Source organism: Nonomuraea sp. CA-141351 (genome assembly GCF_050944675.1).
In the GTDB taxonomy this organism is placed as follows: Bacteria; Actinomycetota; Actinomycetes; order Streptosporangiales; family Streptosporangiaceae; genus Nonomuraea.
Genome location: NZ_CP191982.1, coordinates 1730735 through 1786946, shown reverse-complemented (window position 1 = coordinate 1786946; position 56212 = coordinate 1730735). Strand labels below are relative to the sequence as shown.

At 68.1% G+C, this 56212-nt stretch carries 56 protein-coding genes and 1 pseudogene (2 of these 57 cut by a window edge); 27 read left to right on the top strand and 30 right to left on the bottom strand.

Annotated features, from left to right (window positions below):
- A protein-coding gene (locus tag ACQPWU_RS08925; RefSeq protein WP_433438322.1) for an NADP-dependent oxidoreductase crosses the window boundary here: on the bottom strand, positions 1 to 188 show its start. 769 nt of this gene lie to the left of the window's left edge; 188 of the gene's 957 nt are visible here — the first part of the coding sequence; it begins with the start codon at positions 186 to 188; its stop codon lies off the left edge, out of view.
- Between the two features lie 119 nt (positions 189 to 307).
- Here ACQPWU_RS08925 and ACQPWU_RS08920 point away from each other — a divergent pair, with 119 nt between their 5' ends.
- The gene (locus ACQPWU_RS08920) at positions 308 to 1270 is read left to right on the top strand and encodes a GlxA family transcriptional regulator (RefSeq protein ID WP_433438321.1); all 963 of its coding nucleotides are present in this window, start codon (positions 308 to 310) and stop codon (positions 1268 to 1270) included.
- Between the two features lie 606 nt (positions 1271 to 1876).
- Here the strand turns inward: ACQPWU_RS08920 and ACQPWU_RS08915 are convergent.
- Positions 1877 to 3490 carry an RHS repeat-associated core domain-containing protein gene (locus tag ACQPWU_RS08915; protein ID WP_433438320.1) on the bottom strand — a complete coding sequence of 538 codons (1614 nt, stop codon included), beginning with the start codon at positions 3488 to 3490 and terminating at the stop codon, positions 1877 to 1879.
- A gap of 632 nt (positions 3491 to 4122) precedes the next feature.
- Positions 4123 to 4728, bottom strand: coding sequence for a TetR family transcriptional regulator (locus ACQPWU_RS08910; protein WP_433438319.1), 606 nt, complete (start codon positions 4726 to 4728; stop codon positions 4123 to 4125).
- A 40-nt stretch (positions 4729 to 4768) separates the two neighbouring features.
- On the opposite strand from ACQPWU_RS08910, the gene ACQPWU_RS08905 reads away from it, so the two are divergent.
- The gene (locus ACQPWU_RS08905) at positions 4769 to 5986 is read left to right on the top strand and encodes a hypothetical protein (RefSeq protein WP_433438318.1); all 1218 of its coding nucleotides are present in this window, start codon (positions 4769 to 4771) and stop codon (positions 5984 to 5986) included.
- Positions 5983 to 6522, top strand: coding sequence for a HupE/UreJ family protein (locus ACQPWU_RS08900; RefSeq protein WP_433438317.1), 540 nt, complete (start codon positions 5983 to 5985; stop codon positions 6520 to 6522). Before ACQPWU_RS08905 ends, ACQPWU_RS08900 begins: the two co-directional genes overlap by 4 nt.
- Before the next feature lie 148 nt (positions 6523 to 6670).
- On the opposite strand, the gene ACQPWU_RS08895 is transcribed toward ACQPWU_RS08900, so the two are convergent.
- Positions 6671 to 7681 (bottom strand): sigma-70 family RNA polymerase sigma factor, encoded by a 1011-nt coding sequence (locus ACQPWU_RS08895; protein WP_433438316.1) that lies wholly within the window; start codon positions 7679 to 7681, stop codon positions 6671 to 6673.
- Between the two features lie 152 nt (positions 7682 to 7833).
- Here ACQPWU_RS08895 and ACQPWU_RS08890 point away from each other — a divergent pair, with 152 nt between their 5' ends.
- Entirely contained in the window at positions 7834 to 8403 is a 570-nt protein-coding gene (locus tag ACQPWU_RS08890; RefSeq protein ID WP_433438315.1) for a dihydrofolate reductase family protein, read from the top strand.
- A 140-nt stretch (positions 8404 to 8543) separates the two neighbouring features.
- On the opposite strand, the gene ACQPWU_RS08885 is transcribed toward ACQPWU_RS08890, so the two are convergent.
- The 4 genes from ACQPWU_RS08885 to ACQPWU_RS08870 form a co-directional block, all read right to left on the bottom strand.
- A complete protein-coding gene (locus tag ACQPWU_RS08885) occupies positions 8544 to 9677 on the bottom strand; it encodes an LLM class flavin-dependent oxidoreductase (RefSeq protein ID WP_433438313.1) in 1134 nt (377 codons plus the stop codon).
- A 3-nt stretch (positions 9678 to 9680) separates the two neighbouring features.
- Positions 9681 to 10847, bottom strand: coding sequence for an MFS transporter (locus tag ACQPWU_RS08880; protein ID WP_433438311.1), 1167 nt, complete (start codon positions 10845 to 10847; stop codon positions 9681 to 9683).
- Between the two features lie 17 nt (positions 10848 to 10864).
- Positions 10865 to 11593, bottom strand: a complete 729-nt coding sequence (locus ACQPWU_RS08875) for an SDR family NAD(P)-dependent oxidoreductase (RefSeq protein ID WP_433438310.1) — start codon at positions 11591 to 11593, stop codon at positions 10865 to 10867.
- A gap of 214 nt (positions 11594 to 11807) precedes the next feature.
- A complete protein-coding gene (locus ACQPWU_RS08870) occupies positions 11808 to 12395 on the bottom strand; it encodes an NADPH-dependent F420 reductase (RefSeq protein WP_433438308.1) in 588 nt (195 codons plus the stop codon).
- Positions 12396 to 12489: 94 nt separating this feature from the next.
- On the opposite strand from ACQPWU_RS08870, the gene ACQPWU_RS08865 reads away from it, so the two are divergent.
- Positions 12490 to 12984 (top strand): MarR family winged helix-turn-helix transcriptional regulator, encoded by a 495-nt coding sequence (locus tag ACQPWU_RS08865; RefSeq protein ID WP_433438307.1) that lies wholly within the window; start codon positions 12490 to 12492, stop codon positions 12982 to 12984.
- 595 nt (positions 12985 to 13579) lie between these two features.
- Here ACQPWU_RS08865 and ACQPWU_RS08860 read toward each other — a convergent pair.
- Positions 13580 to 13915, bottom strand: coding sequence for an ArsR/SmtB family transcription factor (locus ACQPWU_RS08860; protein WP_433438305.1), 336 nt, complete (start codon positions 13913 to 13915; stop codon positions 13580 to 13582).
- 229 nt (positions 13916 to 14144) lie between these two features.
- Here ACQPWU_RS08860 and ACQPWU_RS08855 point away from each other — a divergent pair, with 229 nt between their 5' ends.
- From ACQPWU_RS08855 to ACQPWU_RS08845, 3 genes are all read left to right on the top strand, one after another.
- On the top strand, positions 14145 to 14936 hold the full coding sequence (locus tag ACQPWU_RS08855; protein ID WP_433438296.1) for an SDR family NAD(P)-dependent oxidoreductase: 792 nt from the start codon (positions 14145 to 14147) through the stop codon (positions 14934 to 14936).
- A 230-nt stretch (positions 14937 to 15166) separates the two neighbouring features.
- Positions 15167 to 16321: an acyl-CoA dehydrogenase family protein gene (locus ACQPWU_RS08850; RefSeq protein WP_433438303.1), complete on the top strand. Its 1155-nt coding sequence runs from the start codon at positions 15167 to 15169 to the stop codon at positions 16319 to 16321.
- A gap of 490 nt (positions 16322 to 16811) precedes the next feature.
- A complete protein-coding gene (locus tag ACQPWU_RS08845; protein ID WP_433438302.1) occupies positions 16812 to 17282 on the top strand; it encodes a flavin reductase in 471 nt (156 codons plus the stop codon).
- A gap of 93 nt (positions 17283 to 17375) precedes the next feature.
- On the opposite strand, the gene ACQPWU_RS08840 is transcribed toward ACQPWU_RS08845, so the two are convergent.
- Both ACQPWU_RS08840 and ACQPWU_RS08835 read right to left on the bottom strand, forming a co-directional pair.
- On the bottom strand, positions 17376 to 17552 hold the full coding sequence (locus ACQPWU_RS08840; RefSeq protein WP_433438301.1) for a hypothetical protein: 177 nt from the start codon (positions 17550 to 17552) through the stop codon (positions 17376 to 17378).
- 162 nt (positions 17553 to 17714) lie between these two features.
- The gene (locus tag ACQPWU_RS08835; RefSeq protein ID WP_433438300.1) at positions 17715 to 18056 is read right to left on the bottom strand and encodes a hypothetical protein; all 342 of its coding nucleotides are present in this window, start codon (positions 18054 to 18056) and stop codon (positions 17715 to 17717) included.
- 145 nt (positions 18057 to 18201) lie between these two features.
- Between ACQPWU_RS08835 and ACQPWU_RS08830 the strand changes: the two genes are divergently transcribed.
- Positions 18202 to 18369 carry a hypothetical protein gene (locus ACQPWU_RS08830; protein WP_433438299.1) on the top strand — a complete coding sequence of 56 codons (168 nt, stop codon included), beginning with the start codon at positions 18202 to 18204 and terminating at the stop codon, positions 18367 to 18369.
- Between the two features lie 140 nt (positions 18370 to 18509).
- Here the strand turns inward: ACQPWU_RS08830 and ACQPWU_RS08825 are convergent, their stop codons facing one another.
- The gene (locus ACQPWU_RS08825; RefSeq protein ID WP_433438297.1) at positions 18510 to 19268 is read right to left on the bottom strand and encodes an isocitrate lyase/PEP mutase family protein; all 759 of its coding nucleotides are present in this window, start codon (positions 19266 to 19268) and stop codon (positions 18510 to 18512) included.
- Between the two features lie 265 nt (positions 19269 to 19533).
- Complete coding sequence (locus ACQPWU_RS08820) at positions 19534 to 20325, bottom strand: SDR family NAD(P)-dependent oxidoreductase (protein WP_433438296.1); 792 nt, start codon at positions 20323 to 20325, stop codon at positions 19534 to 19536.
- 462 nt (positions 20326 to 20787) lie between these two features.
- Here ACQPWU_RS08820 and ACQPWU_RS08815 point away from each other — a divergent pair, with 462 nt between their 5' ends.
- Entirely contained in the window at positions 20788 to 20991 is a 204-nt protein-coding gene (locus ACQPWU_RS08815) for a hypothetical protein (RefSeq protein ID WP_433438294.1), read from the top strand.
- A 255-nt stretch (positions 20992 to 21246) separates the two neighbouring features.
- Here ACQPWU_RS08815 and ACQPWU_RS08810 read toward each other — a convergent pair whose 3' ends face one another.
- On the bottom strand, positions 21247 to 21840 hold the full coding sequence (locus ACQPWU_RS08810; protein ID WP_433438292.1) for a TetR/AcrR family transcriptional regulator: 594 nt from the start codon (positions 21838 to 21840) through the stop codon (positions 21247 to 21249).
- A gap of 90 nt (positions 21841 to 21930) precedes the next feature.
- Here ACQPWU_RS08810 and ACQPWU_RS08805 point away from each other — a divergent pair, with 90 nt between their 5' ends.
- From ACQPWU_RS08805 to ACQPWU_RS08780, 6 genes are all read left to right on the top strand, one after another.
- A complete protein-coding gene (locus ACQPWU_RS08805; protein ID WP_433438290.1) occupies positions 21931 to 23025 on the top strand; it encodes an alkene reductase in 1095 nt (364 codons plus the stop codon).
- Positions 23025 to 23549, top strand: a complete 525-nt coding sequence (locus tag ACQPWU_RS08800; protein WP_433438288.1) for an SDR family NAD(P)-dependent oxidoreductase — start codon at positions 23025 to 23027, stop codon at positions 23547 to 23549. Before ACQPWU_RS08805 ends, ACQPWU_RS08800 begins: the two co-directional genes overlap by 1 nt.
- Positions 23550 to 23562: 13 nt before the next feature.
- Positions 23563 to 24516: an AraC family transcriptional regulator gene (locus ACQPWU_RS08795; RefSeq protein ID WP_433438286.1), complete on the top strand. Its 954-nt coding sequence runs from the start codon at positions 23563 to 23565 to the stop codon at positions 24514 to 24516.
- A 394-nt stretch (positions 24517 to 24910) separates the two neighbouring features.
- Positions 24911 to 25735: an FG-GAP repeat domain-containing protein gene (locus tag ACQPWU_RS08790; protein WP_433438285.1), complete on the top strand. Its 825-nt coding sequence runs from the start codon at positions 24911 to 24913 to the stop codon at positions 25733 to 25735.
- Positions 25736 to 25804: 69 nt separating this feature from the next.
- The gene (locus ACQPWU_RS08785; protein WP_433438283.1) at positions 25805 to 30256 is read left to right on the top strand and encodes a polymorphic toxin type 27 domain-containing protein; all 4452 of its coding nucleotides are present in this window, start codon (positions 25805 to 25807) and stop codon (positions 30254 to 30256) included.
- 1 nt (position 30257) lies between these two features.
- Positions 30258 to 30665, top strand: a complete 408-nt coding sequence (locus tag ACQPWU_RS08780) for a hypothetical protein (RefSeq protein ID WP_433438282.1) — start codon at positions 30258 to 30260, stop codon at positions 30663 to 30665.
- A gap of 38 nt (positions 30666 to 30703) precedes the next feature.
- Here ACQPWU_RS08780 and ACQPWU_RS08775 read toward each other — a convergent pair.
- Positions 30704 to 31162: pseudogene (locus ACQPWU_RS08775) on the bottom strand (helix-turn-helix transcriptional regulator); the annotation flags it as partial.
- Between the two features lie 169 nt (positions 31163 to 31331).
- Between ACQPWU_RS08775 and ACQPWU_RS08770 the strand changes: the two are divergent.
- Positions 31332 to 31739, top strand: coding sequence for a hypothetical protein (locus ACQPWU_RS08770; protein WP_433438281.1), 408 nt, complete (start codon positions 31332 to 31334; stop codon positions 31737 to 31739).
- Between the two features lie 107 nt (positions 31740 to 31846).
- On the opposite strand, the gene ACQPWU_RS08765 is transcribed toward ACQPWU_RS08770, so the two are convergent.
- On the bottom strand, positions 31847 to 32203 hold the full coding sequence (locus ACQPWU_RS08765; RefSeq protein WP_433438280.1) for a nuclear transport factor 2 family protein: 357 nt from the start codon (positions 32201 to 32203) through the stop codon (positions 31847 to 31849).
- Between the two features lie 836 nt (positions 32204 to 33039).
- Between ACQPWU_RS08765 and ACQPWU_RS08760 the strand changes: the two genes are divergently transcribed.
- The 3 genes from ACQPWU_RS08760 to ACQPWU_RS08750 all read left to right on the top strand — a co-directional run bounded on the left by ACQPWU_RS08760 (position 33040) and on the right by ACQPWU_RS08750 (position 35196).
- On the top strand, positions 33040 to 33870 hold the full coding sequence (locus ACQPWU_RS08760; protein ID WP_433438279.1) for a S1 family peptidase: 831 nt from the start codon (positions 33040 to 33042) through the stop codon (positions 33868 to 33870).
- A 493-nt stretch (positions 33871 to 34363) separates the two neighbouring features.
- Entirely contained in the window at positions 34364 to 34585 is a 222-nt protein-coding gene (locus ACQPWU_RS08755) for a hypothetical protein (RefSeq protein ID WP_433438278.1), read from the top strand.
- A 212-nt stretch (positions 34586 to 34797) separates the two neighbouring features.
- A complete protein-coding gene (locus tag ACQPWU_RS08750; RefSeq protein WP_433438276.1) occupies positions 34798 to 35196 on the top strand; it encodes a hypothetical protein in 399 nt (132 codons plus the stop codon).
- Here the strand turns inward: ACQPWU_RS08750 and ACQPWU_RS08745 are convergent.
- On the bottom strand, positions 35117 to 35659 hold the full coding sequence (locus tag ACQPWU_RS08745; protein ID WP_433438274.1) for a TetR/AcrR family transcriptional regulator: 543 nt from the start codon (positions 35657 to 35659) through the stop codon (positions 35117 to 35119). The two genes, ACQPWU_RS08750 and ACQPWU_RS08745, sit on opposite strands and share 80 nt — an antisense overlap.
- 34 nt (positions 35660 to 35693) lie before the next feature.
- Positions 35694 to 36533 carry an oxidoreductase gene (locus ACQPWU_RS08740; protein ID WP_433438273.1) on the bottom strand — a complete coding sequence of 280 codons (840 nt, stop codon included), beginning with the start codon at positions 36531 to 36533 and terminating at the stop codon, positions 35694 to 35696.
- Between the two features lie 134 nt (positions 36534 to 36667).
- On the opposite strand from ACQPWU_RS08740, the gene ACQPWU_RS08735 reads away from it, so the two are divergent.
- Positions 36668 to 36946, top strand: coding sequence for a hypothetical protein (locus ACQPWU_RS08735; protein WP_433438272.1), 279 nt, complete (start codon positions 36668 to 36670; stop codon positions 36944 to 36946).
- Here the strand turns inward: ACQPWU_RS08735 and ACQPWU_RS08730 are convergent.
- From ACQPWU_RS08730 to ACQPWU_RS08700, 7 genes are all read right to left on the bottom strand, one after another.
- Positions 36892 to 37104 carry a hypothetical protein gene (locus tag ACQPWU_RS08730; RefSeq protein ID WP_433438271.1) on the bottom strand — a complete coding sequence of 71 codons (213 nt, stop codon included), beginning with the start codon at positions 37102 to 37104 and terminating at the stop codon, positions 36892 to 36894. The genes ACQPWU_RS08735 and ACQPWU_RS08730 overlap by 55 nt on opposite strands.
- Positions 37105 to 37194: 90 nt before the next feature.
- Entirely contained in the window at positions 37195 to 37692 is a 498-nt protein-coding gene (locus tag ACQPWU_RS08725) for a hypothetical protein (protein ID WP_433438269.1), read from the bottom strand.
- A 203-nt stretch (positions 37693 to 37895) separates the two neighbouring features.
- Positions 37896 to 41768, bottom strand: coding sequence for a hypothetical protein (locus tag ACQPWU_RS08720; protein ID WP_433438267.1), 3873 nt, complete (start codon positions 41766 to 41768; stop codon positions 37896 to 37898).
- 256 nt (positions 41769 to 42024) lie between these two features.
- A complete protein-coding gene (locus ACQPWU_RS08715; protein ID WP_433438266.1) occupies positions 42025 to 42582 on the bottom strand; it encodes a hypothetical protein in 558 nt (185 codons plus the stop codon).
- A 160-nt stretch (positions 42583 to 42742) separates the two neighbouring features.
- A complete protein-coding gene (locus ACQPWU_RS08710) occupies positions 42743 to 43180 on the bottom strand; it encodes a DUF2690 domain-containing protein (protein WP_433438264.1) in 438 nt (145 codons plus the stop codon).
- 348 nt (positions 43181 to 43528) lie between these two features.
- Positions 43529 to 43813 (bottom strand): hypothetical protein, encoded by a 285-nt coding sequence (locus ACQPWU_RS08705; protein ID WP_433438262.1) that lies wholly within the window; start codon positions 43811 to 43813, stop codon positions 43529 to 43531.
- Between the two features lie 638 nt (positions 43814 to 44451).
- Positions 44452 to 46992, bottom strand: coding sequence for an ATP-binding protein (locus ACQPWU_RS08700; RefSeq protein WP_433438260.1), 2541 nt, complete (start codon positions 46990 to 46992; stop codon positions 44452 to 44454).
- Between the two features lie 73 nt (positions 46993 to 47065).
- On the opposite strand from ACQPWU_RS08700, the gene ACQPWU_RS08695 reads away from it, so the two are divergent.
- Positions 47066 to 47728, top strand: coding sequence for an HAD-IC family P-type ATPase (locus tag ACQPWU_RS08695; protein WP_433438258.1), 663 nt, complete (start codon positions 47066 to 47068; stop codon positions 47726 to 47728).
- A gap of 8 nt (positions 47729 to 47736) precedes the next feature.
- Here the strand turns inward: ACQPWU_RS08695 and ACQPWU_RS08690 are convergent, their stop codons facing one another.
- From ACQPWU_RS08690 to ACQPWU_RS08680, 3 genes are all read right to left on the bottom strand, one after another.
- Positions 47737 to 48969 (bottom strand): MFS transporter, encoded by a 1233-nt coding sequence (locus tag ACQPWU_RS08690; protein ID WP_433438257.1) that lies wholly within the window; start codon positions 48967 to 48969, stop codon positions 47737 to 47739.
- Positions 48966 to 49529, bottom strand: coding sequence for a Chromate resistance protein ChrB (locus ACQPWU_RS08685; protein ID WP_433438256.1), 564 nt, complete (start codon positions 49527 to 49529; stop codon positions 48966 to 48968). The genes ACQPWU_RS08690 and ACQPWU_RS08685 overlap by 4 nt, the downstream gene beginning before the upstream one ends.
- An 80-nt stretch (positions 49530 to 49609) precedes the next feature.
- Positions 49610 to 49777, bottom strand: a complete 168-nt coding sequence (locus ACQPWU_RS08680; RefSeq protein ID WP_433438254.1) for an undecaprenyl-diphosphate phosphatase — start codon at positions 49775 to 49777, stop codon at positions 49610 to 49612.
- Between the two features lie 381 nt (positions 49778 to 50158).
- Here ACQPWU_RS08680 and ACQPWU_RS08675 point away from each other — a divergent pair, with 381 nt between their 5' ends.
- The 3 genes from ACQPWU_RS08675 to ACQPWU_RS08665 all read left to right on the top strand — a co-directional run bounded on the left by ACQPWU_RS08675 (position 50159) and on the right by ACQPWU_RS08665 (position 53459).
- Positions 50159 to 51103, top strand: a complete 945-nt coding sequence (locus ACQPWU_RS08675; RefSeq protein WP_433438252.1) for an RNA polymerase sigma-70 factor — start codon at positions 50159 to 50161, stop codon at positions 51101 to 51103.
- An 80-nt stretch (positions 51104 to 51183) separates the two neighbouring features.
- Entirely contained in the window at positions 51184 to 52365 is a 1182-nt protein-coding gene (locus ACQPWU_RS08670) for an NAD(P)/FAD-dependent oxidoreductase (RefSeq protein ID WP_433438250.1), read from the top strand.
- 485 nt (positions 52366 to 52850) lie between these two features.
- Entirely contained in the window at positions 52851 to 53459 is a 609-nt protein-coding gene (locus ACQPWU_RS08665; protein ID WP_433438248.1) for an Rv1733c family protein, read from the top strand.
- A 370-nt stretch (positions 53460 to 53829) separates the two neighbouring features.
- On the opposite strand, the gene ACQPWU_RS08660 is transcribed toward ACQPWU_RS08665, so the two are convergent.
- Positions 53830 to 54447, bottom strand: coding sequence for a TetR/AcrR family transcriptional regulator (locus ACQPWU_RS08660; protein ID WP_433438247.1), 618 nt, complete (start codon positions 54445 to 54447; stop codon positions 53830 to 53832).
- Between the two features lie 246 nt (positions 54448 to 54693).
- On the opposite strand from ACQPWU_RS08660, the gene ACQPWU_RS08655 reads away from it, so the two are divergent.
- Both ACQPWU_RS08655 and ACQPWU_RS08650 read left to right on the top strand, forming a co-directional pair.
- Positions 54694 to 55365 (top strand): sulfotransferase family protein, encoded by a 672-nt coding sequence (locus ACQPWU_RS08655; protein WP_433438246.1) that lies wholly within the window; start codon positions 54694 to 54696, stop codon positions 55363 to 55365.
- Positions 55366 to 55661: 296 nt separating this feature from the next.
- A complete protein-coding gene (locus ACQPWU_RS08650; RefSeq protein ID WP_433438245.1) occupies positions 55662 to 55877 on the top strand; it encodes a hypothetical protein in 216 nt (71 codons plus the stop codon).
- Between the two features lie 28 nt (positions 55878 to 55905).
- Here ACQPWU_RS08650 and ACQPWU_RS08645 read toward each other — a convergent pair whose 3' ends face one another.
- A protein-coding gene (locus ACQPWU_RS08645) for an LLM class flavin-dependent oxidoreductase (RefSeq protein WP_433438244.1) crosses the window boundary here: on the bottom strand, positions 55906 to 56212 show its end. 761 nt of this gene lie beyond the right edge of the window; the window shows 307 of its 1068 coding nt (coding positions 762-1068); the start codon falls outside the window, past its right edge; the stop codon is at positions 55906 to 55908.

The window sequence follows — 56212 nt, the reverse complement described above, 5'->3', positions numbered from 1 at the left end:
TCCCATAGCCCGAGGCCGCCGCTCGCCCGCTGCTTCCAGTCGGTCGCGTTGACCCCCGCCGCGTGGACCCGCACCAGGATCTCGCACGGTCCGGGTGCGGGCCGGGGCAGATCGGTCTCCCGTAGGTGCTCTGGTCCGCCCCATGAGTCCACGATGATCGCCCGCATCCACTGGGTGCTCTCGCTCATGCCGTACGTGCTCCTCTTCGACGTGCCGGACGCCCGCTGCGCGCGGCCGATGGCCAGTCTGCAACCGGAGGCAGGCGGTCACCATTTGGCTGAATGCCATTTTGTGCCAGGATCTGGCCATGCATCGTGTAGTCGTTCTCGCGCTCGACGGCGTCATCCCGTTCGAACTGGGCATTCCCTCAAGGATCTTCGGCGAGGCCACCGGGCCCGGCGGCGAACCGCTCTATGAAGTGATCACCTGCACCCTCGACGGGCGACCGGTGACCGGCAGCGCGGGCTTCACCATCGGCGTCGAGCACGACGCCGATGCACTCGCCGACGCCGGCACCGTGGTGATCCCGCCGTCCGATGCCCTCGGACCGGCGCGCGAGCACGGCCTGTTGCCCGAACCCGTGGCCGAGGCGTTGTCCCGCATCCGGCCGGGCACCCGCATCGTGTCGATCTGCACGGCATCGTATGTGCTGGCCGCCGCGGGACTGCTGGACGACCGCCCGGCGACCACGCACTGGCGGGAGACAGAGCACTTCCAGCGCACGTTCCCCCGCGTCAAGGTCGATCCCGGTGTCCTGTTCGTCGACGACGGCGACGTGCTCACCTCCGCCGGCGCCGCCGCCGGAGTGGACCTGTGCCTGCATCTGGTCCGGCGCGATCACGGCAGCGAGGTCGCCAACCGCGTGGCCCGCGGCTGCGTCGTGCCCCCGTGGCGCGACGGCGGCCAGGCGCAGTACATCGAACGGCCCGTCCCCCCACCGTCGCAAGCGACCACCACCCACACCCGGGCCTGGGCGCTGAAGCACCTGGACCGGCCCGTTACGCTGCCCGAACTCGCCGCCCACGCGCAGACAAGCGTGCGCACCCTCACCCGCCGATTCCGCGACGAGGTCGGCATGACGCCGGGCCAGTGGCTGATCAGGCAACGAGTGGAACACGCCCGGCACCTGCTGGAGAGCAGCGACCTGGCGATCGACCAGATCGCCGGCCAGAGCGGATTCGGCGCCCCGTCCTCCTTCCGGCAACACTTTCGCGCGGTCATCGGCGTCTCACCCGCTACCTACCGCCGCACCTTCCACGCCGAGACCTGACCGTCCTCGGGACGGCGCAGCGCGGCCGCCACGACCGAGGTGACGCCCATCCCCTCCACCCCGTCCACTTCGGGAACCACCATCACCAGGCCGTCGTCCTCCGAGGTCAGCGCGACCGGTACCTGTCCAGAGCGACGGAGCGGAAGTCGCGTGAGCGCGATCCAAGCCGCGACTGGTGGGCTTCCCGGACAGGAGGCCCACCAGTTGGGTCGCAGACGCAGCACGCGGAGCTCACGGGGGCCGCTGATGACGAGGTTTCAGCACGTCGGCCACATCGTCGGCGTTGTGGCCCATCGCGCGGAACCCGCACCACGTCAGCGGTCTCCCTTCGGCTTGGCGGTGAGGTTGGTCAGGAGGGAGGGGCGGCCCTTCGGGGGGCGCGTACCGCGTCCCAGTCCTTATTTGTCGTATTTGTCGTATTGGCAGCCACACGTGGCTTGGAGATTCACGACGGTCAAGTGATCGGCCGGGTCGGCTGTGACTCTCGATAGGACCCAGCTTGAGACCTCGAACCTGACCGACGACTTGTAAGTGATCCGACCGTCGCTGTGGTGGTAAGCGCTCACATATGTGGTCAGCTCGCCCTGCGGGGAAAGCGCCCAGGTCTCACCTTTGCTCATGGGCACCGTCACTGCCATGCTCTGCGTGTCCGTGTCGGTCTTCGTATTCGCGGTCGACTCCGAGTGGGCGTCTTTCCAAGTCAGGTCGAATTCGGGGGAGAATTTCAAGACATCTTCGATGGCTGTCCATTCCACTCCACCGCCAAACGATTTTTGAAAAATCCCAGTTCTTGGCGAAGGTCTCTGTCGCGGAACGCGCGTTGGCGTAGGAGTACGAGAAGGTGACGCTCTCTTTGTCTTTTTCCGCGGTAATGACATTGGAGACGGTGGAGTGGTCGATGTAACTGAACCTGTGGAAGGTCTCCCAGGTCACGACGTAGTCCAGGCCCGACGGGCACTTAACGGTGCCTATCGCCGTCGACAGCGACAGTAAGCATTTGTGGACCACTGGCGGCATGACGGGGGAGGGTGACAACGCACCATCGCCAGTACCGGACGAGCTGCTGCCACTACCGGACGAGCCGGTACTGCCGTCGCTGGACGTCATGCCGCCCCCGAGCACCGCGCCGCCGCTGCCCGAGCCCGGGCACGTCTCCTGGAACCCCCCGCCGCATGCCAGATGCTGACCGGTGGGGTCGCTGAACGTTACGGGGTTGTTCTGGGAGTAGCTGTAGCCGTTGAGGGTCTGCGGTTTGTCGGTCTCCAGCAGCGGGTCGACGCTGAGGAACCGGCCGGTGCCCGGGTCGTACTGCCGGGCGCCGAGGTGAGTGAGCCCGCTGTCGGGATCGGCGGTCTTGCCGAGGAAGCCCTTGTCGTCCGGCCAGGCGGTGGCCACGGTACCGCGGGGCGCGCCGAAGGGGGTGAGATAGCGTTTGGTGATGGCCTGGGTCACGCCGTCCAGAGCCAGGGTCGAGGTGCCGTGGCTGTCGGCGGCGAGCCAGCTCAGCGAGGGGACACCGGGCTGGGTGGTGCGTTCGGCGATGACGGGGCCGTCGCTGCCGTGGGTGTAGGTGCGCACCGCCCAGGTGAAGGTCCCGTCGCTGGTGGTCTTGGTGTGCAGTTCGGTGCTGCCGAGGTAGACGACCGTCTCGCCGTCGCCCGCGGTGGCCCGGCGAATGAGCAGGTTGCCCTCGGAGTCGTAGAGGTAGCCGGCCGCGTGGCCGCCCTCCGCGGCGGTGGCGAGGTTGCCCTCGGCGGTCCAGGTCAGGGTCTGCTTGGTGGTCGCGGAGATCGGCCGGGTGGTGGTGTTGCCGGTGACGTCGTACGCGTACGTCGCCGTGACCCCGTCGCAGCTCGTCCCGGTCGTGGTGGCGGTCAGGGTGTGCGGCTGGGCGGCCTTGGTGTAGCAGGACAGCGTCGTGGTGTCGCCGCCCGTCTTGTGCTGGGTCTCGGTGAGCCGCAGCCCGGCCTGGTTGTAGGTGTACCCGGTGCTGTACGGCGCGGCTCCCCCGACGGCGGTGCTGGCGCAGTCGGCGTTGGCCGGGGTCCACCCGCCGGTCATCCGCTGGTAGCCGTCGTAGCCGAAGCACTGGGTGTCGGGTGCGGTGGGTCCGCCGAGCGTGGCGGGATCGCTGATCTTGGTGACACCGCGATCGCTGCCCCCTACGGGTTTCCACCAACGGGTGCGCGTGCCCGCCCGCCATGCTCTGTTCCGTGTCAAGGTCCACCTCAACGGCGTCGTGATAGCCAGGCGAGCGAGATCCGCCGCCGCAGAACGTATTACGCGATCGATCCCCGCGGCGGCTACGGGGTGTCGCGGCCCCCATGAGCTGCCGATTGTGTCCGGTCGCCGCTCCTGACCTGCGGTGTTGACGTCCGCGGCGGCGTACTGTCCAAAATGGAGGAAGTTCCAGATCGGACGGCAGGCGGCGGCCCCCGAGTCCCGGCGGCGTCCGTGGGGCAGCGACGCCTGCCGCAAGACGGCGGCAACAAAGTGACCATCGGCTGGGACCGCACCCGCACACGCGCACCGGCATGATGCCGGCGCCCCGGACGGCGGCGTCCGCCCTCGGCGCCAACTGTCCCGTGGTGCCGCGGAAATCGTACTGGGAAAGCGTGCGGGGAATTGGCGTGACCGGTGGGGGAAAATGTCCGATGCCGCGGGCCGAGGAATCTGCGCTATCGATTCACCGGTTGCTCGGCGCGCGGGGCACGGTGGCCGCTGGGGAATTCTCCGAAATCACCCGGAACGCGCTGAGGCGCCCGCGCGAACTCGGCCTGATCTACGAGGACGGCGGCTACATCGAGCCGGCTCGACTCTGCGAGGCTTCTTCAGGGCCCGTGGCTAATTCATCATCCGTGTGTTCGCGGGACTCCGGGCCGGCGGAACGGCGGGGCGAGACAGGGAGTCAGGAGGCGCACGATTCGATCCGCGTCCATCTCCGCGGTCGGGCCCAGTTCGAGCACGTAACGGCTCATGATCAGACCGAGGGTGATGGTCAGCGCGGTCGCCGCGCGCTCGGTGGCGTCGGGTCCGCCGATGTACTGGGCCAGCCGTCCGACGAGCTCGCGCTCGACATACTCGCGGAAGGTACGCATCGAGACGGGGTCCCGCTGGACCTGCTGGAGCAGCAGAGTCAGCGGCCCGCCCAGTTCGGGATCGTCCCACGTCGTCAGGACCGCCTGAACGATCCGCCGGGGCACCTGCTCGGGGTCGCCCTCCAGCGCCTGGGCGATGACCTGCCCAGGGCTGATCGCCAGCGCCATCGCCGCCCCGAACAGCCCCTGCTTCGAGCCGAAGTGATAGCTGATCAGAGCAGCGTCCACGTCGGCCGCCGCCGCCACCGCGCGCATCGTGGTCGCGACGTAGCCGTGCTCCAGGAACAACATACGCCCCGCGGACAGGATCCGATCCTTCGCGTCGGAGCCTCCGCGGGGTCGTCCACGGAATTTATTCATCAGCATTGAATATAATGCGCGCCGGCCGGATCGTAGCCTCATGGCTACATCCCAGACACCCGCCCCCCAGCACCAGGAGTCCCGGCTGGGGGCACCGCTCGTGGCGGCAGCGGCGGTCATCACCGCAGCGGGGGCGTTGTATCCGTTCTCTGGCGTCGTCGCCCTTGTGGTCGCCGTGGTGGGCTTGGTGGCCATAGTGGCGACCGTCCGCACTCGACCTGCGCGGACCGAACGTGTGCTCGGCCCCTACGTCCTGGTGATCGTGCTGACCCTGGTAGCTGATACCGCACGGTTCAGCATCGACTATCCGGCGCGGCTGGGCAGCGCGGTCGGCTGGGCGACGGCACCGCTCGATGTCCGGACGTGGTTCGTGGGCCTCGTCGTCGCCCCGGTGACCATAATGCTCTTCGGCGGCTATCTCCTTGGCCGCCGGTTGCCCGGTGCCCACATCGCGGCATGGTGGACCGCCTTGGCCGGAGCTCTCGATGGGCTGGCCTTCCTCGCCGTGGCCCCGACCACGGACTGGTCACAACCAGCTGTCAGCGTGGCCGCAGCCGCGGCGACCCTCGGCCAGCTGACGGCGGCGACCGTCCTGGTCCAGCGGCTTCTCCAGCCTTCCGCGACAACGTCCGCCAAGGTGACGAGCCTGCCCATGGACGCCCGGCGGCGCAACCTGTGGACCCTGCTCTTCCTCGTCCTGGTCGCCGTGTATGCCGTGTCGCTGCAGCAGCAGGCTGGCCTGTTGCCGGTCGGTGTCATCGTCGGCTCGATGGTCGGCGGCATGGTCGGCTGGAGGCGTACCACCTCTCGAGCTCCCGCGGACCCGGCCTTCCACGTACCGCTGTTCCTGCTCCTCCTCGCGCTCTTCTACCTGCATGTCGGTGAGGAGGCGCTGACCGACTTCAACCGGGCCATCGCCGAGATCAGCGGAACTCCATGGGCGGACACCTCCTTCACGACGCTCATCGGGCTGCTCGGTCCGGCGGTGTGGGTGTTCGCCGCGTGGAGCCTGTGGCGCCGGCAGGCGTTCGGCAACTTCGTGCTGTGGTTCCTCATCGTGGGGATGATCCTCGGAGAGCCGACCCACCTGGTCGTCTTCCCGGTGATGCGCATGGTGCAGGAAGGAGTGTCCTACGGTTACTTCTCGGGGATGTACACCGCGCTCTTCCCCATGATCCCTGCGATTCTGGCACTCCGCGCCATCCTGCGCACGCATCGCACCCGCACGGCGACACGCGCCAAGGAGACCCCCCGATGATCGGCTTGGCGGCCGGCACAGTTCTGGCGCACGGCTTCGGGGGGCCGGGCTGGTTGCACCCCCTGACTGGGTGGGACCACATCCTTGCCATGACGGCCGTCGGTGCGTGGAGCGCTCAACTGGGCAAACGAGCGCTGTGGATGGTGCCGGCGGGGTTCGTGGCCGCCATGGCGGCGGGTGCTGCGGCTGGGCTCGCCGGCCTGCGGATACCCGGACTCGAGCCGATCATCTCGGCATCCGTCGTGCTCCTTGGCCTGGCCATCGCATCGCGCCTGCGGATCACGACCATAGTGGCCGCGGCGGCCGTCGCGGCGTTCGGTCTGTGCCACGGATTCAGCCATGGTCTCGAATACGCGGCCCAGGACGGGAAAGCGGCATACGTATTCGGCATACTCGCCACCACGGCCGGGCTTCATGTGGTGGGCGCGGTAGGAGCGCTGCTGGTCGCGGGGTCTCCGGGTGGACCGCGGTATCTTCGCTTGGCCGGAGCCGCCGCGGCGGCCGCCGGTCTGGGACTATTGCTGGCTGTCGTGTGACGGCCATGCAATTCCTCCCGCGACGTGTCGTGTGCCACGACCGCGCCGAAAGGGCTCGCGGAACGCCGGTCGGCCACGTCGGCGCGCGTTCCGCGTTGGTTTCCGCGGCGATTGCCCAGGCCGCACGCCTCACCAGCGTGGAGGCCGGCTACCGGCTTGGAAGCGATCGCGGTAGCCCGAACCATGGGAGCACGCTGGTGTCGAAGCGGGTCATGGCGCAGATCCGGTCGCCGGTGAGGGTGAGGACGAAAAGGCCGGTCCCGCGGCGGATTCCGGGAGGGGCGCTCAAGTACGCTCCGAACGCCGGCTGACCGTTGGCTCGCGTCGGCACGAGGTCGAACCTGCGGCCTGAGCCGAGGATGCCGGCGCAGAAGGCGGCCACCACATCCCGGCCCTGGTATTCCAGGGGGATCGGCGGCATCGACATGAAGACGTCGTCGGTCAGAAGGGCCACCAGCGCGTCGAGATCGGCGGACTCGTACGCGTTGACGAACTTCGCCACGATCGCATCCTCAGCGGGTGAGCCCGAGGCGGGAGGTGGTTCGCGGTCGGCGGCCGGTGACCATCGGCGCTGCAAGCCGGCGCGTGCCCGTTTGAGGGCGCTGTTGACCGATTCGACGGTCGAGTCCAGCATGTCGGCCACCTCGTTGGCGTGGAATGCCAGCACGTCGCGCAAAATGAGGACGGCGAGCTGACGAGGTGGCAGGGCCTGAAGGGCGGTCACGAAGGCCAGGGAGATGGATTCGGTCTGTTCGTAGCGGGCCTCCGGGCCGGGTGGCACGTCGATCGCGAGCTCCAGGAGGGCGTCGGGATACGGCTCGAGCCAGACGACTTCCCCGAGCCGGGTCGGCTCGGGCGGTTCGGCCCCTGGAATGTTCCACTCTTTGGCGGGTCGTCGGCTGGCCGAGCGGAGCACTTTGAGGCACTGGTTGGTGGCGATCCGGTAGAGCCAGGTGCGGAGCGAGGCGCGTCCCTGGAACCCTGCGAGGCCTTGCCAGGCGCTCAGCATCGCGTCTTGGAGGGCGTCCTCGGCGTCCTGGAATGAGCCGAGCATCCGGTAGCAGTGCACCTGCAGCTCCCGGCGGTACGGCTCGGTCAGCTCCCGGAAGGCGTCGCCGTCCCCGGCTCGCGCTCTTGAGATCAGGTCGGCTGTCGCCATCCTCACCACCTTCTTCCCGCGTCTTGTGGCGCTTCCATCCTGTTGTAGATCCCGGCCGAGGACTGAACTGGGCGGTCGGGGTGCGCCCAGTTTGCCGACGTCGCGGGATCTGCATCAGTGCAGCCAACAACGCCAACCACAGGAGAATCGAAATGGGAAAGATTGTGATCACGACGAACGTCTCGCTCGACGGGGTTGTCCAGGACCCGGACGGTGAGGAGGGCTTCAAGCTCGGCGGCTGGTTCGGCCAGTTTGGGGGCAAGGACCTCGAAGAGTGGACCAGGGTCGAGACTGACGAGGCGCTGGGCGCCGAGGCTCTGCTGCTGGGCCGGCGGAGCGACGAGTGGTTCGCGACGCGGTGGCAGTCTCGCAGTGGCGAGTGGGCGGACAAGTTGAACAGCATGCCCAAGTACGTCGTCTCCTCCACCCCCAAAGACCCCAAATGGTCCAACTCGACGGTCCTCAAGGGCGACCCGGTGAGCGAGGTCTCGAAGCTGAAGCAGGAGATCAGCGGTGAAATCCTTGTGTACGCGAGCTACCAGCTCGTACACGCGCTGATCGAGCATGACCTCGTCGACGAGTTGCGGATCGTGATCTTCCCGGTCGTGCTCGGGGCCGGCGAGCGTCTCTTCGGCGAGACCAGCGACCGGAAGCCCATGTGCCTCGTCGACACCCGCACCCTCGGTGAGGGCCTCGTCCTCCTGACCTACCAGCCCGTCTGAGACGCCTGGAGTCTCTGCCGGAATCAGTGGATGGTGGGGATGTGCCCACGTCGGAGGGCGCATCCCCACACCCGGGGCGGTCGGCGAATCTCCTGTGCTTGGACAATGGGAGAGGCCGGGCAGCGCTGCCGGATGACGGGCTATCCCCGACCGCCGATTCCCGATCGATCGTCACGGACGGAGTCCGGCAGGTCAGCCTGATAGGCCGCCTCCGCTGGACGTCCGGGGGCGCCGGGAACCTCTGGCACCCCGGCGGGCCGAAGCGCGGCGAATTCTTTGCGCAGTACCGGCACGACCTGCTCTCCGAGCAGATCGAGCTGTTCGAGCACCGTCTTCAGCGGCAGTCCCGCGTGGTCCATGATGAACATCTGCCGCTGGTAGTCGCCGAAGTGGTCGCGGAACTGCAAGGTCCTGTCGATGACCTGCTGAGGGCTGCCGACGGTCAGCGGGGTTCGCGTCATGAGCTCCTCCAGCGAGGGGCCGTGGCCGTACACGGGCGCGTGGTCGAAGTACGGCCGGAACTCCCGGATCGCGTCCTGCGAGTTCTTCCGCATGAACACCTGCCCGCCGAGCCCGACGATGGCCTGCTCGGGAGTTCCGTGCCCGTAGTGCGCGTAACGCTCCCGGTACAGCCCGATCAGGCGCTGGAAGTGCTCCTTGGGCCACAGGATGTTGCTGGCGAAGAAGCCGTCGCCATAGTACGCGGCCTGCTCGGCGATCTCTGGGGAGCGGATGGATCCGTGCCAGACGAGCGGCGGCACCCCGTTCAGCGGCCTCGGTGTGGAAGTGAAGGAAACCAGCGGCGTCCGGAAGCGGCCCTCCCAGTCGACGGCCTCCTCGCGCCACAGCCGGTGCAGCAGCGCGTAGTTCTCGATCGCGAGCGGGATGCCCTGGCGGATGTCCTTTCCGAACCAGGGATAGACGGGCCCGGTGTTGCCGCGTCCCAGGACCAGGTCGACGCGGCCGTCGGCGAGATGCTGCAGCATCGCATAGTCCTCGGCGATCTTGACCGGGTCGTTGGTGGTGATCAACGTGGTCGCCGTGGAGAGAATCAGCCGCTCGGTCCTGGCGGCTATGTAACCGAGCATGGTCGTGGGCGAGGAGGGGACGTGTGGTGGGTTGTGGTGCTCGCCGCTGGCAAAGACGTCCAGGCCGACCTCTTCTGTCTTGAGCGCGATGGTGACCATGGCCTTGATCCGCTCGTGCTCGCCTGGAGTCCGGCCGTTGGTCGGGTCGGTGGTGACGTCACCAACGCTGTAGATCCCGAACTGCACAGGTCATCTCCCTGTCGTCATGAGCGCCCGGCGGCGGGTGCGCAGGCTCACCAGCCCGGTGGTTCCCAGGCCGGCCAGCCCCAGCACCACGCCGATCCAGGCCGGCGTCGTGTATCCCAGGCCCGCGTCGACGGCGAGGCCGGCGAGCAGCGAGCCGAGCGTGTTGGCGAGGTTGAAGGCGCCGATGTTGGCCGCCGAAGCCAGGGCAGGTGCCCCCGAGGCGCTGGTCAGCACCCAGTTCTGCAACGGTGGGATGGTGGCGAACGCGGCCAGCCCGAACACGACGATCGCGGCGGCGAACGCCACCTGGTTGCCCGCCGCGAGCGCGACCACCGCCGACAGCGCGGTGAGCGCGCCGATGGAGCCGCAGATGGAGGGCAGCGGCGCCCGGTCGGCCAGGCGGCCGCCGACAAGGTTCCCGGCGACGAGGCCGAGGCCGAGCAGTCCCATGACGACAGGCACCGCTGACGGGGAGAAGCCGCCCACGCTGGTCATCATCGGCGCGATGAAGGTGATCACCGTGAACACGGGCGCGAATCCGAACACCGTCATGGCCAACGCCAGCCAGACGTCGCCCTGCCGGAAGGCGCTCAGCTCACGTAGGAGGCTCTGCCCTTCGGGGCGAGGACGGGACGGGACCAGTGCAGCCACTCCCAGCAGTCCGATCGCGCCGATGGCGACGACCGTCCAGAAGGTGGCGCGCCAGCCGAGCGCCTGGCCGATCGCGGTGCCGGCGGGCACACCGAGGACGTTCGACAGACTCAGGCCGGTGAACATCAGGGCGAGCGCCCTGGCCCGCTTGTCCGGCTCCACCAGGTCCGTCGCGACGACGGCGCCGACGCCGAAGAAGGCGCCGTGGGAGAAGGCGGCCGTGATCCGGCCGGCCATCAGCACGCCGTAGGTGGGCGCGAGCGCGGACAGCAGGTTCCCGGCGAGAAAGAGGATCATCAGGGACAGCAGCATGGTCTTGCGTGGCAGCCGAGTGCCGGCCATCGTGAGCAGCGGCGCGCCGACGACCACGCCGAACGCGTATCCCGAGACGAGCAGCCCGGCGGCCGGGATGCTGACGTCGAAGTCAGCGGCGAGCTCGGGGAGCAGGCCGTTGATGATGAACTCGGTGGTGCCGATACCGAAGGCACTGATCGCAAGGGCGAGCAGGGCGAGGGGCATGGGAAGCTCCTTGGGAGTCAGCGGGGGTAGCCGCCGCCGTCCAGGCTCAGCACCTGGTTGGTGAGGTAGCCGTTTCTCAGTACGGCCAGCGCCAGGTCGGCGACCTCCTCGGGGCGGCCGAACCGGCCGACGGGAAGCGCGCCCGGGCTGGCGGTGCCGGGCAGCATGGCGGTGTCCTCGATGAGGGCGGGTGCCAGGGCGTTGACCGTCACGCCGTGGGCAGCGACCCGACTCGCGAGGAAGTGGGTCAGGCCGTGCAGCCCCGCTTTGGAGGCGGCGTAGTCGGCTCCGACGATGCCGCCGGTGAAGGCGGCGACCGAGGACATGAACAGCACGCGGCCGAACCCCCGTGCCGCCATGCCGGGCAGCGCCTGCTGGGCCAGGAGGAAGGGCGCGCGCAGGTTGACCGCGAATGTGCGGTCCCACGCCTCCAGATCCAGCTCGGTGTAGTCCTGTTGGACCGCGTGGCCCGCATTGGGGATCAGGAGGTCGACGGGGCCGCCGAGTGCATCGGACGCCTCGCGCAGGAGCCGGGCGGGGACGCGTCGGTCGGCGAGGTCGCCGCCGATCGCGATCGCGTCCACCCCTGCGGCCTTCGCCTCGGCCGCCAGTTGCCGTGCCTGGTCGGGGCGCGAGCCATACGCGAAGACGGTCTTCACCCTCGCGGCGATGAGACGGCGGCCCAGTGCCCGGCCGATGCCGCCCGACGCCCCAGTGAGCAGCGCTACCTTGCCGGAGAGATCCACGTTTACGTCCTTCAGGTGGTTGAGCACGCGGAGCCGTTCTCTGGGTGTCGTAGCCGGTGTCCTCGGCTCAGGGAAAAGGGGGCCGCCGCTGATGAAGCGCACACGGAGAACTTTCGGCGCCGATGGCCGGTACCTGCCTTCCGTACCGGGACGGCAGGTACCTACAGCCTCCAGCGGGGCGTGGGACCGATTGGATCCCACGCCTTGGAGGTGGTCACGCCCGGGCGAGAGCGAAGCCGATGTCCGTGCCGAGCCCGGAACCGAAGGCCAAATGTACGAGCAGCTCCACGGTCGGCTCAAGGTAGCGGGCGTTGGCCAGCGGCCCCGCGTCCACCGCGTCGAAGCCGAGCTGCGCACCGAGATCGAGGACGGTCTTCTTGGCCGCCTCGTCGTCCCCGGCCACGGGCAGGAACGCCTTGCTCCCGCCGAGGCCGGGCTTGGCCAGGTTCGAGGCGAAGATCGTGTTGAACGCCTTCACCACCCTGGCCCCCGGCAGCGCGGCGGCGACCTGCTCGCCCGCCGAGGTGGTGTGCCCGATGGTCAACGACATGAAGTCGGCCGACTGGGGGTTGGTGACGTCGATGACGATCTTGCCGTCAAGGGCGGCCTTCACCGCCCCGTCGAGCTGGGCGACCACGGGGAAACGTACGGCTAGCACGACGGCGTCGGCGTCGGCCACCTGCGCGGCGACCTGCGCCGCAGCCGTGCTGGAGTTGGCGGTGGTCAGGTCGTGGCCGACCTCGGCGAAGCGGCGGGCCAAACCAGAACCGACATTGCCGTTGCCGATGATGCTGATCTTCATGCGAACCCTCTCCTAAGTGCTTCCATTTGGAAGCAGTCACGGACGGGAATGTACATGTGCTTCCAATCGGAAGCAAGTACGGTAAATTGTGACTATGAGCGAGACCCGATGGCTGAACGAGACGGAGATGCGGGCGTGGACCGGCTTCCTGGAGACGACCGACCGGATCCATCGCCTGGTCGAGCTGCAGCTACGTGAAGCGGGCGGCCTCACGATGGTCCAGTACGAGATCCTTCACTGGACCAACGAGCGCTCAGCAGAGCCCGTGTGCATGACCGAACTGGTCGAGTTGATGATCGGCTCGCGAAGCGGCCTGTCGTACCAGGTCAGCCAGCTCGAAAAGGCCGGGCTGGTACGCCGCGGGCCCAGCCCCGACGACGAGCGCCGGGTTCTGGTCACCATCACTGACGAGGGCCGCCGCATCCTCGAAAAGGCCGCTCCCGGACACGTGCAGACGGTCCGCGAAGGGTTGATCGACATGCTCACCCCGGAGCAGATCGAGCAACTCGCCGAAATCATGGAGGTCACACGCGATCACCTACGCTCCGCTGTCCAGCTCACGCCGAGGCACAAACGGAACACCCGCTGAGAGGACTTCCGGAGCGCGGTCCACCTGGCCGTGCGCGACAGGCCACCTTGTCGTCAATGGTGTCACCCCCGTGATCCTGGCGGCCACGCTCCAAGCCTCAATCTGCGCTCTGATCCCAGGTGATTGCGTTCGATTCGGTTCCTCGACGCGGGCTGTTCGCTGATCGGCCGCCTGAAGGCGGGCGCGCCGACGCCCGTCGATCAGGTCGGCGTTGACCCGCCCGGCGATCCTCCGCCCGCCTTGTTCGCTGGTGTCAGCGACCCTGCACCGATTCGGAGCGCGACCGACCGGGAGCTCATGAAGATCGACCCATCGGCCTTCGAGAGCTGTCACAGATTCATCCGGACCGATCGGCGTTCACCGCCTATGGAAGGAACTCGTGCACATCCAGTAGCGCATAGGCCCGTACGACGGACGGGCGCACCTTCTGCACGCCGGCCACCTTGTCTGGCCACCTGCACAGCCGACTTCGCCGCCCGGCGATCGCCGCATGCCTGCGACCTGCGCGGTCGTTCCTCGACGCTCGAGTACCGGTCGCGGAACCCAGCCCATTGTCGGCGGCCGTCCGCCCTCTGCGGGCCGTACGGCCCATGGTTCAGATCTGCCCCCCGTCAGGGGCCACGCGCAGAATGGGGTCGAGCACGCCGGGGAAGCGGTCTTCCAGATCCTGGCGCCGCAGGCTGACATAGCGCTGCCTGCCGTGCGGGTCGTTCCTGACAACTCCGGCCTCGCGCAGGATCTTGATGTGGTGGGACAAGGTCGACTTGGGCATGTCAGCGCCGGTGGGCTGGCAGGCCGCGACCTCCAGGGGCCCCTCGGAGAGGCGTCGGGTGATCTCCAGGCGCGCCGGATCGCTGAGCGCGAACAGCACGTCGGTCAGGACGAGGTCCGCGGCGTCGGGATGAAAGAGCTCACGTGACGATCCAGGCATGGTTCGATAATAGTTGAACAGTTGAGCCGGCTGCGTTAGGCTCCCAATAGTTCGAAAATTTTGGAACCGTCAGAGCGGCGCAACGCCCGCGACGGACGGCCTCACCATGCCCACGACGGGCTCAGGTCGCGGTCCGTGCCTGCCATGCACAGCGGGCTTCCGAATCGGCAACATCATCCGCGCCGCCTGTATCGCAACAGGCCGCGCACCCCCACATCCAGGAGTAACAGTGCTGCTCGACAACAAGAACGCGATCGTCTATGGAGCGGGTGGAAACATCGGGGGCGTGGTCGCTCAGACCTTCGCCGCGGAGGGGGCACGGGTCTTCCTCGCCGGGCGCTCCAGCGCCGCGCTGGAGGCGGTCGCCGAGAAGATCCGGGCCTCGGGCGGTGTCGCCGACGTCGCCACGGTGGACGTGCTGGACGAGGACGCCGTGGAGGCGCACGCTGACGCGGTGGTCCGGGAGGCCGGCTCCCTCGACGTCTCCTTCAACGCCTTCAGCCTCCCCCAGACGGGCATTCAGGGCACCCGGATCGCTGACATGACGGCCGAGGGCTTCGACCTGCCCATGACGACCTATCCCAAGGCCAACTTCCTGACCACTCGGGCTGCCGCACGGCGCATGACGGGTCAGGGGTCAGGCGTGATCGTGACGATCACGGCGAGCCCGTCGCGGTCGGCTCTTGCCCTCATGGGAGGCATGGCACCAGCGTGGGCGGCGATCGAGTCGCTGTCTCGGGGCCTGGCCGCCGAGGTCGGCCCGCAGGGCGTCCGGGTCGTCTGCCTCAATGCGGCGGGGATGCCGGAAACGCCGCAGCTGTCGGAGGTGTACGGCCTGCATGCCGACGCTTACGGCATCAGCCATGAGGCGTTCGGAGCCCTGATGACGGACCGGACCCTGCGCAAGCAGTTGCCCACCGTCGCTGAGATCGCCAACGTGGCCGCCTTCGTCGCCTCCGACCGCGCCGGCGCGATGACCGGGGCGATCGCCAACCTCACCAGCGGCATGGTCATCGACTGATACGGCCCGCGAGCACTGGTGAGGCGGCTTTGACCGCGGCCGCTGCGGCTCGATTCCCCGTCGGGGAACCAGCCGCAGCGGCCTGGTTCCCGTCAATCTCCGCAGGAGTCCTGGCGCGGCCCCTCAGGAAATCCCCGTGACATCCCCCATCCCAATTGTCGTCAGATCTCGGCGCATAGCGCGGGATCACCGAGGCGACCTCCCGACCAGAAATATGAGGAGAATCCAGCATGACGCAGGCGTTGACCCCCACGGCCTCACCCGATCCGCATACGGCGAAGGCCTTTGAAGACGTCCTGATCCAGGTAGCCGAACGGCGAGCGGAGTTCGAGCAGAAGCGACATGTCCCGCGCGACATGATCGCCGAGTTCAAGCGCGCGGGAATCTACCGGGCCAGCGCCCCCCGACGCTTCGGCGGCGACGCGCTGCCACCTGCCGAATACCTCTCGCGCATCGAGCGGATCTCGATGATCGACGGCTCTGCGGGGTGGGTCGCCGGCTTCGGTTCCTGGCTGATCTACCTGGCGGCGCTACCGCTGGAGACGCAGGCCGAGCTGTACGCCGACGGGCCGGACGTCGCCTTCGCCGGCGGTCTGTACCCGGTGCAACCCGCCGACGTCGTCGAGGGCGGATACCGGGTCTCGGGCCGCTGGAAGTTCGCCAGCGGCTGCCTGGGCGCCGACATGCTCAGCGTGGGCATCTCCGTCGGCGCGCAGAACGGCATCCGCCCCCTGACGGCCGTGCTACCCCCTGACCAGGTGGAGATCGTCGAGAACTGGGACGTCATCGGATTGCGCGGCACCGGCAGTCACGACCTCAAGGTGGACAATGTCATCGTCCCCACCGAGTGGACGTTCGTGCGCGGGGCCGAGGCCACCGTGGACGAGCCGCTGTACCGCTATCCCAGCGTCCCCTACGCCTCCCAGGTCCTGGCGGTCGTCGGTCTCGGCATCGCACGCGCCGCCCTCGACCACGCCATCAGCGCCGGCGGCCGCGGCGGCTACACGGGCGGCCCCAAGCCGGCCGATCGCGGGGCCTACCGGATCTCGATCGGCAAAGCCGAGGCCGAACTGCGATCCGCGCGCGCGTTCTTCTACGAGACCACCCACGAGGTGTACCAAACGATTCTCGCCGGCGATCCGGCGACGCCGAGCCAGGCCAGCCTGCTCCGCCTGGCCTCTGCCCACCTGGCCAGAAGCTCCTTCGACGTCGTTCGCACGGCCTACCAGCTGAGCGGCATCCCCGCCATCGCCGACGACAACCCCATGCAGCGCTACCTGCGCGACGCCTCGGTGGTCTCCCAGCACGCCTTCCTCCAGGAAGGCATCTACGACGGTGCCGGTGCGGTCCTCATGGGAGTACCTCCCTTCCCCGGCTATCTGTGAGAACCACCCGTCATGGCCCACCCGCACCGACCCCGAAAGCTCGCAAGTGCTCGTCTCTATGGATGTCAACCAGGACTTCGGCGACCCGCTGAGCGAGCACGATGCCTGGCAGTGCATCAGGATCGGAGCACGCGACGATCACGACCTCGGAAATCCGCCCGCACGACGACCAATGCCGCGGTGCCGTGTCCGGCCTCGCCAAGCATGCCTCGGCCTCGGTCACAACCGCGACCGAGGCATCCATAGACAGGCACGCCAGGCCTCACGCGAAACCGAAGACGACCAGATGATCGCTGGCATCCGGCAGGCTGAGAAGGGCACCGAGCCGCTGGACAACCGGCGTCGCCGGTGCCTCGCCCACCCCTGAGGCGAGTGATCACCCTCTAGTGGTCGAGTCTGGCCGGCCCTTGAACGAGAAGAGCGAAAGGAACAAGCAGTGACGGTCAGAGAGCCCGCCCCGACCCCCTCGCAAGCCGAATTCCGGGAGGCGATGGCGCACCTGCCCGCAGCCGTCAGCATCATGACCACCGATGGTCCGTATGGTCGCTGCGGCATCACCGTCAGCGCGGTCTGCTCGGTCACCGACGATCCGCCGACACTCCTGGTCTGCCTCAACCACAACAGTGCCATGCACAACGTGTTCAGAGGCAACGGCCGGGTCTGCGTGAACGTCCTGGGCGGCGACCAGCAGGACTTGGCGATGCACTTCGCCGGCGTGACAGCGGTTCCGATGACGGAACGGTTCTCTTGGGACGTCTGGGACCCCGGTCACACAGTGCCGGTCCTCACAGACGCCTTGGTGACCCTCCTCGGCGTGGTGAAAGACTGCAAGCCCCTCGGATCGCACAGCGTGCTGTTCGTCGAGATCGAGCAGATCCGCACGCGGAAGGGTGGCCAGAGCCTCGTCTACTTCAACCGGAGCTTCCATCGCCTTGACTCCGCCTCCCGGATGGCCCCCTGACGTTCGACTACTCATGACCCGAAAGCAGGAGGGTCACAGCGCCAAGCGGACGTGTGGGGGTGTTCACGAATGGCCCTGATCTGGGGCAGGAACTCAGTCGTTGAGATCGCTTCCCGCGTCTGAACGGATCGTTCCCCAGAAGTCTGTGTGTTCAGCCAGGCCACCTACCACGCCGGCTGCTCCCGCCATCAGCAGCCCTTCTCCCGAGCGGATGTCCAGCCAGTCCAGCGTCTGCCAGGCGGTCTCGCCTTTGCGCAGGTGGACAAACACGAGCAGGCCTGCCGACCAAGGTTGAGGCGGCGCCGCGGGGAGCAGATCGTCTTGCGGTCCATCTCTGTGCCCTACGGGAGCACGCCGACAAGGCAGGTCTGCAGGAGCCGCTGTCCTGCGGGGTGTCATGGCCAAGTCGCGAGGTCGCGGCGGTTCGGTGTGCTACGACCGCGTTCTGGTGGCCATCGTCACTGCCGGGTACGGCTTCGACGCGCCGGTCAGCAGGGCCGACGGGCGCTCTGCGAGGTGACGGTCGAAGAACGCCACGGAGTAGGCGTCGACGATGGCGAACCCGCGCCCGCCGCCGATCGGGCCGCTCATGCCGAGCCGGGGCGTGAGCGGCGACCACAACGGAGCGTCGGTGAAGTTGAGGTGGAACATCCCCGGGATCTCCACGTAGTAGCCGTCGCCCGGCAGGCCGTCGTAGACCGCGCGCATGGTGCGCCGGGTGCGTGCGATGTCCTCCTCCGGCCAGCCACCGGCCCGCTCGCGTTCCAGGCGCATCGTGCCGGCGTCGGGCTCGACCGGTTCGAGGGCCGTTCCTCGGTGCGGCGGTGGCTGTATGCCATCGCGACCAGGGCCTGGGAACTGGATCGCCCGCCGCCGAGACCCCGATGCCGTTGACCGCCGCTCCGTCGCCGTGCACCCCGTGAACGATCGCAACCCGGAGATGTGCCGGCTCTACGCGGAGATGAACACGCTCATGGACCAGATCTGCGCCGGGTACGGCAAGGACGAACTCGAACTGCTGACAGACTTCCTCCACCGCACCATGGAGGCACGCAGGAAAGCGACGTCGGAGCTGACCGACGGCTGACATGTCACCATGCGTGCTGTGCCTTGGGCCTGCCCGAAGACCCTAGCTCGCCGCTCCCCCAGATCCCAAAAGGGCGCATTCGGCTGCCCGCGCGGGTTCGCGCCTCCGGACGGCCCGGCGACGGCGGTCAAGCGCGATGGTCAGGCCAGCAGATCCTGAACCACGGCCTTGAAGTTGGCCAACGCCTCGCGGTAAAACCGGGGACCGTACGAGACCCGCGCCACGCCGAGTTCAGCGAGCTTGGCAAGGTCCGGGCCCGAGGGCCTGGTGTTGCCGTTGATCGGCCCAGGCACCTCGTTGACCAGGGTGGCGATGTCCCGCTCGTCGCTGACGCCGATCGGGTAGATGCAGTCGGCCCCGGCCTCCAGATATAGGTTGCCTCGACGCACCGCCTCCGCGACCCGCTCCCCCTCGGCCACCCCGGACACGGGCAGGAAAGTGTCGACGCGCGCATTGATGACGATCGGAACCGCGGCTTCGTCTGCGACCGCCCGGATGGACGCCAGCCGCTCGGCGTGCGCGCCGGCGTCGACGAGTCCGCCCGCGCGGTGGTCCGTGTCCTCGAGATTGCAGCCGACCACGCCGATCTCCAGCAGCCGGTCCACCAGTTCACGCGGCTCCATGCCATATCCCGCCTCGGCGTCCACGGTGACCGGGACCGGCACCGCCCGCACGATCCGTCCGGCTGCGGCGAACATCTCCTGCCAGGGCGCGCCCTCGCCGTCGGGGTGGCCGAGCATCGCCGAGATGGCGGCGCTGGCGGTGGCGACCGCAGGGAACCCTGCCTCGGCCACGATCTTGGCGCTGGCCGCGTCCCAGGCGTTCGGCAGGACGAGCATCTGGTCGGCGTGGTGCAGCTCGCGAAGCCTGTCGGCATGGGCCTTCAGGTCAGTGGTCATGAGTGTCCTCCAAGTCATGAGTGTCTTCTGGGGCTAGGTTGATGATGGTGCGGATCTTGCCCTGACCGCAGAACACGGGTACGACGGTGGTGGCCTCGACCGGTCGCCGCCGTACCCGTGGCTTGAACCGCGTACAGCGCTTCCGTCGCGGGCTCGGACTACTGCTGCGGCTCAGTGATGCGGCTGGCGAGGAGTCGCAGTCCACCGTTGCCACGGTCTGGGCAGCAGCGGCTGCGTCACCTCACCAGCGCTTACGGAGGTGTCGTCAGTCGATGACCATGCCGCTGGTGAGGTTGGCGATCGCCCCGGTCATCGCGCCGGCGCGGTCGGAGGCGACGAAGGCGGCCACGTTGGCGATCTCAGCGACGGTGGGCAACTGCTTGCGCAGGGTCCGGTCCGTCATCAGGGCTCCGAACGCCTCATGACTGATGCCGTAAGCGTCGGCATGCAGGCCGTACACCTCCGACAGCTGCGGGGTTTCCGGCATCCCCGCCGCATTGAGGCAGACGACCCGGACGCCCTGCGGGCCGACCTCGGCGGCCAGGCCCCGAGACAGCGACTCGATCGCCGCCCACGCCGGTGCCATGCCTCCCATGAGGGCAAGAGCCGACCGCGACGGGCTCGCCGTGATCGTCACGATCACGCCTGACCCCTGACCCGTCATGCGCCGTGCGGCAGCCCGAGTGGTCAGGAAGTTGGCCTTGGGATAGGTCGTCATGGGCAGGTCGAAGCCCTCGGCCGTCATGTCAGCGATCCGGGTGCCCTGAATGCCCGTCTGGGGGAGGCTGAAGGCGTTGAAGGAGACGTCGAGGGAGCCGGCCTCCCGGACCACCGCGTCAGCGTGCGCCTCCACGGCGTCCTCGTCCAGCACGTCCACCGTGGCGACGTCGGCGACACCGCCCGAGGCCCGGATCTTCTCGGCGACCGCCTCCAGCGCGGCGCTGGAGCGCCCGGCGAGGAAGACCCGTGCCCCCTCCGCGGCGAAGGTCTGAGCGACCACGCCCCCGATGTTTCCACCCGCTCCATAGACGATCGCGTTCTTGTTGTCGAGCAGCACTGTTACTCCTGATTGTGGATTGTGTAGACCGAATTCCGTCGCACCTATCGACTCGGCGGCCTGCCGAAAGGAATCGGCCGAAGCGGCCCCGGCTTCGACCCGTATCGGGACCCTTCACGTCCGGGATGATGACAGGCGCCTGTGCTGCGCGTGTTTGCCGACGAGGCCGCCACCGCCAGGCGGGGTCCATGATGCAACCGCCCCCGGCCGGCTGGGCGCCTGTTTGGGCGTACCTACGAAACGCAGGACTTCTCCGCAACGCGGGTGCTGGAGCCTGCTGATAGTGCGTAACGCGCTGTTCGGGGAACCATGCGTGTTCCCGAAACCTGGCCGCTGAGGAACTTCCGGTTCGGATGGTGGAGGGTGGTTCCGCAGATGGTGCGGCAATGCGAGCAGGTTGCCCTGACGGAGCCGGACACGACGCGGTCAGGGCCCGCAGGCCGATGCGGTAGGAGCCGGGCCGTGTTGAGACACGTAGGCGGCGGGCCGGCCCAGCACCTCGCGCAGGATGAGCACGGCCCGCTGCCGGGCCGGCAGAACTGCATGGCGGCGGCGAAGGCCAGCCGCAACGACCCTCGCGAGAGCAGCACGCCTGCCGGATCGCCGAGCATCGTGTCGGGAATCGGCTGGAGCCACGGCACCTCCTCGCCACGGATCAAAGGTTGATCGGGATCGTCGTCGGGCGGCGCGCCGAGTCCGGACGGGAGTGGGCGGCGGCTGCGCTGCTCGAGCGCGGTCAGGACCCTCCACTCGGTTCGCCCATGCCGCCCTCTATCGCGGATAAGCATGCCGAGCCGACCCCGCCGCGGGGAGGTGTTTGCCCAGTTCGGATTGGCCAGTATCGCAGGTAATGCGCTCCTATACGCGGTCACGGATGAGGCGGCGGATCGGCGTCCCACTGCTACTTCCAAGGGTGGCGGTTCAGGTCGGACGGGTGGCGTGGAGCAGGCCGTCGACGAGGGTCTGGGCGACGGTCGGGTCGAGGGGGCGATCGCCGGTCAGCACGCGGTACCAGAACAGGCCGAACAGCACGTCCACGGCCAGGTCGAGGTCGGTGTCGAGGGCGAGTTCGCCGCGTTGGACGCCGCGTTCGAGCAGGTGGCGTACCAGGGCGCGCCGGTCGTCGATGAAACGGGCGAAGTCGGCGGCGAAGTCGCCGCCAGTCTGCGCCTCGGCCATCATCGAGCTCAGCGCCGCCTTCTTGCCGGGGTTGCCGACCTCGGCGAACAGGGTGCTCAGGTAGGACAGCAGGTCACCGCGGACGGTTCCGGTGTCAACCGTCGGGTGGCGGTGGGTAGCGTCCTCGCGGAACGCCTCGGCGACGAGTGCGCCCTTGGATGACCACCATCGGTAGATGGTGCGTTTGCCGACCTTGGCCCGGCGGGCGATCTCGTCGAGGGACAGCCCGCCATAGCCGCGTTCACGCAGGACCTCCTGCGTGGCCTCCAGGATGGCCCGGTGGGTCTGCTCGCTGCGGGGCCGGCCGGGGCGGGTTGTCGGTGAGGTCGAGGTCATGCCTTGAGTGAACCAGATCTGTCGAGGGGGTCGGAAAGACGGCACGCCTAAATGATACGATCCGGTTAGGTTCATAATTAGGAGGCGTCCATGTCGCTGTTCACACCGACCAAGGTCGGCACGCTGGAGTTGCCCAACCGCATCGTCATGTCCGCGATGACCCGCAGCCGTGCGCCCGAGTCGGGCGTTCCCACGGCGCTCACCGCGCAGTACTACGCGCAGCGCGCCACGGCGGGGCTGATCGTGACGGGCTCGGTGAACGTCTCCCCGCAGGCCACCGGATACCTGTGGACGGAGGGGCTCTACACCGACGACCAGGTGGCCGGGTGGCAGCGGGTGAGTGCGGCGGTGCACGAGGCGGGCGGGCGTATCGTCGCGCAGTTGATCCACTGCGGGCGGGTATCGCACACCTCGCTGCAGCCGGGCCAGGCCTCGCCGCCCGGGATCACCGACGCTGCCGCCAAGGCCGAGGTCTTCGCGTTGACCGACGACGGTACCCCCGGCATGGTCGCCGCCAGCATGCCGCGCGCGCTGACCACCAGGGAGATCGAGGAGACCGTCGGGGACTTCGTGGCGGCGGCCCGCAATGCCCGGCGGGCGGGCCTGGACGGGGTTGAGATCCAGGGCGGCAATGGGTTCCTGGTCGAGCAGTTCCTCAGCGCCGCCAACACGCGTTCCGACCGGTACGGCCACGGGTCGGTGTTCCTGCTGGAGGTGGTCGAGGCGATCGGTGCGGCGGTGCCAGGGTTCCCGCTGGGGGTGAAGCTGACGCCCGGTGGTGTGATCAACGGCATCGTGTCGCCGGCCAACTGGCCCGAGCTGTATCTGCGACTGCTGGATGAGCTGAATGATCGCGATGTCGCGTTCGTGACCCTGGCAGACCAGGCCGCCGTCGGCGCGCCCGGCGGCTACGACTCGGCATTCGCCGTCCAGGCCCGGCAGACGTTCCAGCGGACCCTCGTTCTCGGCGGCGGATATTCCGGCGAGTCGGCAGCCGCCGCGCTCCAGGCCGGCCGCGCGGATCTCATCTCCTTCGCCCGCCCGTATGTGGCCAATCCCGATCTGACCGCCCGGATCCGTGCCGGAAGGCCACTGGCCGAACCCGATCCCACCACCTTCTACGGCGGCGGAGCCGAGGGCTACACCGACTACCCCACCGACCCCGAGGGCACGCGGAGCCAGTGATGTCCATCATGCGGCACCTGCAGCGACGTGTCGCGCTGGTGACCGGCGGTGGCGGCGAGATCGGCGCAGCCATCGACGCGTACCTGGTTGCCATGGGCGCGGCAGTCGTCGTGAACCACCGCGACCAGACCGACCGAGCGGCAGCGGAGGTGACAGCGGAGGCGGTCGCCGCGGCGGATGGCAAGAGCCTGATGATCGCCGCGGACATCGCCGATCCTGCGGCGGTTCACCGACTCATCGACACTGCATGGCCGAGTTCGGACGGCTGGACATCCTCGTCAACAACGCGGGAATGGGGGTCATCGATCCCCGCGGCGGCTACGGGGTGCCGCGGCCCTCATGAGGGGCAGCGACGCCTGCCGCAAGACGGCGGCGATGAAGTGACCTGGCTCGGATCGCCCCCGCACACGCGCACCGGCACGATGCCGGGGCCGGAGTCGAGCCGGGATTTGTGCCGACGATTCTACGGACTGAGGACGTTCAATAAGCGAACGTCCACACCTCTCAAGCGATCGTCGACATGATTAGACTTTTGCCATGGATGTCCTCAGTGACGCGATCACCGTCATGCGTGCCGGCCGGCCCCACGCGAATCGCCATGAGCTATTCGCGCCGTGGGGCATGCGTTTCACCGACGAATTCGGGGGCGCCTTCCACATCGTGCTGCAGGGGTCGTGCTGGTTGCTGCCGTCGGACAACGCGGCGCCGATCCAGCTCGGTGTTGGAGATGTGGCATTCCTGTACGGTGCCGGAGCACATGCGCTGGCTGACAGCCCCACCAGCCCGCTGACAGAGTTCGATCTGCGTCACCAGGGGGTCTGGCCAAGCGGTGACGGCGCCCCCACCGTCCTGTTGTGTGGAGCCTATCTACTGGACGGCAGCACGGCGCACCCGCTGCTGTCAGAGGTCCCGCCCATCGTCCACATGCCGGCACGGATCGGACGCCATCCATCGCTGCGTGCCGCCGTCGAACTGCTCGGCGGCGAACTGGAGCGGCCGCGCCCCGGGGCGGAGGCGATCGTGCCCGCGCTGCTCGACACGCTGCTGCTCTACATCCTGCGAGCCTGGTTCGAGGAGCAGGCCGAGAGCCCCGCAGCCACCGGCTGGTCGATGGCGCTCGCCGACCCTGCGATCACCGCGGCTCTCACCGCCATCCATCACGCCCCCGAACGGCAGTGGACGGTCGCCGAGCTCGGCGCGACGGCGGGGTTGTCCCGGGCGGCCTTCGCCAGCCGGTTCACCGCACTGGTCGGACGGCCTCCGCTGACCTATCTGACCTGGTGGCGCATGACAATCGCAGCGCACCTGCTGCGCGAGTCCGACACACCACTACGAGTGGTCGCGCGGCAAGCCGGATACTCCTCGGACATCGCGTTCGCCGCCGCGTTCAAACGCGAGTACGGGATCACCCCCGGCCGCTACCGGGTTGCGGATGAAGCCACCAGACGAGCGGAAAGCACACCGATGACGGCGATTGAGATCCCGCAGTGACAGGGCTCGTCCTCCCCTGCACTCGACTGCCGGCAGACGCGCGCCGCGCTCGTTCCCGCTGACCTTCACGTATCAGTGCCTGCCAGTTGGTGAGGAGTCAACCGGGTGGCCTAGCCCAAGGATTGGCGGGTGCCCGTATCTGCGGAGAGCCTGATGGTGTCAAGCTGCCGCTGCGACGGGTGAGCACACCCTAGGCCTGCAGGCGAGCGATCGGCTGGGAGCGCAATCTCCACACCATCCCGGGCAGTGCCGACAACCGGCGTCGAAAAGCCGGGCCCGCGGATGTCACACTTTGGGGCCCGTTCCACTCTTATGCACCGTGATGATCTATGTGCTTGCGCGATTGACGGGCTTTCTGAGCAACTCCATATGGCGGAGGGTGAGCCTGTCCGGGGTGGCCGTACTTGCCGTGTTCAGCCTCTCCTCCGCTGTTCCCGCCTTCGCCGGTGCCCGGCAGGCCTCCCAGACGGTGACCGCGCCGATGTTGCCCCTGTTCGTACGCAGCGGCAACACCGGTCATCTGCTCGCCTATGACCCCAAGGGCGACGGCGGCCTGCAGTCCGCCAACGATCTGGGCGGCGGCTTCTCCGCGGCGACCGCGCTCCTGCGCGCCAACATTTCCGACAACGGCAATGGCACCGACCTGTACGCCCGGCTGGGCGGCCGCCTCTACTACACCGCCGAACGCGGCACCGAGACCAAGGTCATCGGTCCGGGCTGGGACATGTACAACCTGCTGATGTCCCCCGGCAACATGGGCGGCACCGCCACTCCTGACATCCTGGCCCGGGACGCGGACGGCGCGCTGTGGCTCTACCAGGGGAAGCCCGACGGCACCCTGATCACGCGCGTCCGGGCCGGGGCGAGCGGCTGGAACGGCATGAACGCCCTGGCAGGGTACGGCGACTACACAGGCGACGGCAAGAACGACCTGCTGGCACGCAACACCACCGGCGTCCTGTCCATCTACCAGGGCACGGGCAACGCCACCACCGACGCCGTCCTGGGCTCCCGCATCACCGTGGGCACCGGCTGGGACGCCTACACCGCTCTGGTCTCCACCGGCGACAACAGCGGCGACGGGAAGCCCGACCTGATCGCCCGCGACTCCGCCGGTGCGTTGTGGCTGTTCAAGGGCACCGGCGTGGCCTCAGCGCCCTTCGCCGCCCGGGTGCAGATCGGCACCAGCGGCTGGAACGCCTTCAACGCCTTCTTCTGACCCGGCCCCGCCCACAGCTCCCACCTTGGCCCGGCGACCCCGCCGGGCTGTTCGAGAACGGCTTTTTCCATGCTCTTCGCGTTACCTCTTCCTCGGCGCCGTGCCCGGCGACGCCTGCTGGGACGGCTGCTGACGACCACCGCGGCCGTCACCTCCGCCGCCGTCCTGGTCTCCAGCGCCCAGCTCACGCCCCTACCCGCGCTGGGCGCCACGGCCGCCGTCGCGGATGCCGCCGACTACGACCTGGCCCACGCCGCAAAGGTCCGCGCGGCTCAATGCCTGCTCAGCGTCATGCAGCGCAAGGGCGGCCAGGAGCTCAAGGCGGTGGCCCGTACGGGTCTGCGCGGTACGGACACCGAACTGCTGCAGGCCGCCGACCCGGACTACTGGGAGGGCACGCCGCTGAGTGCCGCCTTCGCCAAGGACACGGCCTCGGCCTCGGCCAAGTCGGACGAGCTCTACGACCGCCACAACGTGTGGGAGCAATCCCTCGACGTCATTCCCCCTGCGGGCTACACGAACGTCGGGTTCCAGTGGATCGAGCAGAAGGACAACCCGTTCACCAAGGTGGGCCTGTCCGGCTGGATCTTCAAGCAGTCCATCCAGTTCGAGGACCCCCTCTACGAGGATCAGACCCCGCTGGCCGGGCCGGAGTCGGTGACCGCGGTCAACAAGATCGCCGCGGTCCGCTACCCCGAGGACGGCGGCGACTACGAGGGCTGGCGCGCCTGGTCGGCTATGACCTCCGGGCACGCCATGTACGCCGACGACGCGCGGGCCTTCCTGGAACGCGGCGGGTTCGCGACCAGCGCGCCCGACCCCGGCAGCATGGAGTTCCGGGTCGACGTCGAGAACCTCAAGGCCCGTTACGCCTCCTGCACCACCGGCAATCCGCCCGACCCGCGCAATGTCCTGACCGCCGAGTTCGCCACCGCCTCCGCCGAGTGGCAGCAGGAGGTCGACGGCCAGCGCGCCCAGCGTGACACCATCCTCGGCGAGGAGGCCCAGGCCAACGCCGACCTCCAGGTGGCCTCCCAGGCCCTGGGCGAGGCGCTCGGCCAGTCCACGATCGCGGTCCGGCTGGCGGACTGGCAGGCGTACTGGCTCAAGCAGACCCCCGAAAGCGCGGGCCTGGACTACCCGGACGCGGCGACGTTCACCAAGGTCAAGAACGACATCGTCAAGGCCCAGGCGATGGCGCTCGGCCGCAGCTTCGTGGCCTCGCGCGCCGCCCGCTCCGCGCAGCGGCACGCCACCGCCGCCGTCGCCGCCCAGCAGGCCGCTTACGCCATCGCCGACACCGCCGGGCTGCCCCGGGGCCGCGGCCTGCTCTACGGCCAGCAGGCGGTGCAGGTCACCCGCGCCACGGCCGCCGCCACCCTGGCCGTGGCCAAGGCCACCGATACCGCCTCCAACGCCACCCGTGCCTCGGCCGCCGACAGCAAGACGCTGATGGCGCTGGCCGAGACGCAGACGCACGCCTCGCAGGCCGAGTTCCGGCGTATCGCCGCCCAGGAGGCCGCCGCCCAGGCCAAGGCCGCCGCCGACGGCGCCGCCGCCCAAGCCGTCCTGGCCGCCTCCAACGCCACGAAGGCCAAAGAGGCCCAGGCCAGGGCCGAGGCCGCCGAGCTGACCGCCAAGAACGCCGCCGACGACGCCAAGGCCAAGCGCGAGACCGCCGAGGCTCAGCGCGACATCGCCAAGACCCAGAAGGAGATCGCCGCCGCCCGGCGCGCCGACGCCGCATCGGCGGAGGCGACCGCCCAGGCGCAACGCCAGGCGGCCGCCACCGCGCTCAGCGCCGCCCAGACGGCCGGAGCCACCGCGGCGGCGAAGAAGGAGGCGGCGCAGCAGGCCGAACGGAACGCGGCCGCGGCACGCACCACGGCCGTGCAGGCGGAGGCTACCCGCGACACGCTGGTGGCCAAGGCCGCCGCCCGCGAGGCGTACGCGGCCGCCAAGGAAGGCACCGAGGACGCCCACGACGCGCGGGCCGCCGCCGACCAGGCGCGGGCCGCCGCTGACCAGGCCACCACCGCCGCCACCAACGCCCGCGCCGCCGCCACCCAGGCTACCGCCGCCGCGTCAGCCGCCCGCGAGGCGGCGACCCGAGCCGAGGCCGCGGCCTCCCGCGCCAAGGCCGCCTCCGACGCCGCCCAGCGCGATGTGGCGATCACCAACGCCGCCGTGAAGAAGGCCCACGCGGCGGCGGCCGACGCCATCGCCGCCTCCGAGGCAGCCGCCGCCAATGTCCGCCAGGCCAAGATCTACGCCGACACCGCCCAGGCCAAGGCGGCCGCGGCCAAGGCGGACGCCATCGCGGCCCGCAAGGAGGCCGACCTGGCGCATGCCGCCGCGGTCCGTACTGCCGGGTTCGCCTACGCCACCGCCCAGGCGGCGCTGGCCGCCCGCGACTCGGCCATCCAGGTGATCAAACCGGCCAACGACGCGATCGAGCTCGGAGCCCCGTACAAGGACACCGATGCCTCGGCCGGTCTGGCCGTGCTGACCGCTCAGGCGTCCAAGACGCTCGCCGCCGCCCAGGCCGCCGTCGCGCAGGCCAAGGCCAATCAGGCGGCCAAGGCCGCCACCGAAGCCGCCGCCCTCGCCGCTCAGGCCGACGCCGACGCCAAGGTGGCCGCCACCGCGGCGGCCGAAGCGGCGGACTCCGCGTCCAAGGCCGCCGCCTCCCTGGCCAAGGCCCAGACCTCCGCGGCCGAAGCGGCCACGGCGGCCAAGGCCGCGGTCAAGGCCGAAGCCGACACGGTTGAATACGACCGCCAGGCCACCGCGGACGCCGCGGCCGCCGCGACGGCCGCCGACACCGCCGGCGGTTACGCCACCGACGCCCGTAACTCCGCCGACGCCGCCGAACAGGACGCCGCCTCGGCCCGCACCGCGGCCGGCGCCGCGGAGAGCGACGCCGCCACCGCTCGCGACGTCGCCACCCAGGCCGAGGCCGACGCCACCACCGCCGAAGCAGCCGCGGCCCGCGCCAAGGAACTCGCCGAGCAGGCCCAGGTGGCGGCCGCGGACGCCGAGGCGGCCGCAGACCGGGAGCGCGAGGCCGACCGGGCCTCGGAGTCAGGTCCGACGGGGATGTCCCACGTGATCGCTGTGCCGCAGGAGATCAGCCGAGAGATCAACCCCAAAGAGGACCTCTGCGTCGGCACGAACGGCTGCGACATCGACCTGGAGTACCACATTTGGGGGACACAGGACTACCTCCTGGAGACCTGCCCCGAGCCGGACCACGACCTCGTCAACTGCACCGGCTTCCCGGAATACGACTACCTCGGCAGCGGGCCGTTCGACGTCCGCTACGTCAAACGCACCCACTTCGACGGCAAGGAGCTGGTCACCGCCTTCCTGGAAGAGCTGGCCCAGGCACTGGTCCACGACTTCGTGGGCTGCTGGCGCAAGGTGAGCGGAAGCGGCGGAAGCGTCATCGACTGCGGGCTGGCCATCGGCTCCGTCGTCATCCCGCCCGCGGTCAAGACCGGATACGCCTACGCACTGTCCCTGCGCACGGCCATGCGCACCGGAGCCGGCTTTACCGACGCGCTGTTCCAGCTGCGATATTCGGGGCTGCCCGCCGAGGCGGTCTCCGGGCTGGAGCAAGTCGCGGGCAACACGCTGGCGGCCGGACACTGCTTCCCCGCCGGCACGCTCGTCCAAACCGAGTACGGCCCTCGCAAGATCGAGGACATACGGGTCGGCGACCGGGTCTGGTCCGCCGATCCGGTGACGGGCAGGCGGACCCTGCACCCGGTCACCCGGCTGTTCCACCGGACGGTGGACTCGCTGGTGAAGATCACCGCCGAGAGCGGCACGCTGTCGGTGAGCCAGGGTCACCGGTTCTGGGTCCAAGGCAGAGGCTGGACGCAATCGCAGGAACTGCGCGCGGGCGACGCGCTCCAGGACCCGTCCGGCAAGGCGGACCGCGTCCTGGCGGTGGCGTCCGGCGACGGCCCCACCGACGTGTACAACTTCGAGGTCGAAACCGACCACACCTACTACGTGTACGCGGGCTCGACCCCGATCCTGGTGCACAACGACTGCATCACTGACATCGTCAAGGCGGGCGACCACGTCGTCCTGGGCATCAACCCCTACTCTGACGATCTGGCCAAGAGCATCGGCGCGTTCACCTTCAACAATCGGGCGCTGGGAGCGCCGTACCCTAACGGCGACGGGCGGCCCATCTGGATGGTCGCGGTCACCGAGGCGGTGGGGGATCCCTCCATCCGGTTGTCCGTCTCTCTGGACGGCGTACCCGGTGCCACGACCGCAGACGAGGCACTTGCGGCTCTGCTGGCGCGGGGTGACACGGTACCCGCGGGGAACTGGGAGATGGTGGCGACGATCAACAGCGGCCTTGGGACGGCGTGGGAAATGACGGAGCTGCGCCGGGCGTACCGGCTGGAGAAGCGCACGTGGGACTCGATCGAGTTCCACATGACCAAGAACGGTGAGGTCATCAGGGTGTTCCCGAAGCCTCCGCCGCCACCGGGGTCGTGAGATGGAGTTCACCAGGGAAGGACGGCTCTTCCGCGTCGTCCGTTTCGATCCGTCGCACCGGCAGCTGCTGCTGCGCAGCGACGCCGTGGCGGTGGACCGGACCACCACGGTGGTCGAGATCCACATCGGCCACGTCGAGCTGATGCTGCTCAAGCCCATCTACCGGGACGGGCTGCACATCCGGCGCGCCTCCGCGGCCGAGTTCGCCGAACTGCGTGAGCGGCACGGTCTCGAAGCGGACGCGGGGGGCTGGACGTGGATGATCGAGCGACACGGCGGCAGCTTCGTCGTCGGCGGCCAACCGGCCTGGCGCGAGACGCAGTATCCGCCCGCCGACCGTGAGTGGCTGTTCGACTTCACCAAGCCCTGGCCGCCGGACTACCCGGCGCAGTGGGGCATCGTCGAGTAGGCGCATCCCGGCCCCGGGCACGACCCGGGGCCGGGATGCTACTTTCGCTCGGTTTGTTGCCGTACGGCTCCTCGCATGGCGTGCCGGTACCTGCCGGGTGGCATCCCGAGCTCACGCTTGAAGGCCCCGGCGAAGGCGAACTCTGAGGTGTATCCGACCTGATCGGCGACCGCGCCCAGGGGAGCGTCGGTATCGCGTAGTTGCCGTGCGGCCGTGGTCATCCGGCACCAGGTCAGGTAGGCGAGCGGTGGGCAGCCCACCAGACCTGTGAACCGGCGTGCGAACGCCGCGCGCGACAGCCCCGCGCGTTCGCCCAGCTCTGCGACGGTCCATGGCTGGGCCAGATCGCTGTGGACGGCGTCCAGCGCGGCCAGGATCGAGGGTGCGCTCAGCGCGCCGGCCCAGCCGGTGGTGATGCCGTCGTCGGCCCGGTCGTCGAACCAGGCCCGCAAAATGTAGAGCAGCAGCAGGTCCACCAGTGCGGGTACGGCCGTGCCGGCATCGGCTCGTCCGCCAGCCGCGCAGATGTGGCACGACGCACTCAAGCTCCACAAGGACGGGCGGATCAGGGTCACTGAGGCACGAGCCTCCGACTACATCGGTGAAGGCGCCGTCTCGTACCTGACCGAGAGCGTCCTTCGACCGCTGGCTACGGGGAAGCGCGCAATGGTGCCCGCGGACCTCGACGCACCGCACTCCTGGACCTACATCGGCGATGTCGCCCGCACCCTGATCGCCCTCGCCGATGACGCCCGGGCCTGGGGCAAAGCCTGGCACGTGCCGAGCCAACCGGCCGCTTCGGTCCGGGAGATCGCCGTCCGTGCGGCCCACCTGGCCGGGGCGCCCCAGCCACGGTTGACCTATATGCCGAAGTCGGTGTTGTGGCTCGCCGGTCTCCTCGCCCCGATCGGTGGAGACAACGCGAAAATGGTACGAGAACTCCGCGAGGTGGCCTGCCAACGGCACAACCCGTGGCTTCTCGATTCCTCCACAACATCCGAGACCTTCGGCCTGAAGCCGACGCCGTTGGACGACTCGCTGCGCGAGACCATGGCTTCCTACCGTACGCCGTGAACGCCTGCAGCCCAGAGCGTTGGGCAGCGCGCGTCTCATCACGAGACCGCTCCAGCTCCGTCCTGTGGCCGAAGTGCTCCCGCTGGAGGGTAAGTCCTTGAGCCTGGTCAGTGCTGGGCGTTCTCGTAGTAGGCGCGGACGCGGGTGGCGAGGTGGTGTTCGTCCAGTTCGACGACGTCCAGGACGCGGTTGCCGTTATCGCGCTGGTAGAGGAGGGCGTATCCGCTGGGGTTGGTCAGCAGTGCTTCCTCGATGAAGCTGAGATCGGGGGCGAGCTCCAGGCCACGGGCAAAGTGACGGCGTAGTTCGTCCTTGCCGTGCAGACGGCCGTCCGGTCGTCCCCAGCGAGTGACCACGGTGGGCGCGCTGAAGTCAACGTCGTCGGCGTAGCAGGCCATGATCGCGTCGAGGTCGTGGCTGTTCCATGCGGTGAGCCAGTGGTCTGCGTGAATGCGGGCGTTCATGACGCCAAGTGTGGCGCACTGCTCAGCAGAGCGGGCGGTGGGACATCGTCGGCGGACGGCCGTAGCGCCCATAGGCGATTTGAGAGCCGGCAGCAGCGCCCGGATTGTCGATCGGGGCCCCGGGGGAACCAAGTGGCTTCAGTTCGTAACCTGACCATCGGCCTGGCCGGATTCATCGGTTCGACCAACATCGCCGCCGCCGACCACCCCGCGGACGCACTCCAGCCACTCGGTCTCATAACACGAGAACGCTTCGGCCCCGGCAACCCGGCCGATGTCGATCAGTGGCTACTTGGTCGGCCGGCGCACAATATGTAGACGATCGCTTAAGAGGTACAGACGTTCGCTTCTTGAACAACTGTAGTTCGCACTCATACGGTGATGCGTGGCCCGCTTCGGTGCGGTCCGCGCGATGAAGGGAATCCTTAGTGTCCAGGGCAATGACGGCGCCATGACCCATAGATAAAACGTTCACGCCCCTCCTTCGTTTTGTCGCGCGGCCGCGACTCCTGTTCCTTTCGGTCCTATGCGCAGGCCACGGTCACGTCGGACGGCGCGAGCCGAGTGTCCGCGCAACTCCCCGTCGGCGGCAGTATCAATGTCGTGTCGAGCGCGAAAGCCGATCGGGAGTCCGGCGAACGGGTGGCACCGATGCTGCGGCCGGTCTACGGACCTCCCGCCTATTGGCATGCCCACCTGTATGCACGTGGAAGCCCATGCCATCCGACCGAGTCCTTGACTTCTCCATTGACTGATAGCCAACTTGCTTCACCGATCACCACATGATCAATCGAATTCCTCGGACGATATTCCTCCAATCAGAAAGAGGTACGAGCATGTTCCTGCGAAGACTGCATTTAGCGGCCATCGTGGGCGGCGTTGCGGCCGCAGCTCTGGGCATATTTCCGACCGGCATCGGAACAGCTTACGCAGATGACACCCCCCAGCCCCATATCGTCGGTGGCACCACGGCAACCGAGAACTATCCGTTCATGGTTTCACTGCAGACAAGCAAAGACGGTGACCCGAACCATCACATCTGCGGTGGATCACTGATCGCCCGGAATTGGGTCGAGACGAACGCGCACTGCGTCACCAACTTCGACGGAAGCGCCAAGGACCCGTCGCTCTACCATGTCCGGGTCGGTTCCAATGACCGCACAACAGGCGGCACAGTCGCCAACGTGACCGGGATCGAGGTCTATCCGGGATGGGACTGGCTGGCCGACGACGGTGTCGATAACTACGTCGGAGACGTTGCGCTGCTCAGACTGGACCGGAAAATCTCCAGCGGTGTCATCACGGTCGCCGACCAGACACCTCCGGAGGGCACTGCGGTTCGCGTTCTGGGCTGGGGCCGCCTGAACCCCGACGGCAGCGGGGATCAGCCCACGCAACTGCAGCAACTCGACACCTCGGTGCTCGACACGGAGGTGTGTGGCGAAGATGACGGCTTTGGCGAACTCTGCGCGGAGACACCGGGTTCCGCAGGGCCATGCAACGGTGACTCCGGTGGTCCTGCGATCGAGAAGGCAGACGGCCGCTGGGTGCTGGTCGGCAGCGACAGCCGCGGCACCACCGACCTTTGCGGCGACGGGCCCGACGTCTTCACCAATGTCACCCTGTATCGATCGTGGATCCACGCAGTCATATACAACCTGAACTAGCCGCCTATCCTGAGCGGGGGCCGGGCGTCTGCCACCAGGAGCCCGGCCCCACCGTCTCGGGTGTGCCGGCTCCAAGGGTGGTCACGGGGCTTGCATGAATCGGAACGAATAGATTCCTGTTCGGAAGAGCTAGCGATCCAGTGACAGTTCGCAATCCTGGGTCAGAGATGATGAAGACGGCCACCTTGGAGCCTGGCTCCGACGATATGCATCGGCTGGACAACGTGTAGACCCAGGAACCTCGTTTGAGCCTCGTGCGTTTCCTGCATGTCACCTCTTGGCACAAGGAGAACCATGAACTTAGGGCTCCCGGAACTCATCCAGCTGCTGGTGATCGGCGGCGTGGTGTTCCTCATCGTGCGGCTGGCAACGCGCCGCCGAAAGTAGGGTCGCTCGATCGAAGAACTTCTGTACTGGCCTGTTTGGCGACGCCGTCACCAGGCACGAGCCCGCCGCTGCCACTACCGGTGCAGATTCCAACCATGGTCTCAAAGTGTTACTGGAGTACCAGCCGATTTTCGGCCGCCCCTTCTACCTTCGCCTCGACAGGTATCGCAAGTCACAGGCGGACGACGTCTTCTGTCACACGCTGAAGAACTGGGCCTGCAACGCGTACAACATCTTTGTGCGCTCCACCTGCAGGAGATGGGCGTGGATCTACCGCCAAGGGGTTCGCCTCGGCAACCCCGAGAACGGCGCGAACACCACGCACTGACGAACCACAGGCCGGATGGCGGGACAGCTCGCCATCCGGCCCTCCTTTCATTCGCGTATCAACACAGCAGGCGGGCATGACGAGGATTCTCCGGCGCAGGCACGGAAGAAGGGCGGCGCTGGTGGCCGGCTCTTGTCTGGCCGTCGTGGTGCTGTCGGCCGGATATGCCGAGTACGTCTCCCTGACCTCCGGCACCCCCCATCGGCGCGGGCGTGCTGCTGATGGTCATCACACTGCCGACCTCGCTCATAGTGCTGCTCCCGCTGCAAGCCGGCATCGCGGAAGACGTCCTGGACGGCGACGCCCTCACCCTCGCCCTGGTGGCGTGCGGCGCTTTCCAGGCCTGGCTGCTGTGGCTACTCCTACGCGGGCCCCGCACCCTGGCAAGGCGACGTGAAGCTCCATCTCGACGCTCCGGACGGGGATGTAATCGCCACAGGGGGCGCAGCCGCTCGCGTCGGTCCCGGTTGTCGTGCTCCTGGCTGGCCGATCAGTCACGGGCGGAGCACCGCGGGGGTCAGCCCGCGCGACTCAGCGCACAAGGAGGCCGGCGAGCGCGGCTTCCGCCATGGCATCGGCTTCGGACGGGCCGAGCGGAGCATGACCGCTGACCAGGCGGAAAATGATCGCACCGAACAGGACATCCTGGGCCACCTCCACGTCGATGTCGGTCCGCAACTCTCCGCGGTCGACGCCGCGATGCCAGATCTGGCGGATCAACTCGCGGCGGCCCGCCAGGAATCGCCGCCGGAGCAGCTCGGCCGCCTCCGGGTCGGTGACCGTGGCGGCCAGGAGCTGGGCGTAGACCCGGCCGACCGGGCTCGCGTAGAACGCGGCGACGTTGCGTACCTGCTCGGTGAGGTCCTCGCGGGCCGAACCTGTGTCGGGGACGGGCGTCGTCTCGGCCATGTGCAGGTCGAAGGCGTCGATGGCGACGCAGATGCGGTTGGGCCAGTGCTTGTAGATGGTGGCCTTGCTCACCCCGGAGCGAGCGCTGACGGCGTCGACCGTCGCCGCCGGCAGCCCGCCCTCGGAGAGCAGCTCAGTGGTGGCGCGCAGAACCGCGTCGCGCACCCGTATGCTGCGGGCGCCAAGGGGGCGCCCCGGCTCAGGCGGCATCGTCGTGCACCGTCCCCACGGCGACCTCCCGCCACTGGTCGAGCTCGGTCGCGACCTGCTGGAGCTTGGCCTCGACGCGGGCCACACAGTCGGCGCCGAGCTGGAGCCGCATCGGCGGGTTCGGCGCGGCGGCGAGCGCGACGATCGCCTCAGCCGCCTTCACCGGATCACCTGGCTGGGCGTGGTTGCGCTCGACGGCCACCACGCGGGTCTTGCCGGAGGTCTCGGCGTAGTCCTCGATGACCCGCGCGGTCGAGTGCAGCGAGGAGTCGTCGAGGAAGTCCGTACGGAAGAAGCCGGGCTCAACGATGGTCACCTGAACGCCCAGCGGGGCCAGCTCGCCGCGCATCGCCTCACTGAGACCCTCGACGGCGAACTTCGTCGAGCCGTACACTCCCCAGCCCGGGCCCGTGGTGAAGCCGCCGACCGAGCTGATGTTGAGCACCCGTCCCGACCCCTGCTGCCGCATCACCGGCAGCACGGCCCGGCTGACCGCCAGAAGACCGAAAACGTTGACCTCATAGACCGCCCTGACCTCGGCGTCGCTCGCTTCCTCCACCCCACCGAGCAGCCCTCGGCCCGCGTTGTTGACCAGAACGTCGATGCGCCCGAAGCGGTCGACGGCGGTCGTCACCGCCTGCCGGGCGGCGGCCTCGTCGGTGACGTCCAGCCGCACGGCCAGCAAGCGGTCACCGACGTCCGGGAGCGCCGCCTCGACCTGCTTCGGGTCGCGCGCGGTGGCGACCACGGCATCCCCTTCACTCAACGCCCTGCGGGCGATCTCCAACCCGAACCCGCGCGACGCACCCGTGATGAACCAGACCCGCATGAATCCTCCTATGTGAACTGAACGTTCAGTTCACTCTAGCACGCGGATCGCCATACGGGATTTACCGGAGCCAAGGTGGAGACGCGCGTTCCATTGGCTGGGCCCGTTCGAAATCAGCAAGGAAAGGTGAGCCCGTGACACCGCTTGGCATCATCGACCTGGTCGCCGAGGACGTCACGGACATCACCTGGGAAGAGCTGACCGGGCAGATCGTGAACGGCACGTCGCCGTGCGGCAACGGTTGCGGGACCACCATTCCCGTCACCACCCCGACGGACCAGGTAACGCAGACGGCCGACACCGCCATTATGGTTGGCGCCGGCCCCTGCGGCGATTTCTTCGCCAAGGTCGGCAAGGACTACAACACGCGTTTGGTCGGCCCGCTCGATCTTGCCTTGGCGTCGGGGTGGTAGGCGGGCACCACCGCCACCTCGACACCAAGCGCGTTGGCGGCATCGCGGACGGATCCGGCAGCGAACTCGCGGCCGTGGTCCAGCCACAACATCCCCGCCACCCCGCAGCCCGGGCCGGTGTCGTCGGGCAGCATGCCCATGCGCAGAGCGGTCAGCACCGTGCCGGCGTGTGGGGTGAGCGCGATCCTGGACGACGACAGGCCAGAATCGTCTGCGCTTGATCAAGGTCGTCCATCTCAAACACTCACTCAGTTATCCCAGTTGTCCGTGCTCGTAATTACTGGAGGGTTCTGGCGTACCTGGATCTTGTTCGGTGCGAAGCTGTATTTGTTGAAAATGGCCTGGCTCGTGATCCAGCGGTAGCCGCCGATGCCGGCATCCCGCTGGTCCCAGATGTAGACGCGAGGATCGTTGGCGCCCTTGACCAGCCCGGTTTCAGTCCATAGAAACGCCCCTCCGAAGCACGACGATACGGTGTCGTTGGGCCACTCCGAGATGCCGTCCCACGTGTTCCACAGTGCGAAGTAGACGGATTGGTCGGCGATGGCGTACGCGACATTATCCGGACCCACGAGGTACACCCTGGAGGAACCGCTCATCCGGAACCGCTGTCCCGACACCGGACAAGCGAATACACCCTGCTCCGGCGTTGACTCGGCATTTGAAACCCCGGCTGTTCCCACGAACAGGGGCAGGCCCACGACGACGGCCAGGCAGGTGCGGCGAATCCTGCGATTTGTGAACACTTATCGTCCTCTCTTGTACTGACAGACCCCACCAACGTTGGCTCTGCGGTCGATCGCCCTTGCCTCCAGTGGAGGGGCGCATTTTTGAAAGGGTTCTTCTGGCTAATGCATACATACGCGAACTGCGGTTCTCCTGCCCGGGCGCCCTCATGGCGCCCGGGCTTGGATATCAGTGGCCGATTGTCAAGCCGCAGGCCGATCGCCTATGGCCGGGCGTAGCCGATATTGTCCAGGGTCGTTCGCAGCACACGGGCGTACGCGGAGGTGCCGTCCGACTTGGGATGGAACGATTCCCGGCTGATGCACAGATTGCTCTCCCAGATGCACAACGGGCTCGGCTCATCTCCTTGGTGGAAGTCGCCCTCTCCCTTGGGCCCGGTCACGAGCGCGTTGATGTAGCTGGGATTGTCACAGATGACCGTCTGGTAGAACTCCATATCCGGCCTGGCGAAGAACACGGGGATTCCCGTGGCGCGCAGTGTCTCGGTCAGTGTCTCCTGCTGGCTGCTCAGTTCCTGCACCAGACCGGCCACGGATCTGGCCTCGTCCAGCGGGATCAGGTTCGACATGGCGGCGCACTCGTGCGCCGTGCTGATCGGCTCGGGATAGCCGAGCAACATGATCGTGGCGTTGACCGCCTTGGCCCTGATTGCTTTGATCACGTTGGTGACGTTGCCGGCCATCTCGCCGGCACGTGCTTTCTGCACCTCGATGGTCGCGGCGCAGTCCGGGAGCTTGCCCGGGACTATGCAGGTGTTGATGACCTTGGAGAAGGTGCCGGTCGCGTCGCCGCCCAGCGGGTCGTTGCCGCCCAGGGTGAGCGTTACCAGGGTGGTGTTCTCGTCCAGCACCCCCGATTCGATCTGCGCGATCTCGTGGAACTGCCCCTCGCCTTTCTCATAGGCGTCCGGCGAGTTCCAGGAGTCGGGGTCGCGCCACCCGGCCGCGTTCACGCTTTTCGCTCCCGAGCAGGCCACGAAGCCCAGTTCGTGATTGGCGTCGAAACGGTCGGAAAGCGCGCCGAGGCTTTCGGTGTCGCCGGGCAGGACCACCTTGCGCGAGTAGGAGTCGCGGCTACGGCGGCAGGCGTTCCAGTAGGCGGTGCCGTGGTCGGCGTCGGATGCGGGGAAATAGTTTCCAGCGCCTTCGCCACTGCTGTAGGAGTCGCCGAGGGCCGCGACGATGTGCTTGGGTTTTCCAGGCAACTTCTGCACCGCGATCGCGTCCCAGGCGATGCGCACGGTGCCCTTCCCATCCTTGGTGATATTGCTGAGCCGGACGCTGGGGACGGTGCCGTTGAAGTTGTACACGCCCAGCGAGACCCACCCGTTCGCACCGATCTGCTGGGGCAGGTAACGCTTCCTGCCATAGGTGCGTGAGCCGTCCACATCAATCTCGTAGGCGGCCTGCTGGGTACGTGCCCCGACGACCGGCAGATGCACCAGGACACGGGCCCAGCCGGCGCTCTGGTTCAACGTCCAGGTTCCGCGCGCCCTGCGACCGGCGCTCGACGGGATGGTGTTGCTCATCCAGAACTGGCCCGCGAACCCGCTGCCTATCTGGTGCACGTCGACCTTGCCCGGATAGTTACCCGATATGTCAGCCAAGAAGTCGAACTGGAAAGAGCCGGCACTGGTGTAGGCGGGAGAACAGCTCGGCCTCACCGAGGGGACACCGGTGGGCAGGTTGTCGACGATCAGGGCGCCGGACGGCAGCCCGGCCAGGCCACAGTTGGGGGCATAGCTGGTGGCGTCGTCCTGGTAGGCGTATCCGGGGTCGAAGCGCAGCAGTTCGCGTCCGCAGGTGCTCTGGCAGTCGTCGATCCACTGGGCCCGCTGGTGGTACCAGCATTTCAGGTCGTACTGGCCGACGCTGTTCTGGTGCGCGCACGGGCCCGCCGGCTCGTCCTCCAGGCCCGGCTCGTTCGGGTCGAAGTGCCCGTCGGGCCAGTAGCACTGGTTGCTCTCATCGCAGAACTGGTGCACCGGCGGGCGGACGTTCGCGCGGTCGGCGTCGGTCAGCCACCACGCGGCCCGGTAGCCGTGCACCAGGGTGCCCGGGGTCTCGATGAGCTCGATCGGGTGACCCGCCCAGCCCATCACCTTCTCCGGGTACGGCCAGTTCTGCGGCTGCGCCGCATCGGCGTAGGACGTCTCCAGGAACGGGTTGCGGTCGGCGGGATAGCGCGGATTGACCGGGTTGTTGAGCCAGCCCACGCCCCAGGGCGACCCATTGTGGGTGTCGGGGTAGAAGCCGGAGTTGTAGGCCCACACGGCGTAGAACCAGTTCTCGATCCGGTCCGTCGTGCCGTTGTTGACGATCAGCCCGGCGCGCCGGGTCTCGTTCCACTTGTCCTGCAGGATCTGCAGGCCCCTGGCGACGTTGGCGGCGAAGTCCAGGGCGATCGCCCGCTGCTGGTTGTAGGGCAGCGCCGTCTCACCGGGCTTCTCCTTGCCGGCCAGGCGCATCCCGTCGGTGACCTGCATGACCCCGTACCCGCAGTCGGCCTCGGGCCAGCGGATCGCCCAGTCATCACCCTCATCGTCGTTGTAGTAGTCGATACCGAAATAGTTACCGATCAGCGGATTCGCCGTCACCCCCGGCACCGCGAAACGCGCCGCCTGCCACATGTTGGACTCCTGAGCCGCGATCCCCAGCAGCACCTGCGCGGGAACATAGCCACCGCCGTCCAGCGCCCGGGGCGGAAACAGTCCCTGCGGGCTGTAGGCAGGCATGCCGAGGTTCTTCCAGTTCTCCGGACGCTGCACCGTCAGCACGCCCCTGACAGCCTGATCCGCAGCCCATTCCACCTGCCGCGGCTTGGGCTGCATAGCCTGGTTACGCGGGTCGTTGCGGGCCACCGAACAGTACCGCTGATCACCGTCGGCTGGGTCGTTGGGATTGCCCGCCGCCACCGAGCCCCGGCCCAGCGCCGGGCTCGGCTCCGAACCACCTTCGGCACCGCCACCCGGGGTCACCGACAAGGTGAACGTCTTGTTGGTCGTCAGTGACATGGCGGTGATGTCAACCGGCTGCGGTGCGGCTGGGTCCGCCGGCGGCACCCTCGGGTCCTTGGTCTTCGAGCGTAACACCGAGGTGATGGAGAGCCCGCTGGACATCGTCGCGGTCGTGTCCTGCGGCACGCCGGCCAGCACGACGCTCGGCGCTGTCGAACGATTCCGCGAGGCTTTCGCGCCGGTCACGAACACCTGACCGCCACGGGCCGAGCGCACGCTCACATCCGTGATCGCGCCGGTCGCAAGCGTCGTGACCGCATTGCCCTTCTTCAGATCCACCCGATGCACCGAGGCCGTCTGCTCATCCTCGACCTGGGCGTACACCACCCCGCCATCGGCATCAGCGGCCAGCCGATAGGGCACCCCCTTGGCAATTGCCACCACCGTGCGCCTGCCGTCCGGGCGCACCCGGACCACCGCGCTGGAATCGGCGGCCACGATCCCGCCCTCGACCGGCAAGGCCGAGGTCAGCTGTCCGGGGATCTCAATGGGCTGGTCCAGCTTGCCGCTGGTGCTGTCGAGCCGGAACAGGCGGGTGGCGCCCCGGTCCTCAGTACCGTCCTGCGTGAGGACAACCGACTCCGACGGTCCGCAGCCGGGGTTGAAGTAGGCCAGCGTGGTCTGAAGGGGCAACTTGCGCACCGCGCCGCCATTCAGGTCGACGATCGCGGTGAACCCGCCACGCTCATTCAACTCGCTCTTGTTGGTGAACGTACGCGGTGCGTAGACGACCACCGCCCTATCCCCGGAGCCCGTCACGCAGATGTTGCCGATCCACGAGTCGGTCTCGAACCCCGGCTCTGACAGCGAAACCGCCGTCCGCCACTGGTAACCATCCTTGGCATCGGCCACCAGCACATGGAACCCGGTGGCGTCCCCGGAGGTGGTCACGGCCCGATCGGAGGATTTCTTCCAGCCGGTGCCCAGGATCTCTTCTCGTTTGCCCGGATCGATGCTCTTGGGCGCGGCGGTTTTCGTGGCGGGGACCGCCAGGTCTGTCTCGGGCGGTGGCGGTGCCGGCCGAGCGGCCGCGGGCACCGGCGCCAGTAATAACGTCAAGACGGCGGAAACTGTGGCGAGCGATTTTCGGGAGCGCACAACTACTCCTTTGAACGGAGGGGAGGGCTGAGCCGGCTCTGCTGCGCTTGGTGAAGGGCGGTCCCAGCGCCCCTTTTTTCCGGCGGGCGGTTGATGCATGGCAGCCGAATGCGCGGCACCCGGCCTGTGAGCGTGGCCGGCTGAAGGGACGGCTCTCGAGCCGACCCTTCATGGACGGTCAGCGCCATACCCGACTGAAAGGTGAGATGAGGTGCGTTTACGCTCCGCTTGTGGTCCAGACGTCGGCCAGCAGACCGTCGAGGGTCCACGTGGCCCCGGGCTCAAAGCAGAGCTGATCCATCAAGCGCGTGTTGACCACGCGCCATACGCCCGCCTTGCTGATCCGGAAAATATCGGCGAGTTTTCCGCCGACGGACAGCCTCGAAGAATACGCATCCGGGTCCTCGTCGACGTAGCCGACAACGCCTTGGTCCACGAACGCGCCGCCGTCCTCCAGGGCGTCCGCCTCCTCCGGCAGAGCCAGCAGGTAGGCGTCCCGGTCGACGGCGCGCAGGCGGTGGAGTCCCGTGCTGCCGGGGAAAGTCGTCCGGGAAACGGAATACACCTGGCCCACGAATCTGAATCCGTGGTCACGGATCATCGTGTCCCGCTCGGCCACGCTGGCGGTGTAGAAGTAACCGTCGATCGGGGTGGCCAGTTCGTAGAGCTCGGCCAACTGGGGCGAGGTCACCGGAGGGTCGACCGCAGCCGTGTGCGATGCGGTCAGGGGCGAGGCGTCCACGGGCGATGCTGCCTGGGTCAGGCCGACGGTCATGGCCGCCGCGATAATCGCCAGTGGAGTCACGCGCCGCCGAGTTGTCGACATTACAGCCGCCTTTCATGTGCCGCTCGTCGCGGCGTGATGTCCAGGTGAGTTGGATGAGCGGTTGCCGCCCGACCTGCTCGGGCGACGACTCCCTCCGGTGGATCGCCGACTAGAGCCAACGCGTGCAGTAGGTGTTCGACATGTGGGAACATGCCCGGACGGACTTTCCGACCCTGCTCATCATCACGGTGTAGACGGCACACGAATATCCGTCGAAGACGCTCGCGGTCCTGGTTCTGGTGCCGGCCGGGGTGAGCCCTTCGTGCCAGATCTCCCCGCTGAAAGTGCAGTCCCCGCTGTTGATCTCGTGTACGTCCGTCCAACTGGCATTGCACGCCGGAGAGTAAGAGAGGCGGACCAGGAAATCGTGACTGCCCACATAATCGACGTACTGGTAGTCGGCCGGGCTCTGCATGTCGGCGGAGCATCCTGTGGCGTTAGGGTCCTTGCCCGCGCAGGTGTTGCCCCAGCAGGTGGCCGCAACCTTGGCCGGACCCGCCTGCAGCTGTGCGTGGGCGGGGGCGCCGAGGCCGAACAGGATTACCATGACGCCGGCCAATGTGCCAACGATTGTGGTGAGCCGCTGGTGCATTCCATTTCTCCCTTGGTGATTTGAGCGTGCTCGTGACATGCGGGCAGATCAACAGAAGTCGCCGGAACGGCATTCGAGTGGAGATGAGTTCGGTGGTCTGTTTGACTCCGGACCTTTCCTGCCCCTGACGATCATCGACCGATTTGCATGGTGAGCGGGAAAGGTCAGGAACCGGCGTATGCCGGGCATATTCCGGCAGCCGGAGCCGGTCATCGTCATACTGGAGGAGGAACCGGCTGCCGGGACCCGTTCGCCTAGCGTGCGCCGATGCTGGATGCCTTGCCCTGAACTACGTCTGATGCGTCAGTCCACATATACGTTCAGAATCCAGTAATCGTACCCGGTACCTGCGGCCATATGACTGCAGTAATAATCTATGATTTCTCCGCGCGCGAGCAGGTCCTGACCGGTGAGTTCGCAGGCCAGCTGATTTGACCAGCTGCTGTGCCTGTACCAGAGATTCATGACCGAGGCGTCGCTGCCAGACGGTTTCGTAAGGACAGCTTGCGTCGTCGCATTGGCGGTTCCCGCCGATGCGAAACCGATTCCGACCGTCAGTGCGATGGCTGCGAAGATCTTTTTAGCCACGACTCTCCCTTTTCTTCCGCGCCCATGAAGATGTGTTCCGCCACCCTTGCGCACGGGCTTGACTCGACACCTCAAATTATTGATAGGGAGACGACAAATCCAAGGGCATTGACCGGGCAATAGCCGGACAACAGCCGGGCATGTCATATGCCAACCTCTTCATGGAGACCTTCAACGGCGAGGGCTATATGGCCTGACCTGGTGGCGAGTCGGCGGATGGCCGTCCAAGCGCACCAGGATGGTGCTGGCCTGTCGTTGACGATCACGTCCACGGACGTGGTGCATGAATCGATCTTCGCGTGATCCTGTTTCTGCAGGTCAAGCCGTGAGTGTCTGCGGGAGTTGGCCGATAGCCGGCGACGACACACACCGACTTGGTAGTGCGACAAGATCGGAGTGGACGTCAAAAGCAGCCAGACTCACCTCCTGTCTCCCGATGGCCGGCTCTTGGTCCACAGCCGCGGACGAGACCCGATCCTGGCCCAGGTGCGACTACGCCGCGACGGGCCTCCTCAACAGCTCCGCCGCCCTCGATCTGGGAAGCGTGTCCCGATGAGAGGCTTGGCCGCCTGGTCGTTCACGGGCACCAGTTCCTTGCCTGGCGAAGCACTCCCCGGTGGGCGACGCTAGGGGTCGGGCTATGACTGGGATTCGTCCGTGGCTGCCGATAGGGCATTCCCCGGCACGAGACGGCAGAGCTGCGTCCGGATGGTCTCGACGTCGACTCCTCGTTCCTCTGTCCGGTCGAGACCCAGTGAGGTCAGTATGCTCAGGGCCTGCGTCCAGTTGTCGCGAGCCTGGTCGTGCCGGCCGAGCGCGGCGTGAGCGTGGGCGAGACCATCGTGGGCGCGGGCCTGATCGCTCGGTTGATCAAGATTTGAGGCAAGCTGGAGTGCCTGCAGGTGGCTGTCCAGCGCCTGATCGGCTCGACCGCGCTCGTGGTGGAGTCGGCCCATGCCGTGGATGGCTTCGAACTGCCAGTTGCGGTCGCCGATCTCGCATGCGCGGTCCAGCGCAAGCTGGTAACAGTCGTGGGCCTCCTGGTACTCCCCGTGGGCGCGGTGCAGGTGGCCGAGGGCTGTGAGACTGTCGAGCTCGCCGACCCGATGCCCGGTACGCTGCGCCAGGTCCAGGGCACGCGTGAACAAGTCGGTGGCCAGCTCGTAGTCCCCCTGTCCCAGATGGATGCGTCCGAGGCTGTTCAGCGCTCGAAGCGCACCGGTTTGGTGGCCAATCGTCTCGGCGATGTCGACAGCTCGCGTCAGGTCCTCGATGGCCTGCTTGTGCTCGCCCATGATCCGATGGACTTTGCCGGAACCGATCAACGCCTCTAGTTTGCCCGTCGGATGGTCGATCGCCTCAGCGATGCGCAGCGCCTGCGAACAGCACTCGCCAGCCCGGCTGAACCGTCCTTGCAGTCCATGGATCATGCCCAGTGTGTTCAGCGCTCGGAGTTCGCCGGAGCGGTGTCCGATGGCGCGGGCGATGGTCAGGGCAGAGGTAATCTCTTCGATGGCTGCTTGGTGCCCGCCCTGTAAGTGGTGAATCGCGCCGAGTGCGATGAGTGCTTCCATCTCGCCCGTACGGTCTGTGACGGCCTGGGCGGCTGACAGCGCCCGTGCGTGGAGGGTTTTGGCTTCGGCCCAGCGGCCCCTGGCACGTACCCATACGTGCAGAGTGGTCGATAAGTGCCGGACGTGCGGGAACAAGCCATTTTCGGCGGCGTGCCCGGCAAGAGAGAGCAGGTTGACCAGTTCCGCCTCCAGCCAGATGGTGGCTGCTGCGGCGTCGGGCAAACAGACGCCTCCCGAGGACGGGTGGCGCGGCCGGGTGCCGGCTTCGAAGGGGTAGAGGCGGTCCATCGCCGCCGAGACGGTGCGGCTGTAGTGGTTCAGCAGCCGGTCTAGTGCGGCGCGCCGGTCGGGCTCAGCCTGTTCGCCGACCCCCTTTTCGCGAGCATGGGTGCGAATCAGGTCGTGGAACCGGTAGCGGCCTGGAACCGGCTCTTGCAGCAGGTGGACCTCCTGCAACTGGTTGAGCAAGCGTTCGGCCTGCTCAGCGGTGGTGGACAGCAGCGCGGCGGCCGCATCAGGGCTGATGTCCATCCCGGCGTACAAACCCAGCAGCTGGTAGGTGCGCTGCTCTTCGGCGGACAGCTCGCGGTAGGACAGGTCGAGTGCGGCGGTGACACTGCGCTGGCCGGCGCGCAGTTCGCTCAACCGGCGTTGATGTTCTTCCAGCCGGTCGAGCAGATGCGTCACGCTCCAGGAAGGGTGGGCCTTCAGCCGGGCCGCGGCCAGGCGGATCGCAAGCGGCAACAGCCCGCATCGCCGCACCACTTCGGCCAGCGCCCGATCCGGGACGTCCGCGATGCGTTCGGGCCCGACGATACGGGAAAACAATGCGATCGCATCCTCAGACGGCAACACATCCACCGACAGCATGCGGGCGTCGTCCAATCCGGTCAGCCGCCGTCGGCTGGTGATCAGTACCAGGCAGCCGCCGGCGCCCGCCAGCAGCGGCCGGACCTGCGCCTCATCGGTAGCGTTGTCCAGCACGATGAGCATCTTGCGGCCGGCCAGAACGCTGCGATAGAGAGCCGCCCGATCATCGAGGTCCGGGGGGATCGCCTCGCCGGGCACACCCAGCATCCCGAGCAAGCGAGCGAGTGTGTCGGCCGGATCTGCCGGAGCCACGCCCTGAGCGTAACCGTGCAGGTCGACGAACAGCTCCCCGTCGGGAAAACGGGGAGCCAGCTGATGGGCGGCATGTACGGCGAGCGCGGTCTTGCCGACCCCAGCCATGCCGTCGATGGCGGTGATCACCACCGTAGCCGCGTCCCCAACCTGATCCAGCAGGACCATCTCTTGTGTCCGGCCGACGAACGCGGCTACATCGGCAGGCAGTTGCCGCGGCCTCGTGCGCATCGGGGCCGAAGGTGGCGGAGTCACATTGGCGGCGGCCATCAAGATCGCGAGTTCCGCGTCGTTCAGGCTCAACGCCTCGGCCAGCGACCTTATCGACGTGGTGCGCGGCCGTCGCAGCTCCCCCGTCTCCAGCCGGCGGACGGTACGCACGTTGAGCTCGGCCTGTGCTGCCAACTGTTCCTGGGTCAGCAGCGCCCGCCGCCGCCAGGTGCGCAGCAACACGTCCAGGGCCGGTTCGTCCGTCGGGGACATGAACGCATCTCCCGGTTCGTCTGCCTCGATAGGAGGAGCCTATGCCATGGACCCCAAGATCTGTGGGTGACGAGTGGGGGGACACCGCTACGCCGACTCGCACGCTCCCGGCGTCCCTCAGGCCACCAGGTTCGAGAACGTCCCTGGTCACGGTGCGACGGCTCAGGTCGACGGACGCCGGGTCGTGGTGGGCAACACGAAGCTGATGCAGGCCGAAGGCATCGACCTCGGCGTGCTGACCTCCCGGCGCGAGGAACTGGCCGCCGGCGGACGTACCGCGGTCATCGCCGCCGTGGACGGCCGCGCGGCCGGAGTGATCGGTATCGCCGACGCTGCCCGCGACAGCTCCGCGGCCGCGGTGGCCGCGCTGCACGAGGCCGGCGTGGAGATCGTCATGCTGACCGGCGACAGCGAGGCCACCGCCCGGCGGATCGCCGATCAGCTCGGCATCGACGCGGTGATCGCCGAGGTGTTGCCGGGCGACAAGGCCGCCAAGATCACCGAGCTGCAGCGCGGCGGACGCAAGGTCGCGATGGTGGCGAACCTGGGCTGGGCCATCGGCTACAACACCATCGCGCTGCCGATCGCGGCCGGCGTCTTCGAACCCGCCTTCGGCCTCGTACTGCGCCCAGAGATCGCCGCCCTGTCGATGTCCGGATCGAGCTTCATCGTCGCCGTCAACGCACTCGCCCTCAAAGGGCTCCGCCTGCCCCGCCCTACCGCTGCCGGAGACTGAGCGCCGAGTTAGTGGTCCCGCCCGTAAGTCCTTCGGGGGTCAGTGGCTGGGGCGTTGTCAAGCGCTGTGCTGCGGCGGCGGAGCACGGTGATGACGAGCACTGGTCCGATGGCGAGCAGGAGAGCGAGCGCCGCGTAACCGTAGGTGAGGCTGGTGAGGGTGGCGATGGCGGCGACCAGGAGCGGGCCGCCCGCGTCGCCGAGTTCGCGTCCCAGCTCGGCCGCGCCCATGGTCTGGCCGAGGCGTGCGGTGGGAGTGGAGGCTGCGAGGGCGGCGAACCCGAGGGGGGTGATCAGGCCGGTCCCGGCGCCGATCAGGGCGGCGCTGGACAGGAGGCCTGGCAGTCCCGGCATCATGGCGCAGGCCAGGCCGGCGGCGGCGAGAAACAGTCCTGCGGTGATGCCGCCGCGCGCGGTGATGCGACCCTCGTCGAGGGCGCGTCCGGCTTTGGGCTGGACGAGGGCGGCGCAGGCGGCGAGTACCGACACCGCGGCTCCGGTGGCGATGGTGCCCAGGCCGGCCGCGGCTCCGGTGACGGGCAGGAATCCCACGCCGACCGACAGAGCGGCGCTCGCCGCGGCCAGCGCCGCGGTCGGGCCCAGGAAGGCCGGTTCGGTAAGGCGCCTGGCCAGATCGAGTACCGTTTGCCGGGTCTTGGGCAGTGGAGGTACGGCCGGGACGGCGAGCGCGGCCCAGGCGGCGACCGCAATGCCGAGTACCGCCAGTACCGCGAACAGCAGCCGCATGCCTGCGGCCCAAACCAGCACGCCTCCGAGCAGCGGGCCGAGGGTGTAGCCGATGGACTTGTAAAAGCCGTAGGAGCCGAAGGCGCGGCCGTGCTTGGCCGCCGGGTTGAGGCGCGCGACAAGGGCGGAGGCTGAAGGGGAGAAGGCGGAAGCTGCGGCGCCTTGACCCAGGCGGGCGGCCCAGAGCCAGCCGGGACTGTCGGCGATGGCGTAGGCCGCCGAGGCGGCGGCGAAGGCGATGAGGCCGCCCAGCAGGACCGGGCGGGCGCCGATGCGGTCGGCGAGCGCGCCGAACAGCGGCTTGAGCAGCACCTCGGCCCCGTCGTACAGGGCCAGCAGGCCGCCCAGCACCATCAGCGAGGTGACCGCGTCCTCGGAGAAGCCGCCGAGGTTGGCGGCGATGCCGTGAGCGCCGAAGGCGGTGGTGAATCCGGCCGCGTACAGCGGCCACATCTGGCGGCGCGGCGCCACCTGGGGAGCATCTGCCGAGCTCACAGGCTCTCCTGTGACGTCTGGTGGAGGGCGGTGAACACCTTCTCCGCGTAGTCCTCGCAGGCCGCTGTGCACTGCTTGAGCCGCTCGGCGGCCTCGGCCGCCTCGGGCGCCCCGAACACGTCCCGGGCTGTCAGGTCCCGGTGCCAGCGCCGTAGCCGTTCCAGGCTCTGCTCCTCTTCCTCGAGCTCGGCCAGCGTGAACTTGGCGTTGCGGATCTCCTTGGCCAGTTCGGCGTCGAACTTGCCGCAGTCGGCCAGGAACTCGGCCCAGTCCGCGGACCGTGCGGCGGTGAACAGCGCGTGCAGGCGGGCGGCGTCGTCGGGTCCACGTCCGGACGCGCGCATGGTGATGGCCTGACCGTTGGCCTGTTCGGTCAGCTCCAGCGCGCGTGCCAGGCCGTGGGCGAAGACGGGCACGTCCGGTACGGTCCAAACGCCCTGGCCGAGCGGCAGTGCGCCGATCTTGCGCAGTTCCCGCCAGGCTGCCACGCGGTGCCGCGATGGCTGGGCGGGCAGTTTGATCAGCAGGATCAGCCAGCTGACCTCCGAACCATCTGTCACATAGAAGAATGTAACAGCCATTACATTCATATGGTAGAGGCCGCTGCAGGGCGGACGTCCGCCGGATCAACCCGGGGCGGTCATGCGGTGAGCGCTCCGGTGCCGAGCAGTGCGAGCAGCAGTGTTCCGATGACGATCCGGTAGATGACGAAGGCGTTGAAGGAGTGCCGGGCGACATACCTCAGCAGCCAGGCGATGGAGGCGTAGGCGACGACGAAGGACACGGCGGTGCCCACGATGAGCGGCACGGGACCGGCGCCGCATGGTCATGGCTGCCACCTCGCGCGTTCCTCGATCATCGATGGAACAGGGAGATTCACCAGTGTGGCTGCCGCCGTGGATCTCCCCATCACCTCAGGTCGAGCACACCCTCGGGACCCAAGCCGGAAACGTGGACCGTTCAGTCCCGGTCTTTAGACCCTTTAGTCCTGTCGTGACCCGGTCATACGGGGACGCGCCATCGCGGCCGCGTCCCGCTTCCTTCCGGGATCTCAAACTCCACGGCGCCGCCCAGTTGGCGGGCTCGTCTCGAGGCCGCCCCGCGCATCCCTGGCCACGGTCTCACACGGGTGATCCAGGGGGTACGAGGCGAGTGGACGCGGCCTGCGCGTATGGCCGATTATGGGGCAATGTCGCTCCGCACGTACGAGGCCGATCTGTTCGAGAGCTTTCGGGGCCGCTTGGAGGCGATCGCCTACCGACTGCTGGGATCGGCCGGTGATGCGGAGGACGCGGTGCAGGATACGTACCTGCGCTGGCATGCGGCGGACCGGGAACGGATCGAGACGCCCGAAGCGTGGCTGACGAAGGTGCTCACCAATCTCTGCCTCAACCGGCTCACCTCGGCGCGGGCCAGGCGGGAGACCTACGTGGGGCAGTGGCTTCCTGAGCCAGTGCTGGACGGAGATCGAATGCTCGGTCCCGCCGACACCTTCGAGCAGCGGGAGTCGGTCTCCATGGCGATGCTCACCCTGATGGAGCGGCTGTCCCCCAATGAGCGCGTGGTGTATGTGCTGCGCGAGGCGTTCGGGTACGCGCACCGCGAGATCGCGGAGATCATGGACATCACCGAGTCGAACTGCCAGCAGATCTACCGGCGTGCCAAGCAGCATCTGGCCGTCGAACGATCCCGCACGGAGGTCGATGCGGCCGCCGCGCGGAAGATCGTCGAGGAGTTTCTCGCCGCGGCCCTCAGCGGCGACACCGAGCCGCTGATCCGGCTGCTCGCCGACGACGCGGTCAGCGTGGCCGACGGCGGCGGCAAGGTCGTCGCCCGGAGGACCCCGATCATCGGAGCGATGGGCATCGCCCAGTACCTGCGTGGCATGTTCCAGCCGAGCGACTCCAAGCGAGCCCTGGTCGGTGGCAATCCCGCCTTCTACGCCGTCGTCGTCAACGGCGGTCCTGCCGTGCTGGTCGAGGTCGGCGAGCAGATCATCGGCGTGGTCTGCCTCGATGCGACCCCCGACGGCCTCGCCTCGGTCCACATCCAGGTCAACCCCGACAAACTTCAGCGCATCGCGCGCCAGTGGACGGCCGCTGGACCTCATCGCCCGCTGATGAGGACTTGGTGACCCAGATCACCCTCGTTCGCTGTCAGGGATCGCGCGCCTGTCCGGTTCAGGAGGTGAAAGCAACCAGATAGGAGCGAGCCATGAAGCACCGCATCGTCGTCCTGGGAGCCGGGTACGCCGGAGCCAACACCGCCGGTCGCCTCGCCAAGCGGCTGCGCCGCGACGACGTCGAGATCACCCTGGTCAACGGCGACCCGGAGTTCGTCGAACGGATACGCATGCACCAGCTCGCGAGCGGGCAAGATCTGCATCCCCGCCCGCTGCGCGAACTCTTTGCGGGCACCGGCGTACAGGTCCGGACCGCGCGGGTCACCGCTGTCGATGTGGAAGGCAAGACCGTCGATCTCGGCGGTGAGACCCTCGCCTATGACACCCTCGTGTACGCCCTGGGCAGCGCCATCGCCGATCACGGCGTCCAAGGTGTCGCAGAGCACGCCAACAACGTGGCCGGCAAGCAGGCCGCTCTCCGGCTGCGGGCGCGACTGAGCGAGGTGAAGCCCGGCGGGACCGTGCTGATCGTGGGCGGCGGCCTGACCAGCATCGAGGCAGCCACCGAGATCGCCGAAGCCCACCCGGACCTTGAGGTCGCGATCGCCGCCCGCGGCCGCGTCGGCGGCTGGCTCAGCGACAAGGCCCAGCGCCACTTGCGCAACGCCTTGGACCGGCTGGGCATCACGGTCCACGATCATGCCGACATCACGCGCGTCGAAGCGAACGGCGTGGTCACCGGTGCAGGCAGAAAGATCCGGGCCCAGGTGACCGTGTGGACCGCGGGTTTCACCGTGCACCCGATCGCGGCCGCCACCACGCTTGAGGTGTCCGACAGCGGCCAAATCGTCGTCGACGCCGGCATGCGATCGGTCTCGCACCCCGATGTGTACGCCGTCGGCGACGCCGCGCTCGCCCAAGGAGCGGGTGGCAAGCCGCTGCGGATGTCCTGCGCCTCGGCAAACCCGATGGCGTGGCTGGCAGCCGACGTCATCGCCGCGCGCTTGACCGGTCGCAAGGTTCCCGAGACCACGATCGGCTACTCCGTGCAGTGCATCAGCCTCGGACGCCGCGATGGAATCATCCAGCGCCTGACCTCCGACGATCAGGTCACGTCCACCGTCATCACGGGCCGGACCGCCGCCCGCATCAAGGAGATGATCTGCGCCAGCGCGGCCTGGAGCGTCTCCCACCCGACCATGATGATGCCGAGCCGTCGCCGCCCCCTCGCGGTCACCGACGCAGCGGAGACCCGACTCCTCACCCGGTCATGACGAAGAGCGTTGCCGGCGTGGAGTTGCCGGGCGAACGTCCTTGCCCGCTCGCCCGGCCGCTGAGTACGAGGGAACTGCTCGGGCCGTTCCCTGCCGCTGACGCGGCTGCACCACGGCGGATCCGCTCACCGCTGGAGCGCAGCCAGCAGCGTGGCCAGCACTGGTGAGTACGAAGACCAGGTCTGGTTCAACGGCACCACCGAGGGCATCTGCGACCTTCACATCACCAATGCCTGATCGCATACCAGCGGCATATCGGCAGTCGAACCGTCAGCCCCCGAAGAACTTACGACTGCGGCCACTGAGCAGCAGCGACGGGTGTTGATCGATATCTACGAGTTCTCCGCGTGGCCCAGCAGGCGGGACGACCTCTTCGGCCGAGACGATCGCCCCGTGAGAAGAGGTCCAAGGCCCCACAGCGGCCGGGCCATATGCCCCTGTCGTGCCCCGCTGTCATCGCCGCAGAGTGATGAGGAGGGAGGTGCATGATGGGACTCGCGACTCAGTGGGTGGCACTTCGCGTGCGACGGTACTGGCTGGGGCGGAATCCACTGCGCCGTCGCTCCGACCGGCTGGAGGCGGCAGGCGTGGCCGCCACGTTGATTCTGCTGCTGTTCAGCGTCTGGCCCGCCGTCGTCATGGGGCGGCTGGCCTACGAGAACGGCCTGCAGGCCGAGCGAGCCGGTCCCGGCATCCGCCAGCAGGTGACAGCGACCCTTGTGCAGGACGCGCCGGACACCGTTCCTGTCGGGGGCAATGACAATGGCACGGCGCCAGAATCACACGCTGCCGCGCGGTGGGCGACACCGTCCGGCGAGCAGAAGATGGGCCGGGTGGCGGTGCCCACCGGCGCGAAAGCGGGTACGTCCGTGAAGGTATGGATCGACGGCCGGGGCGAGCTGACCAGATCGCCGGCGAGTCACGCGGAAACACTGGCGGGCGCTGTGACCACGACGCTCCTGGTCATCGCTGGAGCGGCCACCACGCTGACGTTGGGCTTCCGGGGCTTCAGGTGGTTGCTGGACAGAGGACGGTACGCCGCATGGGACGCATCCTGGGCCAAGGCGTGCGGGCGGTGGCGACGCTTGTCGTAGACCGCCCCGCCGCTCCTGCTGCGTGAGCCGGCTCATGGGCACATCCGTGGAATCGTGACCCGCCTGACGCTGCCGCCGATGTGAAGAAGCGGACACCGGATTGTCACCCCGCTGGGGCCGCCTGGGCGAGCCGTCGGACGTGGTGGACGTGGTGGTCTGACTGTGCGGCCCGGACGCGCGCCGGCTGACGGGCCAGCGCCTGCACGCCACCGGCGGCCTCGCCTGACGACGGGTCCCGGCGGCGGCTACGGCAGCGATCCCGCCCGCCGCGCGCATGAGTCATCCGTCAGGTGAGAATCAATGCACGACCAACCCACGGCTCAGGCGCGACCCGGAGGGATCCCTCACCTGGTCGCCACATCCTGCACGCCTATTCGTCAACGGGGAGCCGCGGCGCCGGGAACAGATCGCCGACCAGCAAGGTCGCCTCGTGCATGGCGATGGCGAGGATGTCGTCGTCGGTGGCCTCGGTGCCCTGCGCGGCGAGCACGGCGTTGTGCACGCTCAGCAGGGCCATGCGGATGCGCAGCCGGTCCGTCAGCGGCGAGTCGGGGCCGAGGAGAAGCTTCGTGGCCCTGTCGACCCGCTCCAGCGGGCCGCCCTGCCGCAGCGGCATCACCGTGCGCAGCGCGGCATGGTTGGCGGCGGCGAACCGCATGGTCCGCAGCCCTTGCCTGGCACCCTGGGCGATCCAGCGGCCCAGGAACTCGGAGGACAGTTCGGGAGTGAGTGGCTGGCCTGCGGCCCAGTCCAGCAGGTCGTCGAGCGCGCGCATGTTCTCCTGGAAGAGGCTGAGGATGATCGCCTCTTTGCTGTCGAAATGGTAGTAGAGGGCCGCCTTGGTGATGCCGATCTGCTCGGCGATCTCGCGCATCGAGGTGGCATCGTAGCCGCGCTCGGTGAACAGCGTCAGCGCGGCCCGCTGGATGTCGGCCCGCGTCTGGCTGCCCCTACGTCGCGGGGCCGTCGCCTGCTGTGTCTCTGTCATCGCTCTTCCTGCTCCCAAGCTCGGCTTCTCAGGAGTTTACTCCCACTTGCTTACCGGCCGGTCAGCAAGTATCTTACTAACCGGCCGGTAGGCGAGGTGGCCGTGGCAAAGCCCGTGATCGCGGGTCAGGCGGTCGCCCGCGCGCGAGGACACCGATGAAAGCGATCCGCAGGTGACCGGGCGTCTGCCGACCTGACATGGCCGAAGGCGACTGTGATCGCCGCGATCGAGACAGGAAGGGCCGATATGGGGTTGCGAGTTGTGGGAGCGGGGCTTCCGCGTACGGGGACGACGTCGCTGAAGAAGGCGCTGGAGCGGCTGCTCGGGGCGCCCTGCTATCACATGCGGGAGTTGTTCGGGCGGCCGGACGACGCCGCGGTCTGGCGCGACGCCTGCGCGGGCGCCATGCCGGACTGGCAGCGGTTCCTCGCCGGATACGCCGCCGGGGTGGACTGGCCGGTGTCGTGGTTCTGGCGCGAGTTGTCGGCCGAGTACCCGGACGCGCTGGTGCTGCTGTCCCGGCGGGAAAGCGCCGAGCGCTGGTATCAGAGCATGGACCGGACGGTGCTGGAAGGGGCGCGCCGCCTGACGAGCGGGAACTTCGACGGCGCGCGGCCGCCGATGGGCGCCCATCTCACCCCCGAACAGGCCGGCGCCATGCAGGGGATGATCGGGGCCCTGTTCGGCGGCGCGTTCGACGACCCCCACGACCGCGACAAGGTCATCGCGGCCTACGAGCGGCACCTCGCCGAGGTCCGCGCCACCGTCCCGGCGCACCGGCTGCTGGAATGGCAGCCGGCCGACGGCTGGGAGCCGTTGTGCGCCGCACTCGACCTCCCGATCCCCGACGAGCCGTTCCCCCACGAGAACACCACGGCCGACATGCGGGCCCGGATCAGCGACATCAACAGCCCCTGATGCCGGCGAGGAGGGACAGCCCGGCCCGGGCCGCCGCGTCGGGCCCCCTTGCGCGAGACGAATCTGATCAAGAAACGTCTTTCGCGGCACTGGGATCAGGCCGCGAAGCTGGTGAACGACCACGGCAGCTGGGCGGTGCTGATAGTCCGCCTGATCGCCCCCGTACAGAGTTTCGCGCCTCCCATGGCAGGCGCGGTGGGCATGCCCTACCGCAGATTCCTGCCCGGTGGTCCTGGGCGTACTCCCTGTCCGGCGCCGGGCCGGCCGCGCAGAACGTCGCCGCCTCCGCCACCTCGATGACCCCGCAAGCGCTGCGTGCCCTCCCCGAAGCAGCCCAGCACCTGTTCCAGCAAGCCGTCACCGACGGCATCACCACCCTGTTCACCTGGGGCGCGGCCGTAACCGCCGCCGGCATCGTCCTGGCCCTCTTCATCCGCCAGGTCCCGCTGCGCAGCACCGCCACACCAGCCGCCAGTCCCGATGCCGAGCCGGTCACGGCCGCCAGGTGGTGAACCACGTGCACACCGCTGGCGGGTCCGCTCAGCTGAGGAGTCCCGCGAGCTGGGCCATCTCGGTGGGTGGGTCGATCACCGGCTGGATGAGCAGTTCGTCGATGCCGGCCTGTTCCAGGGTGGTGATGCGGGCCCGGAGGTCGTTGCGGGTGCCGACCAAGGCCAGGGTGCTCATCAGTGAGGGCAGGATCAGGTCCCGGTCCTCCGGTGCGATGCGTCCGAGGTAGTTGGGGTAGAGCTTGGTGTGCCGGTCGGGTGCGGTGGCGGTGGTGCCGCGGCGGTCGAGGAGTCGCCGCACCGCCTCGCGTTCCTCGGGGCCGAGTTGCTCGGCCAAG

Coding starts and splice junctions, on each gene's coding strand:
- ACQPWU_RS08660 (WP_433438247.1), bottom strand. CDS start 54,447: ATGACAGAGACACAGCAGGCGACGGCCCCGCGACGTAGGGGCAGCCAG.
- ACQPWU_RS08800 (WP_433438288.1), top strand. CDS start 23,025: ATGTCCATCATGCGGCACCTGCAGCGACGTGTCGCGCTGGTGACCGGC.
- ACQPWU_RS08665 (WP_433438248.1), top strand. CDS start 52,851: ATGATGGGACTCGCGACTCAGTGGGTGGCACTTCGCGTGCGACGGTAC.
- ACQPWU_RS08835 (WP_433438300.1), bottom strand. CDS start 18,056: ATGCGCCTGGAACGCGAGCGGGCCGGTGGCTGGCCGGAGGAGGACATC.
- ACQPWU_RS08805 (WP_433438290.1), top strand. CDS start 21,931: ATGTCGCTGTTCACACCGACCAAGGTCGGCACGCTGGAGTTGCCCAAC.
- ACQPWU_RS08770 (WP_433438281.1), top strand. CDS start 31,332: ATGGTGCCCGCGGACCTCGACGCACCGCACTCCTGGACCTACATCGGC.
- ACQPWU_RS08850 (WP_433438303.1), top strand. CDS start 15,167: ATGACGCAGGCGTTGACCCCCACGGCCTCACCCGATCCGCATACGGCG.
- ACQPWU_RS08780 (WP_433438282.1), top strand. CDS start 30,258: ATGGAGTTCACCAGGGAAGGACGGCTCTTCCGCGTCGTCCGTTTCGAT.
- ACQPWU_RS08895 (WP_433438316.1), bottom strand. CDS start 7,681: ATGGCGACAGCCGACCTGATCTCAAGAGCGCGAGCCGGGGACGGCGAC.
- ACQPWU_RS08880 (WP_433438311.1), bottom strand. CDS start 10,847: ATGCCCCTCGCCCTGCTCGCCCTTGCGATCAGTGCCTTCGGTATCGGC.
- ACQPWU_RS08760 (WP_433438279.1), top strand. CDS start 33,040: ATGTTCCTGCGAAGACTGCATTTAGCGGCCATCGTGGGCGGCGTTGCG.
- ACQPWU_RS08675 (WP_433438252.1), top strand. CDS start 50,159: ATGTCGCTCCGCACGTACGAGGCCGATCTGTTCGAGAGCTTTCGGGGC.
- ACQPWU_RS08655 (WP_433438246.1), top strand. CDS start 54,694: ATGGGGTTGCGAGTTGTGGGAGCGGGGCTTCCGCGTACGGGGACGACG.
- ACQPWU_RS08905 (WP_433438318.1), top strand. CDS start 4,769: ATGGCTACATCCCAGACACCCGCCCCCCAGCACCAGGAGTCCCGGCTG.
- ACQPWU_RS08810 (WP_433438292.1), bottom strand. CDS start 21,840: ATGACCTCGACCTCACCGACAACCCGCCCCGGCCGGCCCCGCAGCGAG.
- ACQPWU_RS08910 (WP_433438319.1), bottom strand. CDS start 4,728: ATGAATAAATTCCGTGGACGACCCCGCGGAGGCTCCGACGCGAAGGAT.
- ACQPWU_RS08825 (WP_433438297.1), bottom strand. CDS start 19,268: ATGACCACTGACCTGAAGGCCCATGCCGACAGGCTTCGCGAGCTGCAC.
- ACQPWU_RS08785 (WP_433438283.1), top strand. CDS start 25,805: ATGCTCTTCGCGTTACCTCTTCCTCGGCGCCGTGCCCGGCGACGCCTG.
- ACQPWU_RS08700 (WP_433438260.1), bottom strand. CDS start 46,992: ATGTCCCCGACGGACGAACCGGCCCTGGACGTGTTGCTGCGCACCTGG.
- ACQPWU_RS08920 (WP_433438321.1), top strand. CDS start 308: ATGCATCGTGTAGTCGTTCTCGCGCTCGACGGCGTCATCCCGTTCGAA.
- ACQPWU_RS08865 (WP_433438307.1), top strand. CDS start 12,490: ATGAGCGAGACCCGATGGCTGAACGAGACGGAGATGCGGGCGTGGACC.
- ACQPWU_RS08765 (WP_433438280.1), bottom strand. CDS start 32,203: ATGAACGCCCGCATTCACGCAGACCACTGGCTCACCGCATGGAACAGC.
- ACQPWU_RS08710 (WP_433438264.1), bottom strand. CDS start 43,180: ATGGTAATCCTGTTCGGCCTCGGCGCCCCCGCCCACGCACAGCTGCAG.
- ACQPWU_RS08740 (WP_433438273.1), bottom strand. CDS start 36,533: ATGCGGGTCTGGTTCATCACGGGTGCGTCGCGCGGGTTCGGGTTGGAG.
- ACQPWU_RS08715 (WP_433438266.1), bottom strand. CDS start 42,582: ATGACCGTCGGCCTGACCCAGGCAGCATCGCCCGTGGACGCCTCGCCC.
- ACQPWU_RS08795 (WP_433438286.1), top strand. CDS start 23,563: ATGGATGTCCTCAGTGACGCGATCACCGTCATGCGTGCCGGCCGGCCC.
- ACQPWU_RS08890 (WP_433438315.1), top strand. CDS start 7,834: ATGGGAAAGATTGTGATCACGACGAACGTCTCGCTCGACGGGGTTGTC.
- ACQPWU_RS08670 (WP_433438250.1), top strand. CDS start 51,184: ATGAAGCACCGCATCGTCGTCCTGGGAGCCGGGTACGCCGGAGCCAAC.
- ACQPWU_RS08870 (WP_433438308.1), bottom strand. CDS start 12,395: ATGAAGATCAGCATCATCGGCAACGGCAATGTCGGTTCTGGTTTGGCC.
- ACQPWU_RS08650 (WP_433438245.1), top strand. CDS start 55,662: ATGACCCCGCAAGCGCTGCGTGCCCTCCCCGAAGCAGCCCAGCACCTG.
- ACQPWU_RS08860 (WP_433438305.1), bottom strand. CDS start 13,915: ATGCCTGGATCGTCACGTGAGCTCTTTCATCCCGACGCCGCGGACCTC.
- ACQPWU_RS08900 (WP_433438317.1), top strand. CDS start 5,983: ATGATCGGCTTGGCGGCCGGCACAGTTCTGGCGCACGGCTTCGGGGGG.
- ACQPWU_RS08845 (WP_433438302.1), top strand. CDS start 16,812: ATGGCGCACCTGCCCGCAGCCGTCAGCATCATGACCACCGATGGTCCG.